The following is a 49699-nucleotide window of genomic DNA, read 5'->3' as shown; positions in this document are numbered from 1 at the left end:
AGGAGGAAATTGTAGTTGTCTCCTCGTGATTTTACTTCCTCGTCCGACGCGCGAATCTCCACGTACGTGTGGCCACCGCGAATGCGCGACGGATAGTGTCGATGCGTGAATACGTTCAGCCCTGACCGCATCAGGGCTTTTGCGAAGTTCTGGCTCGTCGAGTCGATTCCGTCCCCGGAACCCCCTGCGATTCGCCAGATGAGTTCGTCATCCGTCATAAGTGTAGCTCCTGGCCTCCCTGGCCTAGTGGATAACAGTTGCGTGGCAAGGTGGTAAAGCCTTTGCCATAGATTAGCAAGGAACTATTGTGATAGATGGCTTCTAACGCTGGATTTCGGGAGTTCCCGGGGTAGAAAGTCCCCATTTATTAATAATAAAATTATAGTTAGCCAACGATCTACGGGATCGAACATGGGTCACTCATTCAGTTAATATTGTTTCCTGCATTGTGTGGTTTATGAATTATAAATCAATTACTTTTTTAAAGTGAAAGGATACAAAACTCGCCGAACCAATGAACCGAGCCGTTACGGGTATACTCATACTCCTACTCACTACGTCGCTCGTTCCGCCGATATCGACGGCGAACGAACCACCACTTGCCGATGCTGGACTTGATCAAAACGTCGAGCGAGGTGCAACCGTGCTCCTGAATGGTGACGGGGCTTACGACCCTGACGGACAGATCAAGCGATACGAATGGTCGATAACGACACCGGATGGTCGAACGATTACACCCGGCTGCACAACCTGCTCACGAACGCAATTTCGACCAACCTCGGTCGGAACCTACACAGTTTCTTTGACTGTAATCGATGATAGTGGTGCAAGCAGGCACGACTCACTGTACGTGACTGTCTCACCGGGGGCGAAACCGGCGGTTAGTGTCTCGGGCCCCAAACAGCCTCGTGTCGGCCAAGAAGGTGTATACTCTGCAGCTATCGATGCTGGCGCAGCATCTCTCGGTCGTATCGTCTGGTCACTCGATGGAAAAACAATCGCCACACATTCGGTATCTGGTGCTCACTCTTCCGCATCCTTCGTCCGTATGATTTCGCGCATGTTGATGTAGATGTCCTTCGGAGAGGTATCCTCGTTCGAGTCGTAGAGGTCGCTGATTCGGTAGAGAATCGCGGCGATGAGTTTGCTTTCGCTACTGTCACCGCGAATGTCGTCCGCGATTTCGCGAAGGGTTTCAACTCGCTCGCTGTCCGGCTCGAACGATTCTGTCTCGTTTTCCATCCCTTACTCCTGCGATTGTCTGCGACGATTGATAATCCCGACGTTGTTGGCGACGTTCTCGGTAAGGACGCGGAAGGCGTCTCCGGTTTCGCTGTCCTCGTCGAGAACGATGGGTGTCCCCTCGTCGCCACCGGTTCGGACGGCTGGGTCGAGAGGCACGCCGCCGAGGAAAGGCATGTCCTGCTCTTCGGCGAACGCCGCACCGCCACCGTGTCCAAAGATGTCGTGTTCACCGCCACAGTCCGGGCATTTGAACGAACTCATGTTTTCAGCGATGCCGAGAACGGGGGTCTCGTGTTTGCCGAACATCTGAAGCCCTTTCTGTGCGTCATCGAGCGCGACTTGTTGTGGCGTCGTGACGATGACTGCACCAGTGACGGGAACGCTCTGGAGCAGTGTGAGTTGCGTGTCGCCGGTTCCCGGTGGCAGGTCTACGACCATGTAGTCGAGTTGGCCCCATTCCACGTCCTCCCAGAGTTGGGTGAGAACTTTGTGAACCATCGGGCCACGCCAGATAACGGGGTCGTCTTCGCCGACGAGGAAGGCCATGCTCATCAGTTTCACGCCGAATTTCTCGGGTGGGACGAGTTTCCCCTCTTCGGTTGCCTGTGGGCGCTGATCAGCGGCGACCATTCGCGGGACGTTGGGGCCGTACACGTCGGCGTCGAAGAGTCCGACTCTGGCACCGAGTTTGGAGAGCCCAGCGGCGAGGTTGACCGCGACGGTACTTTTCCCGACGCCACCTTTTCCCGACGCGACGGCGATGATGTTTTTGACGCCCGGTAGAACCTGCTCTTCCGGCGAATGCTGGCTATCAACTCGGGCCGACAGTTCGGTGTCGAGACCCTCGCTTCCTAACACTTCACGAACACAATTTGCGATTTCGGTTTCGTGGGGTGCGTACGGCGTTCCAAGGGCGAGCGAAACCCGTGCAGTTTCGTCCTCGACCGTGATTTTGTTCACGATTCCGAGCGAAACGATGTCCTCGCCGAGGTCGGGGTCGTCGACCCCACGCAGGAGGTCTCGAACGTCAGCTTCGTCCATAGTGTCGGCTAGGGCGTGACCCGTCGATAAGACTTGTGAACTGTGTGACCCTGTGGTCGCTCATCACGGTTTCAATGGACGTCTCGTTACAACGAGCGATTTCTCTGCGGAGAAAGTGTAACTAAATGTGGTTACGTTCGTGTTGGAGACTCCCACGTGTTTAATAATATTCGTCCGAAAGGTACGGACGATGCTCGAAGATTCGTTCGGGCGCGAGGTCACGGGGGTACGCGTCTCTCTTACTGACCGGTGCAATTTCGACTGCGTCTACTGTCACAACGAGGGTCTCGGAGACACACGAGGCCCAATGGATCCGCAGGACGACGAAATGAGTGCCGACGACGTGGTTCGGTTTCTGGAAGTGGCCCGCGAATTCGACGTAGAGAAGGTGAAGTTCACGGGTGGTGAACCGATGCTCCGACAGGATTTGGAGGAAATCATCCGTCGGACACCCGATGAGATGGAGGTATCGTTGACGACGAACGGGACGTTCCTCCCGGGACGTGCGGAGGAACTCCGTGAAGCGGGGCTCACACGGGTGAACGTTTCACAGGACGCCCTCGACCCGAAAGCCTTCGCGGAGGTGACGAAAAGCGGTGCGTACGATAAAGTGATGGAGGGTGTCGAGTCGGCACTAGATGCCGGACTCGAACCTGTGAAACTCAACATGGTCGTCTTCGAGGCGACGGCAGGGTATGTCCCAAAGATGGTCGACCACGTCGCAGAGAACGATGGCCTTCAGTTACAGCTCATCGAGTACATGCCCGAACTGACTGGAAAACCGGAGTGGGCAATCGATATCGAACGCGTCCACGGCTGGCTCGAAGAACAGGCCGACGACATCGAAATCCGCGAGATGCACGGACGGAAACGCTACTGGGTGAACGGTGGGATGGTCGAAATCGTCGATCCGGTGGAGAACCCGAGCTTCTGCTCTAATTGTCATCGCGTACGCGTGACGCACGAAGGATACCTAAAAGGATGTTTGAACCGAAACGACGACCTGCGACCGATGGGTGAGATGACGAGACCAGAAATACGAGAAGCGTTCCGCGAAACGGTCGCAAATCGAGTTCCCTACTACGGCGAGTACATGATTCGAAACGGCGAGGGTGAGTGGGAGATAAACGACCGCTACGTCGACGCCTGAAACGGCGACAAGGTTGATAGGTGCTGGCTACGCGCCCTCCCCTATGCGACGACGGGCATTCCTCGCGGCGGCAGGTGCGCTTTCCGTCGGTGGTTTGAGCGCTTCGATTGCTAACAGTAGACTGGCAGTGCAGACGCCGCCTGACCCGGCGTATACGATTCTCTCCGGAACGAAACACGAAACGGAAGTGTTCGTTCGAAACAGAGGCGACGGGCCGACAGCACTCGTCGTCGGTGGGATGCATGGCGACGAGAAGAGTGGCTACCGCGCCGCGACTGCTATCACGAGATGGCAGGTCTCGGGTGGGACGCTCGTCGTTCTGCCGAAAGCAAATCAGGCGGCGATTCGAGCGAATCGCCGCGAAGGCGAAAACGGCGACCTGAATCGGAAATTCCCGACCGGAGAAACCCCGGAGACAGAACTGGCACGTGCCATCTGGGGCGTGGTTTCCCGCCACGATCCTGATGTCCTACTCGACTTACACCGCTCTATCGGGATTTACGGCTATCACGAATCGTCCGTCGGGCAGGTGATTTGGCCAACGGACGCGGGGAGAGCGAGCGACCACGCAAAACGGACGGCGGAGCGTCTGAACGACGCCGTCGTTCCGTGGTCGATGCCGCTCCATGAGTTTCGCCTCGGTGGCGAGATAACTGGGTCGCGGCCGATGCTCGTACACAAATTCGCAGGCGACTTAGGCCGACCGGGATACATCTTCGAGACGACGGCGTTTTTGCTCGACCTCGGGACGAGAGTTCGCTGGACGAAGCGCGCCGCCGAGGAGTTGCTTTCCCATCACGGAATCGAACGGCGGAGGAACTCATGAACGTCCGAAACGTGCTCACGGGACGGATGGTGTGGGGATGGTATCTGTTGTTAGTCGGTTCACTCGTGGTCGGTGCGCTAGATGCTCGGCTCATGACCCCACTCGCACTGCCGGGATATCTCGTGCTCACGCTCGGGAGCGCCTACGGAAGTCATCTCTTTCCGACGTTCGAACTGTGGGTATTTTGGGCACCGTTTTTCGCCGGGATGTACGTCGTCTCCGTGGGGCTTGCAAGCCTCTCACGTGCAGTTCGAGAGGCATTCGTTGCGTTTAAATAGTAACCACCGGTAGGATGAATCGCAGACACCTGTAGGGACATGCGTCCCGAGTCCGGCAGGGCGAACATATGAACGCGTGTCGAGGTAGCCTAGTCTGGCCCACGGCGCAGGGTTGCTAACTCTGTGGCGTCAAGCCTCGAGGGTTCGAATCCCTCCCTCGACGCTCCAAACTATCAACCATGAGTACGGAACAACCACAGGACGAAGACGACGACCTTCGGTACTTCGTCCGCATCGGGCAAACAGACCTCGATGGGACGAAGACCGTAGAGCGGTCGCTTTCCGATATGAACGGAATCGGTCGTCGCACGGCACGACTGCTCGCCGAAAAGGCGGGTATCGACCGAACTGCAACGTTCGGTCGACTCGACGAAGACGACATTCAAAGCGTCGTCGAGGCCGTGGAGAACTACGCCGACGAAGTTCCCGAGTGGCTCACGAACCACCGAGACGGGTACTTCTCCGGCGAGACGACCCACGAAACCGGTAACGACCTGTCCATGACGCGACGGCAGGACATCAACCGGATGAAAATGATTAGCTCGTACAAAGGCCTCCGCCATAAGCGTGGACAGAAAGTTCGCGGACAGCGAACCAAGTCCACGGGTCGTACCGAGGGTACGATTGGCGTGAACGTCGAGGCTATCAAGGAAGAAGCCGCCGCGGAGGGTGACGAAGAATAATGTCGCTCCCCGGTGAGAACACCAAATTCTACGAGACGCCGAACCACCCGTTCCAGGGTGAGCGAATCGGCGAAGAACGCGGTCTGATGGACCGATACGGCCTGAAGAACAAAGAAGAACTCTGGCGCGCCCAGAGTGAGCTTCGTAACTTCCGCCGTGAGGCCCGACGACTGCTCGGCAACATCACGGGCGACGAATCCGCAGAAGGCGAGGAGTTCCTCTCCCGTCTGAAGCGAATTGGCGTCCTCGACGACGGCGACGAACTCGGCGACGTTCTGCTCCTCGAGATCACAGACGTGCTGGAGCGACGCCTCCAAACCGTTGCCTACCGAAAGGGGCTGGCAAACACGCCACAGCAGGCGCGCCAGTTCATCACCCACGGCCACGTTACGGTGGACGATCGACGCGTGTCGATTCCGTCGTACAAGGTCGAAATCGTCGAGGAAGGCAGCGTCGCCTTCGACGAGAACAGCCCGCTTGCAGACGAACTTCATCCAGAACGCGCGGAGGGTAACGAATGAGCGACAACGACGAAAAGTGGGGAATCGCCCATGTACACGCATCGTTCAACAACACGATCATCACCATCACGGACCTCACTGGTGCGGAGACGATTGCGAAGTCGTCCGGTGGGACGGTCGTGAAACAGAACCGTGACGAGTCCTCACCGTACGCGGCCATGCAGATGGCCGAAACGGTCGCGGACGAAGTCAAGGCCGCTGGAATCGACGGTCTGCACGTCCGCGTGCGAGGCCCCGGCGGCAACCTTCAGCAGAACCCGGGTCCGGGTGCGCAGGCAACGATTCGCGCACTCGCTCGTGCCGGAATCGAAATCGGTCGTATCGAAGACGTGACGCCGATTCCGCACGACGGTACCCGCGCACCGAAAGGTAGTGGATTCTAACACATGACCGAAGACTTCGACGTAGAGTTCATCGACGGCGACGAACGCAAGGCGCGGTTCCTCGTTCGCAACGTCACCCCGGCGTTCGCCAACGGTATTCGCCGGGCCATGATTGCGGACGTACCGACGCTGTCCATCGACACGCTCCGCGTCATCGAGAACTCCTCGGTGATGTTCGACGAGCAGATCGGACTGCGTCTGGGCTTGGTTCCGCTGACCACGCCACCCGGCGAGTTCGAGGACGGCGACACCGTGACGCTCAGTCTCGACGTGTCGGGTCCGGGAACAGCGTTCTCCGGCGACCTCATCAGCTCCGACGAGATGGTGCAACCCGCCGAGGACAACGTTCCGATCATCGACCTGAAGGACGGCCAGCGCCTCGAACTGGAGGCCGACGCGGTTCTCGGGTCGGGGAAGGAACACGCCAAACATCAAGGTGGCGTTGCGGTCGGCTACCGCCACCTGCAACGCGTCGAAGTCGTCGGCGACCGGGACGAGTTCGGAGAGGAAGAACCCCGGATTCTCCGTGGTATCATCGAAGACGATGGTGAGCTCGTTCCGACGGAATCGTTCGACCACGACCTCACGAACCGGTTCCCCGGAAAGGATGTCGAGGTTCACGACGTTCCGAACGCCTTCGTGTTCGACGTCGAAAGCGACGGGTCGTTTACCGTCGAGGAGTTGGTCACGCAGGCCGTCGATTCGTTGGCGGAACGCGCGGACGAACTCGAACAGGCAATTCAACTATAACAATGACAGGCCCTTGGAGCTCCCCTGACGTGTTCGCCGATTCGACGGAGAGTGTCAACTCTCGGAATCGGACAACCGAAAGTGGTTTTAAGGGCCGCAGACAACAGTGTGTTGCCCACGAGGGTGCGCACGTGTTCTCAGCGTGCAGGGATAGCCAAGTCTGGCCAACGGCGCAGCGTTCAGGGCGCTGTCTCGTAGGAGTCCGCAGGTTCAAATCCTGCTCCCTGCACTTCAGTTCTCAGTACTTGGAGGAAGTAGCATGAGTAAGACAAATCCGAGGCTCAGTAGTCTCATCGCCGAGCTCAAGTCGGTTTCCCGCAATGAGGAATCCGATGTGTGGAACGACGTTGCGGCACGCCTCGAGAAACCACGGAGCACGCACGCGGAAGTTAACCTGGGCCGTATCGAACGATACGCACAGGAAGACGAAACCGTCATCGTGCCCGGCAAGGTTCTCGGGAGCGGTGTCCTGCAAAAGAACGTCACCGTTGCTGCAGTCGATTTCTCTTCGACTGCAGAGACGAAGATTGAGCAAGCAAACGGCGAACCGATCAAACTCGAACAGGCAATCGAACAAAACCCCAACGGCGCTAACGTGCGAGTGATTCGATGAGTGTCGCAGAATACGACGCCGATATCATCGTCGATGCCCGAGACTGCATTCTCGGTCGCGTGGCGAGCAAAGTCGCACAGAAGGCACTGGACGGCGAGCGAGTCGCCGTCGTCAACGCCGAAGAAGCAATCATCACCGGGAGCAAGCAGGACGTGTTGGACAAGTACGAGACGAGGTTCAACCTCAGCTCCGACCAAGGTCCGTACTACCCGAAGCGACCGGACATGATCGCAAAGCGTTCCATCCGCGGCATGATTCCGTACAAGAAGCCGCGTGGCCGCGAGGCCTTCGAGAACGTGCGCGTCTACGTCGGCAATCCGTACGACGAGGACGGAGAAATCCTCGACGGAACGTCGCTGGACCGACTCTCGAACATCCGCTTCGTCCAACTGGGCGAAGTCAGCGAATACCTAGGTGCTAACGTCACATGGTAACGAACACGAGCGGAAAGAAGAAGACGGCAATCGCCCGTGCCACGGTTACGGAGGGCGAAGGTCGTGTGCGAATCAACTCGAAACCAGTCGAACTGGTCGAGCCGGAGATGGCCCGACTCAAGATGCTCGAACCGTTCCGCATTGTGGACGACGAGCGCGAAGGCGTCGATGTCGACGTTGACGTTTCGGGCGGCGGTATCACCGGACAGGCAGACGCAGTCCGCACGGCGATTGCCCGCGGACTCGTCCAGCATATGAACGATGCCGAACTCCGTGATGCGTTCATGGAGTTCGACCGTTCCCTGCTGGTCAACGACGTTCGCCAGTCAGAACCCAAGAAGTGGGGCGGCCCCGGTGCCCGTGCCCGCTACCAGAAGTCCTACCGTTGAGGTGGTTTAACCCATGATGATTCCAGTCCGGTGTTTCACGTGCGGTAAAGTCGTCGGTGAGCACTGGCAGGAGTACACATCGCGCGCCGAGACCCATATGGGGAACGAAGACCCCGGAAAGGTTCTCGACGACCTCGGCGTCGAGCGGCACTGCTGCCGTCGAATGATAGTCTCACACAAAGACCTCGTGGACATCGTTGCCCCGTACCAGTAATGGCTCAACAACACTACTCCCGATACGAAAAAGCCCGAATCCTCGGTGCGAGAGCACTGCAAGTGTCATACGGCGCTCCGGTTCTCATCGAGACCGAGGAATCACAGCCGATTCTCATCGCGGCCGAAGAGTACGACGCCGGTGTGCTTCCGTTCACCGTCCGTCGTGAGGAGGAGCAATGACGCGCATCGAGCACGTCAGACTCCGCCAGATCCTCGATTCGCGCGGGAACGCGACAGTCGAAGCCGACGTGTTAACCGAGAGCGGCGGGTTCGGCCGTGCCGCCGCACCGAGCGGTGCGAGCACGGGCGAGTACGAAGCGATCGAACTCGAACCGGGCGAGGCAATCGCCGCTGCCAGGGAACACGCCGTTCCGCGCCTCGAAGGCAACGTCTACGTTGGCGACCAGCGTGACGTTGACAACACCCTTCGTGCGGCGGACGGCACGGACAACTTCTCGGAGATCGGTGCGAACAGCGCCGTCGCCATCAGCATGGCGGCCGCAAAGGCTGCGGCTGACGTGCTTGGCGCACCGCTCTATCAGCATCTCGGTGGTGCGTTCCGTGGTGACACCTTTCCGGTGCCACTCGGAAACGTCATCGGGGGTGGCGAACACGCCGCGGACGCGACTGCGATTCAGGAGTTCCTCGCGGCACCCGTCGGCGCGCCGAGCGTGCAGGATGCCGTGTTCGCGAACGCCGCAGTCCATCGGAAAGCCGCGGAGATTCTCGATGAGCGCGGCGTCCCCTCGGCAAAAGGTGACGAGGGCGCGTGGGCTCCGTCCATCGACGACGACGAAGCGTTCGAAGTGATGGAAGAAGCCGTTTCGACCGTTGCTGACGATGTCGGTTTCGACGTTCGGTTCGGCCTCGATATGGCCGGTGCCGAGCTGTACGAGGACGGCGAATACCACTACCGTGACCAGACGCGCTCGACCGACGAGCAGATCGATTACGTAGCGAACCTCGTGGACGAGTACGACCTCGTCTACGTCGAGGACCCACTCGACGAGAACGATTACGAAGGCTTTGCCGAACTCACCGACCGCGTCGGTGACCGGACGCTCATCTGTGGTGACGACCTGTTCGTCACGAACGTCGAGCGACTGTCTGACGGCATCGAGCAGGGTGCCGGAAACAGCATCCTCATCAAGCCAAATCAGATCGGAACGCTTTCCGACGCCTTCGACGCTATCGAACTCGCCGTCGAGAACGGATACGACCCCGTCATCTCACACCGAAGCGGTGAAACCGAGGATACGACCATCGCACACCTCGCCGTCGCGACCGACGCCCCGTTCATCAAGACGGGGACGGTCGGCGGCGAGCGAACCGCCAAACTCAACGAACTCATCCGAATCGAGCAGAACGTATCACGATTATGAGCGATAACGATTCAGAACAGGTAGAAGAAGAAACGGACGGTCTCGAAGCCGCGGAAGAGGAAGTCGACGCGGAACCGACCGGCGAGTCCGGTGCGGAACCCGACGTTGACCCCGATGAAGATGTCGGTGTGCAGGCAGCAGAGACCGAAGAAGAAGAACCACAGTTCGACGAGGACGTGCTCGGCGACGAGGAGGCAGACCTCCTCATCCCCGTCGAGGACTACCTCGGCGCTGGTGTCCACATCGGTACGCAGCAGAAAACCGAGGACATGGAGCGGTTCATCCACCGCGTTCGAACGGACGGCCTGTACGTCCTCGACGTGAGCAAGACCGACCAGCGAATCCGCACGGCCGCGGATTTCCTCTCCAACTACAACCCGGAGCAGATGCTGGTCACGTCCTCACGCCAGTACGGTCGGTTCCCGGCAGAGAAGTTCGCCGAAGCCGTCGGCGCACGCGCTCGCACGGGTCGATTCATCCCAGGTACGCTGACGAACCCGAAATACGACGGCTACATCGAACCCGACGTGGTCGTCGTCACTGACCCAATCGGAGACGCACAGGCAGTCAAGGAGGCCATCACGGTCGGCATCCCTGTCATCGCCATGTGTGACTCCAACAACAACACGAGCAACGTCGACCTCGTCGTTCCGACGAACAACAAAGGTCGCAAAGCGCTGTCGGTCGTCTACTGGCTCCTCGCCAACGAGACGCTCGACCGCCGCGGTGCCGAACCCGCCTACTCGCTCGACGACTTCGAGAGCGAGATTTAATCGAAGAGTTTTCGACTCCGAACTGCGCTGTTTTCCCGATTGCGATGTGTGCTGATACCGCTCGGAATGGTACCTCTCGGCTGTGCCCTGTTCTGAATTGTCGGTGAAATAAGCCCCGTTTAAAACCGCTTGATGGTGCAACGAGTACAGTAACCCCGTGACCGATTGGATACACGATGATGGGTGGGAAACGAATTCTGAACTGCAGACGGTGTGAATGGGTCGTCGAAACCAGCGTCGACGAGCGTCGGGAATCGAATCGGCGAGCGATTCAGCATTTCCGTGACACTGGCCATCCGATCACGTGCCACAGACCGGGATGTCGCACATTCTACATTCGCCACTTCGTTCCGTGACCCATCGATTTTCACCCCATCAATGCGAACCAAGAGTGTGCTTCGGAAAGTAGCATCGATGGGTCGTCACAGACGAACTGTCCGGACGGCAACTATTTCTCATCCGTATTGGCGCCCTCACCGAGGATGATTGCATTTTCGACGAGACTTCCGTGAGCACGACGGAGGCGTTCGGAGACGGCCTGATGTGAAATTTCGAGTTCGTCTGCGAGGTCGTCGGCCGTTACGTCGCGCGGGACGTGATAATAGCCGCGCTCGTAGGCGAGTGTGAGCGTATCCTGTTGGTGTTCGGTAAGCCCGAAACGGCCCTTTCGTCCCTCTTCCAGCTTGTATATGTTGAGAATATCCAGCGTCAGTCCCTTGCTCTCGCAGTACTCGTAGGTGCGAGAGAGCGCTTCCCGTTCGGGGAAAACGATACGCAGATTCCAAGAATGGTCGTCTCCCATCGCCGCGAGAATGGTTCCGTCTTCCTTGACAAGTATTTGAATGAGCGTATCTATCTGGTCGACCCACTCCATTCGATAGAGCCACTCGTCTTCCAAATCGGTGAGTAACTCAATGTCTTTGACACTCGGATCCTCGTCGAGAGCGGATTCGAGTTCGTCACGGCTACTCTCCTCACTGCTTACCCACACGAACGGCATGACTTGGTCGTCGTCGTGGGCGACGACACGTTCGATTTCGAAGGTGAGGTCTGCACGTGTGGACAGCGACTGGCTGAGCGCGAATTCGTCGGAGGGGATTTCGACTTCAACGACAGTAGCAGTCATATTACGACAGTAGCATGGCCTGGATATATGCGTTAAGGCGTTGCCATCCGTGCTATATGAAATACCTCTCTTTCGTAACAGTCCACGGAACTCTATTCGAAAAAAGTGATACCCCCCGCTCACCGAGAGTACGACATGACAGTTTCGAGCGCCCCGGGGAAGGTGTACCTGTTCGGGGAGCACGCAGTCGTCTACGGCGAGCCCGCCGTCCCCTGTGCCATCGAGCGCCGAGCGACGGTGACAGTCGAATCACGCGATGACGACCGCCTCCGTGTCGACGCCGAGGATTTGAGCCTCGACGGATTTACCATCGAGTACGGTCGCGGCACCGACGAAACCCCCGACGTGGACGTTTCGGAATCGCTCATTCGCGCCGCCACGGGCTATATCGATGCCTCTGTCGAGCAAGTTCGTGAAGCAACGGATTCACCGAACGCCGGTTTCGACATCACCGTCGAAAGCGACATTCCATTGGGCGCGGGCCTTGGATCCTCGGCGGCGGTAACGGTCGCCGCAATCGATGCCGCGACGCGCGAACTCGGCGTTTCGCTCCCGAGCGACGAAATCGCAGACAGGGCGTATCGGGCGGAGCTCGAAGTGCAGGACGGCGAGGCCTCACGTGCGGACACGTTCTGCTCTGCAACAGGCGGCGCGGTTCGCGTCGAGGGTGACGACTGCCGGGCTATCGAAGCTCCGGATTTACCCATCGTCGTCGGATTCGACGGCGGCGCTGGCGACACCGGCAAACTCGTCGCCGGCGTCCGGACACTCCGTGAGGAGTACGAGTTCGCCGCCGACACCGTCGAAAGCATCGGCGATATCGTTCGGCAGGGCGAGCGTGCACTGGCCGAGGGCGACATCGACGAACTCGGCAAGCTCATGAATTTCAACCACGGCTTGCTGGAGGCGCTCGGCGTCTCCTCGCGCTCGCTCGATAACATGGTCTGGGCCGCCCGCGACGCGGGTGCATCCGGTGCGAAACTCACGGGTGCGGGCGGTGGCGGTTGCATCGTGGCACTCGACCCGTCAGACGAGACGGAGACGGCGCTGCGATTCACGCCGGGTTGTGAAGATACGTTCCGTGCCGAACTCGATACCGAGGGGGTGCGTGAGGAATGAGTGTAACGGTGCTCAAACTCGGCGGGAGCGTCATCACCAACAAAGACCGTGCCGATACGCTCGACGGTGAAACACTTGGACACGTCGCGGACGCAATCAGTGACGCGGCCGTACATGACCTCGTGCTGGTTCACGGTGGCGGTAGTTTCGGCCATCACCACGCGAACGAACACAACGTTTCGAAAACGACCGGCAGCCGCGATATCGAAGCCGTCATCGATATTCACGGTGCGATGAAAACGCTGAACGAATTTGTCCTCTCACGGCTCCACGACCGTGGAATTTCCGCCGTTCCCGTCCATCCCTTTTCTGTCGCTGTTCGGGACGCTGATGCGTCCCTCACGCTTCCGACCGGGCAAATCGAAACGATGCTCGATGAGGGGTTCGTTCCGGTCTTACACGGCGATGTGGTCGCCCACGAAGGCGAAGGCGTGACTGTCGTCAGCGGCGACGAACTCGTCGTCTCGGTCGCCAGCCATCTCGATGCCGATCGCGTCGGCTTCTGTTCGACTGTGCCGGGCGTTTTGGACGAAGCCGACGAAGTCATTCCCGAAATTACGACCTACGAAAGCGTCGCCGACGTGCTCGGCGAGAGCGAATCGACGGACGTGACCGGTGGCATGGCGGGAAAAGTTCGGTCGCTTCTCGAACTGGGTGCCCCGGCATCGATTTTCGGGCCGGACGACGTTTCAGCGTTTCTCGCGGACGAAAATCCGGGAACACGAATCCACGGCTAGGTAGCGTTGCGCATCGGGAGAAGAAATCGATTAATCTGCTGGTCGGTTCGATCCGGTTTTCCGTCGTTACGACCGTGCCCGCCGAACCTTGTTCATCGTCGGGACGATGATCCAGAAGAAAACCATCCCGAAGATGGCGAACCAGAAGAACGCCTCACGGAGCAGAATGGCGAGGCTGCCGTACATGTCGAGAGTTCCTGGAATCTCGCCGAGGAGCTGTGTGTCCTCGAAACCGGGCGTCGTATACCAACCCGAGAGCACCATCCAAGCGAGACCCGCCGTCGTGGCGATTCCGAGTCCCTTTGCGAATTCGTCAGCCATTGTTTGACGGTTCGTCGGAGTCATCTTTAGACTTTCCCATTCCTTCGGCTCGGAATCGCGTGGAGAAGGCGTACACCACGGCTCCGGATGCGATAAGCAACAGTCCGAAAATGGCGAGTGGGTAATCGACCTGTGGAAGCGGTGCGGTCGCCCGGTCGGTCGCGAAATCGAGCGCAATAAATCCGCCGACGACGGTGAATACGGCAAACATGGTCGAGAATACGGTCACGACTTTGTAGATGCGAAGCGGGACGACCACGTCGCGGGAGGCGATGCCACCCGATTTTTCCTCGGTCTCCGCTTCGTTCTCGTCACTCTCGTCTTCGAAAACCGAGTAACTAGTCTCGAATTCGTCGTCGCGTGAAGACATGAGGAAAAAGACGGGTTACTTCGGTGGTCGCAGGCGGTAGTACCGCCGGTTGAGGCTGAACATGTACCCTTCACGCATCGATTTCAGCACCGCGTAGGTGATGGTGCCCGCGACGATGGGCACGAGGAACGACAAGTCGAACGTGAGGTGGGCGTTAATGGGGAGGAGGTTCTTGATCGACAGCGCGCTGATGGTAATCGCGAACCAGACGCCGAACATGCCGACAGCACCCCAGAACGGCTCTTCGACCGGTCGGCGGGCACTTCCCTTGTTCAGGAACGGAACGATGGCGATGATACTGACAACGACGACGTTCGCGACGACACCGTACGTTCGGTCTGCCATCAGTTTGTCGCCGCCGAGGATGGCGAGTTCGGGGTTGAGCGGTCCCAGCTTCAACAGGCCGAACGACCAGTACAGATACCAGTCGGGCAGGATAATCGCCGGGGTCGAACTCGGGTCCGCCGGTGGGCCGAGGTGCGGCGGGAGCGTCGCGGCGAGGAACAGAATCATCCCGACGAAGAAACTCGTAATCGAGAGGTTCCGAATCATCTCGTGGGGCCACGTCGGGAACGCCAGCACGTCACGCTCGACGTAGCTGGATTCCTGTCGCAAATCCTGGTCTTCGCGGCGCGAGCGCTCGAAGTATTCGTACGTCAGCCGGGAGAGCCCTTGCGTGCGCTGTTTCCGCTCGAGCCATGAGGGCGTCTCGTCGTCCGGCGGGACGATGCCGGTTCCACTTCCGTCGGTTCGGGGTTCGTTTTCGTCGGTCATTGTATCAGTGTGGTTCAGCGATGCCCTGCATCCAGACGATGCCGATGTGCACCGCGATGAGCGTGGTCACAACGAATGGAAGCAAGAACACGTGCAGGATATACATCCGTTGCAGTGTTGCCTGGCTCAGGCTGAAGCCTCCAAACAGGAGCTGTGCGACCCATTCGCCGATGAGCGGGACAGAAAGGCTCATTTCGACACCGATCTGTCCGGCCCAGAACGCCAGCTGGTCCCACGGGAGCAGGTAGCCCGTGTATCCGAACACCATCGTCAAGCTGATGAGGATGATGCCGAGGATCCAGTTGACCTCGCGGGGTTCCTTGTATGCGCCCGTGAAGTAGACACGGAGCATGTGGAGGAACACCGCCGCGACCATCACCTGTGCCGACCAGCGATGGATACTTCGGAGCATGAACCCGAAGTTGAGGTCGACCATGATGTACGTCAACTGGGTGTACGCGGCCGTCGTTTCTCCTGCCGTCGATGGTGCGTAGTAGAATCCGAGCAACGCGCCACTGACAGCGGCTACCACGTACGCGATGGTCGAGAAACTCCCGAGTGCGTACAGCGGGTACCAGTACCAGAATTTGTTGTCGAGGCCGTACTGTTCGGTGTGACTTTTCGGCATCTGGAGGTTGACGCGGTAGTACAACGTCTCCAGTAGTTCGAGATAGTCCACGATGCGGAACCGTTTGTCCATCCAGATGAGCGTCGTGAGGAACGTGGTCTCGATGGGCGTCAGCTCTTTCTCGCGGAGCCACTCGCCGTGGTCGTGGTCGTCTTTGCGTTCGATACTCATTTAGTCGTCCTCCGGTCGTGGCAGTGCCACGAACGATTTCTTCACGATGCTGAAGGGGTCATATACCGACTGGTGGCACGGACAGTAGATGAGATCCTGCGCGCCGAACTTCGCGGAGCCGGCGATGCCCTTGAACGCGGGCACGCAACAGAAATGCGTACATTTGTTCAGGTTGGCGATAAAGCCCTTGTCGGTGCTCTCCTTGAGCCACTTGCTCTCGCCCGACATCTCCTCGACGTTCGTGCTCCGAATGAGCTGGACGGTCATCGTCTGGCTCGGCGGAACGTCCTGCGACCGCCAGGTCACCGTTGCGGGCTTTCCGAGCCCCGACTTACCGATGCCGTTACCCCATGTCTTGTAGTCGGTGAAGTCGTCGATGTGGACTTTGTCACCGGCTTTGACTTCCTCAGCTTGCCAGTCGTACTTCGCGCCTTCTTTGTAGCGGAAGTAGTTGTCCATGTCGGCGTCGGGTTTGACGCCTTTATACGTCTGGACACCACAGTACTGGAACCAGTTGGCCGAGTATTTGATGCCACCAATTTCCGTCTCGGCGACCGTCACTTCACGCCCCTCAACTGTCTTCGTCGACGGTTTCGGGAAGAAGCCTTTGATGTACCCCTCGTCGTCGATTTCGATGGGTATCTGGGGCATCCCCCGGGGTGCGGGACCTGCGGTGTTCTCTACGCCCATGAACTGTGTAATACCACCGCCCGCACCGGCCGAGGCCGTCGCTGATTTGAGCGAGGCGGCTCCGGCAGTGCCGACTCCGGCGAGTGTCGCGCTTCCCACGACGCCTTTGACGAAACGGCGGCGACCTGTGCTCTGCGGATATTTGTCGTCTCCTGCCATTGTTTATCGTTTGTAGTAGGGATACACTGCTCGTTTGAACTGCTCCCATGCGTCTCCGAACGACTCGGTTCCGTACTGTTCCTCCTCACGCACGTAGAGGTCTTCCCACTTGCGACGACGCTTTTTGACGATCATAACGTCGGGGAGGAACTCCTTGCGGTACAGCATGAGGACGAACGCGAGGTCGATGAAGATGACCGCGAGGATACCGCCGAGGTACATGTTGCCGACTTCCGTCAGCCCCCATCCGTTGAGGAGACCGTAGGTGAACAAGCCGACGAACACGACCTCGATAATCGTCAACAGGACGATTGCGATGGCGGCAGTCGTGCTTTCACGGGCCGGTTCGTAGCGGTGAATATCGCCGTACGTGCTTCCTGACGAGGACATCTATCTGTTCCCTCCGCTGGTGTGTGCAGATTCGCCGTACTTCAGGAAGAAGAACGTGTAGATGAGTGAGACGACCATCATCAGAATTGTCGCGATTCCGACGTAGTGCGCCTGAAACGGCACGCCCATGTGTTCGGGGTCGGCTTCCGCCGGGGCACCGCCACCGCCACCGCCACTGCTGCCGCCGACTGTGATAGCGCCGGTCATGCCGGCACTTTTGTGCGGCGCACAGAAGTACTCGTACGACCCTTCCGTATCGAAGGTGTGCTCGTACGTGTGGCCAGAATCGAACGTTTCACTCTCACTTCCAGACCCTTCCCAGCCAGCCCCATCGGGTTGGCTCTCGGGAACCACGTTATGGGTGTTCGACTCCCAGACCCACTTCACCGTGGTGCCGGGAGAGATTTGGAGGTCGGCTGGCTCGAAGACGAGTTCGCCGCCAGGGCCGACTTTGACGGTCTTCGTCGCTCCGCCACCGCCGCCCCCGCCGTTGCTCTGATTACCGCTAGACTGGTTTCCACTCGACTGGTTGCCACCGGCCGACGTAGTCGTCTGGTTGCCGCCAGTCCCGTTACCGCCGGACTGGTTGCCACCTCCCGATGTGGTCGTCTGCTGCGCACCAGCGGGTGCCGCCGCCGCGGCAGTTCCGCCAGCAACGCCGCTGGCCGCCAGTAGAAAGTCCCGCCTCTTCATACATGTGTTGGTCAGGATGGGACTTGCTTAAACCCACCGATGCCGCGGGAGTGCCGACATCGGGGGTTTCGACACTCCTCTCGGTGCTTCAGTCGTCTCGCTCCTCTTCATCCAACGGGAGAAAGTCGGGGCGTTCGCCGGATTCAACGCCAGCGGAACGAAGGCGATTCCGGTACTCTTCCGACCGAAACCTGTCGGAAAGCCGGGCGTTCGCAACGATTAGCAGGACGAAAAATCCGAAGACGAGGAATCCACCGCCGATGAGTGCTAGCAGGGGTGCTCCTTCGCGAATATTCTGCGGAACGCCGATAATTCGGAAGTAGACTAGAAACCACGCAATCAGCATCCCGACGCCAGCCACGACATGGATGCCCGCAATCGTCTGCATCAGCTTGTTGCCGAGTTCGCCGCTTCCCTCCGGAACTTCATCAGGTTGCGGGAGTTGGTCGCCCTCCGGCGTCTCCGGTACGTCGTACTCCTCCATCGACGCCAGCGCTACGGTCGGTTTCACGTCACGGAGGACGGTTCCACGCCCTTCGACGCTTCCATCGGCGTAGACGACGGTGTACCCTTCGTCCGAGTACGCGACCAGCAGCGGTTCGCCCTCGTGAGTGGTTCGTTCGACGACGGCGAACACCTCCCGAGTTGCGATTCGGTGTTTCAGGTCGGCCTCCACCCGGTCGAGCAACTCACGGCCCGTAATCCATGTCTCCGGGTCGAATGCAGCCTCCCACTCTTCGAGGGACATCTCCGCCATGTCTTCGGGGCCGAAGTTCTCGAAGTCGTACTTCTCATCGACCTCGCGGCGGAGTTCCTCGCGGGATTTCTCCGGCGCGTCCTCACCTGCGCCCTGCGTCCCACTGTCGGAGTCAGCCATTATTCGGAAGTTACGCTTCGACGGCTAAACATCTTCTGACATGCCCGACGTTTCGGACGGTTTAACGCGCCCCAGTCTAACCACCGACTATGGTAAGCGACGCGGCGATTGCAGCGGTGGTCGCACTAGTCGTGACTGCGAGCTTTCCGTTCTATCTCTACGGTGCGTGGATTATCATCGAGGCTGAGACAGTAACGTGGGACGTCCTCACCCATCATTTGAAGTTCATCATTTCGGGTCTCCTGCTGACGACGATACCGGCGGTTACGTGGATGATTCCGCGATTCTTCCGACAGTTCGGCGGTCTCGCCGCCGTTCACGCATTTCTCGGGCTCCAAGCCTACGCGCTGTTGATTCTCGCACTCACGGGCATCGTCAGAATATTTCAGGTCAAACGCGCCCACGATTTGTACGGCAGTCCAAACCCCGACATGGATATCAGCGAACTGCACGAAAACATGGATTCGTGGCGGTGGCGTCTGCGCGTCGGTGTCTTCGGGTATATTGTCTTCTGGCTGCTGACGTGGATGCTCGGCATCGCACGGCTGCTAATTCTGCACACCGATTATCTCTAATTTCTCCTTAGAGCCCTAACTCCACGACTCGCCACTGGCGAGGTCGACGTCGTTGTCCAGTTGCGACGACGGGCAGATATCTTCCAACACGCACTCACCGCAGTCGGGGCTTCTGGCCGTACACGTCGCCCGGCCGTGGCTGATGAACAGGTGGGTCAGCCATTGCCAATCCTCTTCCGGAACGAACGTCATCAGGTCGCTTTCGATGTTCTGCGGGCCCTTTTCCTCCGTCAGACCCAACCGGCGCGAGAGTCGCTGAACGTGCGTATCGACCACGATTCCCTCGACCACATCGTGGCCGTGCTGGAGCACCACGTTCGCTGTCTTGCGCCCGACACCCGTCAGGTCGGTGAGTTCGCTCATCGTATCCGGCACTTCCCCGTCGTGTTCCTCGATGATGGTTTGGCATGCGCTGTTGATCCACTTCGCCTTGTTGTTGTAGTACGTAATGGAGTTCAAATCCTCCGCGAGTTCGTCCACGTCGGCGTTCGCGTAGTCTTCCACCGACTGGTATTTTTCGAACAGGTGTTCCGTCTCCTTGTTCACGCGCTCATCGGTACACTGCGCCGAGAGCATGACTGCAATGAGAAGTTCGTGCCGGGTCGAGAAGTTGAGCGAGATAGTCGCGTCCGGATATTCGCCGTAGAGCCTGTCGAGAATTTCTCCTAACTGTTCTTCTCGCGTGTCGAGTTGGACGCCCATGTCCGAGTTCTCGGAGGGCGTCGGTTTGAGTGATTCGATGTCCGAGAATCCGAACTCGTCAATCGGGAGAAAGTAACATCACTCCGAATTTCGTAGGTGCAACTATGGCCACCGAACCCTCCCCCTGTTTCGTGGATCGACCCGGACTACGTCGCCACCGTCGTCGGGGTGCTCGCTGTGGGCGCACTGTACGTCTACAGCGCATCGACTGGAACCGGCCCGACTACTGACGAAATCACTCTCGTCCTCCTTGCCGTGTCCCTCCCCATGACGGTAGCGTACCAAATCGCTCGGCGGTTCTGGGTTGGACGACGATCGGGAAATCTCTGATTGTCCGACTCGAATTCCAGAGAGTTTAAACGCCCGTCACACACCCATCGACGTATGAAAGCGACCGCGAAGGCCCACCCGATTCAGGGGCTTGTCAAGTACCACGGAATGCGAGACGAGGAACAGCGATACCCGTACCACGACAGCATCAGCGTCTGTACCGCGCCAAGCCACACGAAAACGACCGCCGAGTTCGACGAATCCCTCGACTCCGACGTCTTCGTTGTTGACGGCGAGGAACTGACGGGACACGCGGCAGACCGCGTCAGAACAGTTGTCTCGCGTGTGCGAGAACTCGCGGAAATCGACACCCGCGTCCGCCTCGAAAGCGAGAACAGTTTCCCATCGAACGTTGGACTCGGTTCCTCCTCGTCCGGGTTCGCCGCCGCCGCGATGGCATGTGTGGAGGCCGCGGGACTCGACCTAACCCGACCCGACATCTCGACCATCGCGCGCCTCGGGTCGTCCTCGGCGGCTCGCGCCGTGACTGGTGGTTTCTCCGACCTTCACATGGGGCTGAACGACCACGACTGTCGCTCCGAGCGACTCGAATCGCCGCTTGAAGACGACGTGCGAATCGTCGCCGGATTGGTTCCCGCGTACAAGGAGACCGAGGAAGCACACCGCGAGGCCGCCGACAGCCACATGTTCGAGGCTCGACTCGCCCACATCCACGACCAACTCGTGGAGATGCGGGACGCCCTGCGCGAAGGCGACTTCGACCGCGTCTTCGAGACGGCGGAACACGACTCGCTCTCGCTCGCCGCGACGACGATGACCGGTCCTGCGGGATGGGTGTACTGGAAGCCGGAAACGCTCGAAATCTTCAACGAGGTTCGCCGACTCCGCGAGAAAGAGGACATTCCAGTCTACTTCTCCACCGACACGGGTGCGAGCGTCTACGTCAACACGACGGCGGAACACGAGGAGTACGTCGAGGGAGTCATCGCCGACTGCGGCGTCGAAACCATGCGATGGAAGGTCGGCGGCCCCGCCGAAATCCTCCCCGAAAGCGAATCCCTCTTCTAGCCGGGGGTACGCCTTTAGCACTCTGTTTCTTATCTACGCCTATGCAGGTCGCTGTCCTCGGCGCTGGCTACGCCGGTCTCACCCTCGCCAGAAAACTCGAACGTTCCCTCTCCGACGATGCGAGGCTCGTCGTCGTCGAACGAACGGGAAATCATCTGGTTCAGCACGAACTCCACCGAGTCATTCGTCGCCCGTCGTTGGCGAACGATATCTCGATACCCCTCGAAACCATCCTCGATTGCGAGATTCGGGAAGCGCGTGTCGAATCGCTCGACCCCGAAACGAACCGCGTCGTGTTCGATAGCGACGAAGTGGACGACGAAAACGATGAACTCGAATACGACTATGCCGGGGTCTGCCTCGGTGCAGAAACTGCCTTCTATGGCCTTCCGGGTGTCGAGGAGCACGCGACACCCCTCAAACGACTCAGCCACGCCCGACAAATCCGGGAGGATTTTTTGGCTCACGACGGGGGTCGCGTCGTCGTCGGCGGTGCTGGGCTGTCGGGCGTCCAGGTTGCGGGCGAACTCTCGGCACTCGCCCGCGAAGAGGAAATAGAGGCGGAAATCGTTCTGTTGGAGCAGTTCGACCACGTTGTACCCTCCTTTCCGAGGAACTTCCAGCAGGCGGTGAAAGGGGAACTCGAAAAGCGCGATGTCGAAGTTCGAACGGGAACCGCAGTCGAACGTGCTGACGATGCGGAGATCGCGCTCGCCGACGGAAAATCCCTCCCCTACGACCAGTTCATCTGGACGGGTGGCATTCGCGGCCCAGACGCGTTGGGCGGTGACCGTCCCCGCGTCGATAGCACCCTGCGAATCGGTGACGGAACCTTCGTCGTTGGCGACGCCGCACAGGTCGTGGACGGTGATGGGGAGTCAGTACCGGCGAGTGCACAATCCGCGGTCAGGGAAGCCAGGGTCGTGGCGAAAAACATCGCGAGATTGGCCACAGGCGAAGACGACGTGTTCGAACCGCGACTCGACCAGTTCACGTTCGACTCACCGGGTTGGCTCGTCTCGGTCGGAGACGGCGCGGTTGCCCAAATCGGCCCGACGGTGGTCACCGGCAAGCCAGCAAAAGCACTGAAAACGACGGTCGGGGCAGGGTATCTGTCCTCAGTCGGTGCTGTTCGGAGCGCAGTCGATTTGCTCGGAGAAGAGTTGGGCGATTAGATGCCCGGAATGCCAAACTGCTCGAACGTCAGAATGTTCAGGATGGCCAGTGCGTACGTGATGGCGACGACCGAAAGCCACCCGATGAGTGCGATTCCAGCCGCGTTACCCCAGCCGCCGGGATAGCGGAAGTTGATGACCCAGACCCACGCGATGAGGACGACTATCCAACCGAACAGCCAGCCGAGCAGGAACGCGACGATGACGCCGACGACTGACCCGACGATGGCCGTGATGAACGCATATCCGTAGTCGTCGGTTCCAGTTACGACTCGTGCACCGATGTAGATGCCGAGCGCGCCGATGAGCAGGCTCACGACGAACCCGACGACTGACCCAGTGAGGGATATCATACAAATCGTTCTACGGCTAACCTATTTTTATATGAACCGCTTGCGTCTCGGAAAGCGACGATGTAGCCGCAAAATATATTATATATAAGTCCGGCAGTAGCTTTAAGGTACTGGCCCATCCTTGCCTCACCATGGCACGCGAAAACACACTTGACACAGTCTTGATGGGTGCAGTTGGAGCTGGTGCTGCAGCTCTAATCGGAGCACAGGCAGTCGAATATTATCGCGAACGACGGCGACGTTCGGAAACACATATCATCTGTACAGACTGTGGAGAGGCGATGCCAGTCGATGACTTGCTCGACCCGGTCGTCACCTGCGGTTGTGCGACCGTTCGAATGGATTGAGAAGACAGCGTGCCAGACGTTCACTTCTGAACAAAATCGAGCCGGGGAACGTTAGACGCGGCGAAGAGTGCCACGAAGTCCCCGCTCAGCTACTCCGATGAGGAGCAGGGCGAAGAGCGCGACGACGAGCCAGCGTCCCGTCTGGGAACTGACCGCTTCCGCGAACAGCCCCAGCAGGTCGAAACCGACGGCCTGGCCGAGTGCGAACAGCAGCAACACGAAGCCAACGACTGCGAGTCCGGACATCATGCCGGTTTTCGCGAGCCAGTTCGACGAACTCTCGTCTTTGCGATGCGTGTTCTGCGCTTGTGGTTGCTGTTTCGCACTGCCCTGTCCAGCAGTTTCTTTCTGATCGGATCGTTGACCACTGTCGTTACGATCTCGTTCGCCGTTTTGTGGTTGGGGCATAGTAAATCATCCCCGATAGGGGAGAGTACCCCGACGCGTAAAGTTATAGACCAGTTAAACGACTCGTTACGTGGTGGTTATTGTGGGATTACTGGCAGCGGTAAAGCTGAACGATCTCAGTGCAACTATTCTTCGCCGTCCACCGAATCGGCGTACCGTTCCAACTCTCCCGCTAACTCACGTGCTTGCTCAGCCGACAGAGTAACCGTCTCGGCGTGTGCGGGCAGATGCTCCAACTCGGTGTTGTCCAGTTCGAGTTGCAGCAACACCTCGTCAGGTGCATCCTCGCCGCGCGGCGTTTTGACGTTCAGGACGCCGACTGCCTCCTCCGTCCACCCATGGCCTTCCGCGATGGCATCCACGAGGTCAAACGTGGTGTAGGCAGTGACCGAGAGGATGCGGTCTGCCATCTCAGTCGTCACCCGAAATCGCGTCGTCCGGGCTGTTCGGGGCCGGACTGGCGTCCATTGCGTCGTCATCGGCGTAGGGGTACCACGTCTTCTTCGTGTTGTGCATGTAGGGGTCGTCGTAGGAGGTTTCCTCGGGTTCCGCGAACTCGGCCAGCGTCTCCTCGTCGTGGGATTGCACGAACTGTCGGAACGTCTGCCCGTCCTCACGCCGGTCTTCGTATTCCGTGATGAGATTTCGAATCGCACCGGGCACCTCGTCGGCGGCGATACGCTCCTGAATCCACGATGCGAAGCTTGGATTCTCTCCGAGACCGCCGCCGAGGCCGATGTCGAGTGCTTCGACCGCTTCGCCATCCTTGCGGGTTTTCATCCCGCGCAGGCTGATATCCGCGATTTGGGGTTGGGCGCAGGAGGCGGTACAACCGGACAAGTGGATGTGGAAGTTCTCCACGTCGTCCGGCAGTTCGACGTTGTCACGAAGCCAGCGCGAGAGGCGAACTTGCCGGTTCTTCGTCTCCACGATGGAGAGCGAACAGAACTCGGTTCCGGTACACGCAATCGACCCGCGTTGGAAGGGATGCGGGTCGGGGCTGTAGCGGTCGAGCAACGGTTCGTCCAGCATCGCATCGAGGTTCTCCTCGGGAACGTCGGTGAGGATTATGTTCTGGCGTTGAGTGAGTCGGGCTTCGCCGGAGCCGTACTTCTCGGCGATGTCAGCCATCTCGATCATTTCTTCCGCGCCGACGCGACCGACGAGGACGTTCAGGCCGAGGTAGTAGTTGCCATCCGGTTGCTCGTGTACGCCGACGTGGTCGGCGTGGCCGTGGTCGTCCGGGACACCGGCGTTGTACGAGTATTCCTCTCGGAGGTCGTCACCGGCCGTCTTCAGTTCGAAATCGACGTACTCCTCCTGCAAGATGCGGCGAACCTTCTCCGGCCCCCACTCGTCCACGAGGAATTTGATACGGGCGCGGCGACGGTTGTCTCGGTTGCCGTAGTCACGGAACAGTCCCGAGAGACCGCCCAGAATCGGCACCACTTCATCGGGTTCCGCGAACACGTCGATGTCGCGTGCGAGTCGCGGTTCTCGTCCGGCGAGACCACCGCCGACACGGATGTTGAACCCACAAACCGCTTCGCCGTCGATTTCCTTCTCGGCGGGTTCGATACCGATGTCGTTGATATCACCCTGTCCACAGCCTTCCCGGCAGCCGGCCACAGACACTTTCCACTTTCGTGGGAGGTTCGCGTACTCGGGATTCCCCTTGAAGTTCTCCTGTAAGTCCTCGACCACGGGGAGGGCATCGACAAACTCCGCGTTGTCTTTCCCTGCAACCGGACAGCCGACGATGTTACGCCACGAGTCGCCACATGCCTGCATGGTCGAAAGTCCGGCGTCCTCCAGTCGTTCCCAGATTTCGGGGACGTCCTCGATGTTGATCCAGTGGAGTTGCACCGCTTGTCGCGTCGTCACGTCGGCGTAGCCGTTTCCGAACTCCGGATTCGCGGCGGGACCGACCGCGAAATCGCGCGCGATTTCGCCGATGACTCGCAGTTGTCCGGGTTCGAGCACGCCGCTCGGCGGCCCGATTCGCATCATGAAGTAGCTTTCTTGCCCATCGCGCTGGTGGTACAGCCCCCACCATTTGAACCGCTCGAACCACGCGTCGTGTTCGTCGTCGGGAATGGCGTCCCACCCCTCCTCGGCGAATCGGAGCATGTGCTCACGAATCTCCTTCCCGTACACCTCATCCTTCCATTTCTCTACGTCGGTCGGCATGGGACATCGTACAGAATCCACCCGTAAACCGTCGCGCTCCGCGTCAATGTCCGCCGGGGGTCGGAAATACCGGCAAGTATCGCGGAGAGTCGTGACGAATCGAACTTCGCCACTTCGGAATCAGCTATTTCGGAACGTGAATACCTTCAACTTCGACGGGCCGGAAGCAGTCTGCGCCCATCTTTCCGACTTGTAGCCATTCCGTCGTCCCGTGTTCGCCACAGCCGATACACTGGCCACCGGCCCGAGCCTCGACCCAGCGTCCGTCAACCCCCACGTCGGTGAACACTTCGACGACGAAAAAGGCGACCTCACAGTCGCAGATGGCGTGGTCTGAAAGCTTCCAGACGTTGCTCACGCCGACGATTCGGGTGTTGTTCACGTTCACCCACGCACCCTCGTCCAGCGTCCGAACCGCGATAGCCATGCCAGCACATCGGATGTCCCGCGACCTGAACGCGTCGGCAGTCGCAATCCACGCCGCGTCGGATGACGCGTTACGAACGAGAAAATCGGTCGCACTGTTCGTGTGATCGAGGATATGCCGGAATTATCCCGTTCACAGTCGTCAGAGATACCCTCGAATATTACCGAAACATGGGAGCATCGGCTGGAATTACGCCAAGACGCACCGTTTAGGAGTCGTACCGTAAACCGAGGAGTGATGAGAAGAAACGACAGCGACGAACGCCGGTATCTCCACGACGAGTTAGCCGTCGAACCGGCGAATCAGGAGGTGACGAGACGTGACTGATGGACAGAGAGACAGCCACCTAGAAGACGTGCCAGACGGGAGCGGCTGTACCGAAATCTGGGAACACCTCTCCGAACGTCGGGACGGAGACGAAGACGAGGAAACGGTCGAAGAATGAGTAGCTCTGCACTCGTACTGGTCGGGCACGGGTCGCATCTCGACCCGCAATCCGCCCGACCGCTCTACGACCACGCGGACGAGATTCGGTCGCGTGACGTCTTCGACGCGGTTCACGAGTCGTTCTGGAAGGAAGAACCCTCGCCCCGAGAGGTGCTTCGAACCGTCGAAGAAGACGAAATATACGTCGTCCCGCTGTTTACGAGCGAGGGGTATTTTACCGAAGAGGTGATTCCACGCGAACTCCGCATTGCGGACGGCTGGACGCTTGATGTGGACAAGTCGGTGGGGTACACCGACCCCGTCGGCACGCACGAGGCGATGACGGAGGTCATCGCCCGACGTGCCGAGCGCGTGACCGGAAATCCGGAAGTCGGTTCAGGCGTCGGACTCGCCGTGGTCGGTCACGGCACGGAACGCAACGAAAACAGCGCGAAGGCGACACAGGCACACGCAGGTCGTCTCCGCGAGCGAGGGCAGTTCGACGAGGTCAAAGCGTTGTTCATGGACGAAGACCCGCGAATCGAAACTCTCACCGAGCGTTTCGAGAGCGACGAACTCGTCGTCGTCCCGCTGTTCATCGCGGACGGGTATCACACACAAGAGGACATCCCCGAGGATATCGGGCTCACCGATGACGCAACGGCGGGCTACGACGTTCCCGCCGAAGTGGATGGAAAAACCGTCTGGTACGCCGGAGCTGTCGGAACAGAACCGCTGGTTGCCGACGTGGTTCTCGAACGGGTGACGGATGCCGGAGCAAAAATCACGGATAGCGGAACCAAGACCGAAGCTGTGAACAGGCAAAAATCGGAGGGAACGGATTCGGAATTCGGTTCTCGCCGTACATTTTTGCGATGGCTGGAAGGGACAAACCACCCGGTTTCGAAGCGCGGTGACACACCGGAGTTGGAAACCGAAAGCAGCAGAACGTGGGGAGATCTCGCCATTTCCGTCCATCCGAGCGACGATCGAGAACGTGAATACGAGGTTCGCCACGTCGAAGACCGTGAAAAAGATTCCTCGTCCCTCGATACCTACCACGACCCGACCGCAATACGCGACCGAACCCGGTTCACGGACGATGGCGAGTATCGCCCGCTACGGACTGCCCCAACCCTACCAACTGGCTGGTCGTTCGAAACGGAGAATCCGAACGAACTGTATCGAGTCGTGGACTGGGTGTACCCCGCGACAGTGGCGAACTGGTGCCGGGAGCGCGAAGACAGACTCGACGTGACGCATTTCGATGAGACGGCCAACCGCCAGACGGGAATCTACACGAAAATCGGCCACCTAGGGAGGGATGCGCTTGAAAATGCCGTCATCGCCTGTTGTGCCGACTCACAATGTCGCAAGCGTCGCGAGTGGGATGCGAGTGAGGGCGACGAAATCGACGTTCCGCGCGGCGATGGCGAGTTCCCGTGCCGAGAACCGTGCTCGTTCTTCGTCGCCGCTGCGCGGGAGTTTCTGGCGGTTGAACAGGGTGACACGGAAACTACGGAAGTCGAACCGGGATTCGAGCGACCTACCGAGCACGATACGGTCGAACGATTGGCTTTCGTGGACAATGCCCCGGAGTCGCCCGTCCGTGACGGCGAGGTCAGCGATCCCGCGAATCGTTACCGAGCGCGGTACCGCCGCGCGCGACAGTTCGCGGCGGAGGAGTGATTCGATGCACACAGGAACTGTTTATCTGGTCGGTGCAGGGCCGGGCGACCCGGAACTGCTGACGGTAAAGGCGCGTAAAGTACTGAATTCGGCGGACGCAGTCCTCCACGACAGGTTGGCTGACGACCGAATCGTGGACTCCTGTTCGGAGACGGCCGAAATCATCTCCGTCGGCAAGCGACCCGGCCCGAACGGTGAGCGAACCACACAGGAGGAGATACATCACCTGCTCGTGCGGAAAGCGCGCGAAGGAAAGGACGTGGTTCGTCTGAAAGGCGGCGACCCGACGGTGTTCGGCCGCGGCGGCGAGGAAGCGGAGCACCTCGCCGCTGCCGGAATCGACTTCGAAATCGTCCCCGGTATCACGAGCGCAGTCGCCGGGCCGGGCGTTGCTGGGATTCCAGTAACCCACCGCGACCACGCATCCTGCGTCACCGTCGTTACGGGCCACGAAGACCCGACGAAACCGGAAAGTGCGCTCGACTGGGACGCACTGTCCGCGACCGTTCAGGCTGGCGGCACCCTCGTCATTCTGATGGGCGTGGGCAGACTTCCAGACAACGTTGCCGCGCTTCGAGCAGGCGGCGTGTCCTCGGACACGCCGGTTGCGATGGTCGAGCGAGCGACTCGCGACGACGAGTTCACCGTCACCGGAACGCTCGAAACTATCGTCGAACGGCGTGACGAGGTCGGCATCGAACCCCCCGCCGTCACCGTCGTTGGCGACGTGGTGTCCGTCCGGGACAACGTTGTCGAATATCTCCAGGGTGCGCCGTCGGTAGGGTTCGCCCCCGCACCCGAAACTGCCGTCTCCGATAGAGGTGTCGAATGATGGAGCTACGAGATCTGATGTCGCAGGTCGGTTCCGGCCCGAAATCCGCCGAGGACATGAGCTACGAGCAGGCCTACGAAGCCTTCGAACGAATTCTCTCCGGCGATGCCGACCAGACCGCACTCGGAGGGTTTTGGGTGGCGAACCGCTGGAAGCGCAACACACCAGAAGAGTTGGCTGGATTTCTCGATGCCATGCGGGATAACTCCGTGAAAGTCGCTTCTCCCGATGTAGATCCAGTAGACTGCGGCGCCAACTACGACGGAAAGAGTGAAACCGCACTGCTCGGCGTGGCGTCGGGACTGGTTTCCGCGGCCTCGGGAACGCCCGTGGTTGTTCACAGCGGTGACCGAGTGCCGATGACCGAAGGTACTGCGTATCGCCACGTGCTGGCGGAACTCGGCGTTGAAACCGACCTCGCGCCCGAAGAAAGCGCGGAGATGGTCGATTCGGTTGGCTTCGGGTTCTACGACCAATCACGGTTCAATCCGGGTGTGGGTGCGCTCTTGAACCGCCGCTCTGCGGTCGGCGTTCGGACGTTCGTCAACACGGTCGAAACCTTAGCGAACCCCGCCGACGCCGAGGTTCATCTCGGCAGTTTCTACCATCTTTCGTTTGCGAAGCGAATCATCGACACGTTTCGGGAAAGTCGAACGTCCACGGTCGAACGCGCAATCCTCTTTCAGGGGCTGGAGGGCTACGACGACATTCGACCCGGCTACACGAAAGTCGCCGAATGGAACGACGGTTCGGGCGAGTTGACGGATTACGAAATCGAAACCGCGAACTACGGGATGTCCTTCGACCGGGACGACCTCGAAGTCGATGCTGTCCCCGCAGATTCAGCTCGAATCACCGAATCGGTGCTTTCGGGCGACCGCGAGGACGAGTTCGCCGACGCAGTCGCGCTCAATGGGGCGTTCCGCATTTACGCTGGCGGCGGCGCGGCGTCGCTCGACGCCGGGTTGGAGAAAGCCAACGCGACGATTGCCGATGGGAATGCCCTCGAAACGCTCACAAAACTGCGGAGGTTCACCCCGTGACGAACACGCCGCCGGTCGAGGAAAAGCCGTACAAAATAATTTTTGAGGGCGGTCGCTGTTTCGGCGCGGGGAAGTGCGCCGAGGTCGCGGCCAACTGGGAGATGGATTTTTCGACCGGGCTTGGAGCGCCGAAAGCGTACTTCTTTGGGGAAGGTGAACTCGAAGAAAACGTCCGTGCCGCGGAGGTCTGCCCCGCGAAGAAGGATGCTGGCGTCATCCACGTCATCGACCGAAAATCCGGGAAGGAAATCGCACCGAACCCACACGGCGACGGAACGCTCAGTCTCGATTGAGGCTGTCGCTGACGACTCTCTCTGCTTCTGCACGTGCGTCTGTTCCGCCGGAATCACCGTTCCCATCTCGCTCGTCCTCGATAGCGCCCCACACCGATTCCGATTTGACGACCGCATGAATCGCCTGTCGACGTTTCTCCGTGGAAATCCCCCGCTCCTTCAACTCTTCGCGGAGAACAGCGGTCAAATCGGCCATCGAGTCCGCACCGCGAAGCAGCGGCTCGATTTGCCGGCGCAGCTGTTTGCTTAGCGCGGGACTTCGCCCGCCGGTTCCGATCGCCGTAACGACATCTCCATCTCGAACCGTCGCAGGAACCACGATGCTACCGATGTCGCGGGCACCGTGCTGGTCAGCACGATTGATGAGGATGCCTCGCTCCCGTGCACTCCGCTCGATTGCCTCGTTGAGCGCGCCGTCGTCGGTTGCGGCGACGACGAGTGCGGGGTCGGTTCGGTCGAACCAGTCCGAAAGGGAGTCCGGCGCGACGTGTGCCCTGATTTGTGATGCCACGCGGAGTTCGTCCGCGAACTCCGTGCTGACGACGATGACGTTCGCTTCTTGGGCGAAAAATCGCGCTTTCCGCAGACCGACGCGTCCCCCGCCGAAGACGAGCACGGTTTCGTCACTGAAATCGTGAAACAACGGCAGCATTCGACGTAGAAATCGGGAGCAAGTGGTTTGAATCTCGTGATTCCGGAACTCGGCCGAAAATCACAGTCCGAGGATTTCTCGCGCCTGCGCAGGCGATGCGACTTCGCGTTCGAGTTCGTCCGCAAGCCGCACGACTCGGCGGACGAGTTGTGCGTTGCTCTCCGCGAGTTCACCTCGTCGGTAGTAGACGTTGTCCTCCAACCCGACCCGTACGTGGCCACCGAAGACGATTCCCATCGAGGAAAACGGGAGTTGGTGCTTGCCGAATCCGAGTGTGTTGAACAGTGTGCCGTCGGGCAAATCCTCGATTGCGGTGAGGAAATTCCTCGGCGTCGGGCGCGTGAGCGTTCCCGGCCCGAAAATGAGCGTGGCGTACACCGGGTCGGCGAGGTCACGACGCTCCAGTAGCCCGAAAACCTCGTTTCGGTGGCCGTCGTTGAACACCTCCAGTTCCGGTTTGATGCCGCGTTCTTCCATCTCGTCGTAGAGGCTGTCCACCAGTCCCCGCGTATTCTCGCTCGTGAGATGGTCGTACCGATTCAGCGGCCCCATATCGAGCGAGGTCATCTCCGGCGGCGGATCGGTTCGCAGGGGGAGATGCCGGTCTTCGTCCGGTGCTCCCGTCCCGCCAGTCGAGTGCTGAATGATGATGTCGTCCGTGTGTTCCCTGACGGCGTCGTCTATCGCCTGAAACCGCTCGGTGGAAAAGGTGCGCTCGCCGTTCGGTTTCCGGGCGTGCAGATGAACGACTGCGGCACCCGCTTCCTCGACGGCGGCAGCGGCACACCCGATTTCTTGGGGTGTCTCCGGAATGTTCGGGTTGGCTTCTTTGCCGTGGACGCCGCCAGTTACCGCCGCCGTGACGATTACCGGGTCGCCACCGAGGTAGGCTTCGTAGCTCATTCGTCGTCTCCATCGACGTGTTCGCGATAGAGTTCGCAGTCGCGCTCGTGGTTCAGTCCGTACCGGCCGTTACAGATGTCCGCGCGCATCGGTTGGACGAACTCGTCGATTACGGTACAGAAGGCTCGTGGTTCATCGAACGCCGTCTCATCGGTTCCGTTCGAATATTCGAGATACGGACACACCATGGTTTGTCGAATGGTAACTGGAGCCATAATCGTTCGCTAACATGGTTGTCAGGTGGTAACCCGCGAGTCATCGGATGGCTGGACGATGACGTATTGGAGGTGTACTGTATCGAGGTAAATGCGCGATAAATTCTCTGAATTTGAAAATAATGCGGATTTTCTGTAGATGCCACAAAATATTGGCCGATTGATTAGAAGGCACCGCATAACAAAGATACCCGTGTGCATGTTCCGAGGTAGCATGTTGAATTCGAATCCGCCTTCCCGACCGACACGCAGAACAGTGCTTCGTTCCGCCGCCATCGGTGTCACCGGACTCGGTGCGCTTGGGGAGCAAGCCGTCGGAGCGATTACCGATACCGACCAAACACCACGAGTCATTACGAAGGACGCCGAGGCAGGGAATCGGCGAGTCACCCTATTCGGCAACATGACTGGATTTGGTGGTCATGAGAACGTCTGGGTCGGGTTTACGTACAAAAAGAAAGGGACGATGTCGGGAAGTTATGGTGAGGAAATCAAACTGTGGAATCCGGATGCGCCGCCGAATCAGTTGCAGTCCGACGACCAACGCGGTCCGGCGTTCTCATTGACGTTCGACTACGGAAATGAGGGCGTGAGCGACCAAAACGAGGAATGGCGTCTCAGGCCGGGAACCACCTATATCTATCAGGCACAGGCACGACTTCCCCGTGACATTGGGTCGGTACCGCTCTTCGGAAAACATCGAGAATTCACGATTCCATGCAACGACTAGCGCCGCTCGTGACGGTACGACGACGGTAGCTTCGGCGGCAGTACGTACGCGTTCGTCAACCAATACTCCCGACCGGATCTGGGTCACGGCCGAAAAGCCGTCATCGATTCACGCCTTCCATGTACGCTTCGAGCGTCCGGAGTTCTGATTCTTTCACCCCGAATGCGGTCACGTCGTTCGTTTCCGTCGTATTGTCGTGTTGCAACACGCGATACTGATCCCGACCGAACGGGACGGCAGGGAGGCGAGAAGCGACCGAAAACGCGACCGACGAGACCGACATCGGCACTGGTCTCACGGTGACACCGCCACAGATACACTCGACGATTTCGGCGAACGTGAGTCACTCCAGCCCACCGATTTCGTACATCTTATTTCCATGACTATTGTTCTCGATGCCGTCAGCGAGCATCGGAGCGAGGTCTTCGACCCAAATCGGTTGCATCCGCATCGTTCCGCCGCCCGGTAGCGGGGCCACGAGAGGTGGGGTCATCTCCTCGATGAACGGGACGAACGCACACCCGTCTCCGAAAACGAAGGCGACAACGGTGGGAACAATGGCGCCCCCGGAGACAATCCGAGCAATGGTGGCCCCGGAAATCCCGCAGGCTAATCATGGCGACTTTCATTTTTCGATGGCAAGATTCTTTAGGTCCGTTTGTCACGCAAACGGCGTTCGGGCAGTCCGTTTCGGTTCGGTATCGGCGTACTCTTCGTGACAGCACAGAGCCAGCGCGTCAACCACGTCGTCATGCTGGCCCGAAGGGGCACTGTAGCGAACGTTTCCGGCTTGCGTCACCTCATATTCGAACGCTTGGAGTTCGTGTCGGAGAACGAGAATGTCGGGGAGCGTCAGTTCACGCTGTTCGAGACGGGTAACGAGATTTTCGATGAGTGCCTGCTTGCGCTGTGACGAGAAGGTTACCGGGTCAACCGAAACACCTGCTCGTTCGAGGTCCGCGACGATTTTGTTGTCACGGGTCGAGTCCACGCGACACCGCCCCGGATATTGGTCGTAGGCTCGTTCGATGGCTGCCTGAATTTGGGGCCACGACTGGCCTTTCCGCCGGTCGAAATGGACGAGTGTGCCTGTCGCATCCACCGCGATAATCACCGTATAGTCGTGGTGGCGGGCGAAGTCCACGCCAATGCGGAAGGGGCGTTCGCCGTCGTACGCTTCCCAATCGTAGTCGCTGATGCACTCGCGGACGTTCCGGAAAACACCGCCCGTGTTGTCGGTGAACTCTGCGCGATACTCGGCAGCGAACACCCGTTGGGTAACACTGGCTTCGGCTTCTTCGATTTCACTGTCTGAGACGTACGGATTCGTCGCGGTCGGATATTGGAATGACGCATAGGCCGTCCAGTCGTCATCGTTCTGCCCGCGTAAGAACAGGTCGTGAAACCAGTTGCGTCCGTTCGGCGTCGAAATCGCCAGCAGGTGCCCTTCAGTGTCCGTGAGCGTCGGGCGGAGCACGCGGTGCCACGTCTCTTCGGGGACGTACGCCGCTTCGTCCAGCACCAACAGGTCGAGCCCAACCCCACGAATCGAATCCGGACGGTCGGCACTCCGAAAATCGATGCGACTGCCGTTCACCAGTTCCAGCGACCGTGGTTTTGAGCGTGTCGCCGATGCGACCAGCGTTTCCGGCAGTGCCGCGCGAATCTGTTCCCACCCGATGTCGCTCTGTTTGTAGGTCGGTGAGACCCACGCACACCGCGACTCGGGATGGCGGCAAGCGAAGACGACGAGTGCCATCGCCGCCATCTCTGACTTTCCCGGGCGACGGCCAGCAGCGACGATACGAAAGCGGGCCGACTCGTTCAGAACCGTGCGTTGCCCGTCGTGTGGTTCCCACTGGAGTTCGAGCGAGACGGGACGCGACCCCATCGGCTACCACCCGCCTGTATCCGTAATTTCGCCGTGGGACTGGTCGCCATCGCTGTCGATGTCGGTATCGCTGGTCGAAAGAACGCGAATCGCGTCGGTTTCGTCGGTTCCCGTCACCGCCAGTTCGGTCTTGTCAGCTGCGCAGGAGGTTTTCCCGCGATCCATCAGCCAGTCGTTCCACATCGAGAGCACCTTCGCGGCCTTGTAGTGGTCGCCATCTGCCTGCAGTTCTCGAATCGCCCGATGGTAAACTATCTCATTAATCATGTCCCGGCGTTTCGTGCTCGTCTCGGTGATGTACTCGGCGAGTACGTCGAAATCGTTGTGTGTCGTCGAGCGGTTCACTCCGAACCGCCGCCCGAGTTCAGCTCCGTTCAACGCACGCGGGTGACCCATGCGTTGCTTACTGCGGGTCAAGTGAAGGGCGGCGGGCGTCGGCGAGACCCACCGACACCCGTCGAATCGGTCGGTTTCGAACAGTTCAGGGCATTCATCAGTAACGAATCGTCGAGCAAGTTGATACTCGGCGGTGCCTCCGTCCGGTTGCACCCCAAACACCTCGTTGACGAGAACCGGAACGGCGTCCCAACACTCGCTTCGCGTCAAGTACTCGAATATCGCGGTTTTGGCGGCGGCCCGCGTGTCGTCCCCCCATGGCCAATTCTGCGCGCTACATGCGGTGGTCTCAGCAGTGGGACTTTTACATTCGGGCGTGGTCGCCGTTTGCGGCGTGACGGTGATAGAGACCGGTTCGGCACCGGCGACTGCCGTGGTCATGCCTCTCCCTCCTGTTCCAGCGGAACGAGGACGCACATCGGTGCGAGACAGAAGCAACCAAAGCAACGCGCAAGCATGTCGGTCATCGCTCTCCCCGCCCGTCAGTTTCGACTGCGGCCGCATCGTTGTCTGAGGCCGAACCAAGCGACATAAGTACGCTCGATGGTGCAATCCGGAAGCATTCCCAGCAGCGCGCAAGCGGGTCGTGATGCCGCCTGTCTGGCCCGATACAGATGGACAACGGCGCGCCTTCAATGCACGGCCGCGGCGGTGAAACCGGCTCACCTCGACGGTGGGGTTGCTCTAAGCCAGGGTCGTCGTCACCGCTGTGCGAGTCCGTGTCGGGAGCTTCGGCTGGACTCATCAATTGACCTCCCAGGAAGGATGCAATGCACACCGCTGTCCGGACGATTGATGGGATTCTGCCTCTTCGACGGCGACGGCCGCTCGGATTGGACACCGACCGGCGATAGCGAACACTCGTTGCCAGCCTACCGACGAGAGTATCCACGCTGTCGTCGAACCCGCGTAGACGATAACGAACGCATCGTACTCTTTGTGACAGTCCGGGAGTATTGGCTCCCATGCCGGACCAGCGAGCACATCTACAACGCGGCTAAATTTGTACAGTGTACAGAGTTCGTCTGCAGTCAGCGACCGGTTGGGGAGGTTTCGGAGCGGTATCGAGAACGATAGTTGATTCGAGCCGCTTGCCGTCATTATTTGCCCCTCGTTTGCTGCTCTGGCCGACATCGTGGACAGACCCACGCTGGAATATCGTGAGTCATGACGCGGATTTTGGCAGTCCCATGCACTGGACAGCGCGGTTCACACTCGCCAGATGTCCTCTTCGTACCCGAAGGGACTGCATCCCTGATGTCTCTCATTTAGACGCCTCCACGAGGATAAACAAGCGACGATACCAGCTGGCAATTACAACGCACCGGCTACGTAGTGCATAACTGGAAGGGAGACAGTAGTGCGTTATGCAATTGGCCGCGGTTGCGTTTCCTTCGCAGGTCAACGGCATTCTTATGCATAGCTTCGGGAGATGCCCTACAAATGTCAAACGACGAGTTAGTAGGATTGCATATTTTGTTAAAGAATCTTGCTCAAATAGGAGCCATCGAACGCTTCAAACGAAATCTTCCACATCGTCAGCCGATGGTTGCTGCCGACCACTACAGAGTTTGGCGTTCCGATGCACAGTAGGTTTATGCTACTACTCAGCGTTTGGCTCTCTGCAAATCGAGGGACGGTACCGATGGCGTCATGTGGCGTGTTCAAATCGTCTGAAAACCGGTGCGCGAGTATATAAGGACTGTACGCCCGGCTGTTGGATTCGAATGATGGAGCAAAATCATGGGCGCTACAGGATTTGAACCCGTGGCAGCTTGGTCCGAAGCCAAGCACTCTGTCCAGACTGAGCTAAGCGCCCTGTACCACAACCTATTGCGTGGCACCTTTTAAACGTCGTGGTTTCGTCTCGCGGAAATTCACATCCAGTCCATTTATACCGGGTGGGCCGAGTACGTCGCCGTATGGCTACTGACGGACGCGCGAAAGGACTGTTCGAACTCACGCGTCCGGGCAACGCGTTCGCGGCAGGGGTGCTCACGTTCATCGGAGCGTTCGTCGCCGGTGGCGTTTTCACCGACTCGAAGCCAATTCAGGTCATCGCCGCGGTGGCTGCGACGTGGCTCGCGACCGGTGCCGGGAACGCGATTAACGACTACTTCGACCGAGAAATCGACCGTATCAACGCACCGGAGCGTCCGATTCCCCGCGGTGCGGTTTCCCCGAACGGTGCACTGTTGTTCAGCGGCGCACTGTTCGCCGGGGCTATGGTTGCAGCGCTGTTTCTCCCCCTGCTCGCAATCGCCATCGCGGCGGTCAATCTCATCGCGCTCGTGGCCTACACGAAACTGTTCAAAGGACTGCCGGGCGTCGGAAACGCCGTCGTTGCGTACCTCGGTGGCAGTACGTTCCTGTTCGGGAGCGTGGCGGTGGCGGCCGATGCTGGAACCGTCGCCGTCCCGGTGGTGACTGGCGGTGGGATTCGTGCCGCTTTCGTTCTCTTCTTGCTGGCCGGCCTCTCCACGCTCACGCGTGAGATCGTCAAAGACGTAGAGGATATGGCTGGCGACCGCGAGGAGGGACTGAACACGCTCCCGTTGGCCGTCGGTGCACGACCCGCGGTTGCCATCGGTGCACTCTTTCTCGCTATCGCCGTGGCAGCGAGTCCATTGCCGTATCTCTGGGAGACGTTCGGCCTCCCGTATCTCGCCATAGTTCTTCCGGCGGACGGTATTATGCTCTATGCCGTCTACGAGAGCTTCGACGACCCGACCGCGGGACAAAACCATTTGAAATACGGTATGTTCCTCGCCGCAATCGCCTTCGTGGTGGGTCGAATCGCGGTGCTACTGTGACCTTCCGAACGGATCAACCAGCAATCAAAAAGAAGATATGTAAAATCCAATATATTAATCCCAGATGAGACCGGGGGAGAAAAATCGACACCGATACAGTGTCGTTTTTCGACCTCTACTCCGCTGTGAGGTGCCAGCATGTACAATTTAGGTAACACGTTCTCGGATATGGAAGTCGGTTCTGGGACGAACCTGCTCATTTCGGATCCGTCGATGACCGGTAAGCGGGATATCGCGCTCGACATCCTCGCACACGGGGGGAACGGCGGCGATGGTGATGGCGCAATCATCGTCACGACGAAAGACGGTGGTGAGCATATTCTCTCGGAGTACAATTCACGGCTCGATACGACGACGCCCGTCGGCGTCGTCGACTGCGTGTCGAAACAGCAGGGGATGAATCCGCGCCAAATCGACGGCATCGAGTTTGCGTCCTCGCCGGTCGATATGACGGGCATCGGTATCAAACTCTCCGAGTTTCTCCAGCAGTTTTACGACTCGGGCGTGCGGGCGAATCGAATCGCGTTCGACTCGCTTTCGACGCTTCTCATGTACTCGAATCTGCAGACCGTCTTTCGCTTTTTACACGTCTTTACCGGTCGTGTTCAGAGTGCGGAAGCGTTGGGGTTGTTCGTCATCGATTCTATGGCCCACGACAACCAGACGATGAGCACGCTTCGACAGCTGTTCGACGGGGAAATCGAAGTCCGGGAGGCCGAGGGTAACGACTCCGAAATCCGGGTAAAAGGCATCGGTTCGACGACTACTTGGCAACCATTGTGAACGGCGACTGTCGCCGGTTGTCTTCGCCGACGACATTTATTCTTGGTCGTCGTCGGCCGAATCCTTTTGCGCGCTCATCGCGTCAGTCCTCCTATGCCAGTGGAACGTGACGACGAACTTCGTGACATCTTGGAACTCGACACCGTAGCGGTCGTCGGTTGTTCCTCGACGCCCGGAAAAGACGCCTACGAAATTCCGAAATATCTCCGTGAACACGGCTACGACGTCATCCCAGTCAACCCATTCGCGGACGAGATTTTCGGTCGAAACACGTACGATTCGCTCACTGACGTGGCCGAAGACGTCGACATTGTGGTCGTGTTTCGCCCAAGCGAGGAAGTCGCCGACATCGTGGACAACGCCATCGAACGCGACGACGTGGATGTCGTGTGGACACAGTTGGGGATTCGGGATGACGACGCCGCGAAACGTGCCGAAGACGCCGGAAAACGGGTGGTTCATGACCACTGTATGAAAGTCGAACACCAGCGGCTGAAGAGGTAATCTGCGACCGGCGACGGGAGATGGGGTACCAGCGCTCGGCGCGTCGTGTATCGGCTACGACAGCCACTGGACGACGTTGATGTCTGTGAACGAGACGATACTGATCACCAGCGTCATTCCAACCGCAACGAGCACGACGATTCGAACGTGCCACAACCAGCACCGAGGTAGCAATCGCTCGTGGAGCCCTTCACCGAGTTCGGCCATCGCTTCCCGACCGTACACCCACCCGACGAACACGGTGACGAGGAAGATTCCGATGGGTAGCAAAACCTCGCTCGCAACCGAATCGAACAGTTCCAACGTGGCCATATCCAGTGCAGATGGAACGCCGAGAAGGAATGCACCGAGACCTATCACTCCGGCGATTATCGGCCTTGGAATCGGGAAGTTATCGACGAAGTATGCGGTGGGGATTTCGAGCAGACTGATCGCCGACGAAACCGCTGCGATGAGAACCACGAGGTAGAACACGACACCGAGCACCTCTCCGGCCGGAAGCGTCCGAAACGCGTTCGCGATGCTCACAAAGATGGCTCCGGCACCGGCTTCACCGGGCTTCACACCCTGTGCGAAGAGCAGGGGGAAGACGATGAGACCGGCGAGATAGCCGACGAGTGTGTTCACGATGACGACAGCCAACCCGTCGGCGACGAGGCTTTCGGATTTCTCGACGTACGACGCATAGGTGATCATGATGCCGGAACCGAGCGATAACGTGAACAACACCTCGCCGACAGCGGCGGGAATGAGGGTATCGGCGTTCAAGAGGATGTAACCGAAGTCGGGTTCGAGAAAGTATTCGTATCCAGCACCCGCACCACTGAGGGTTGCGGCATACACCGCGAGGGCGACCATGAGGACGACGATGGCGGGCACCATCAGCTTGGTCGCGAGTTCGATACCGCGTTCGATTCCGAACGCGACGATACCGATAGTGATGAACATGAACACGCTCGTAAAGAAGACCGCATCCATACCCGAGGCGGCACCGGTGAAGTGGACGGCGGGGTTACTGAAGTACGCCCCACTCGGACTTTCGAGCAGGTATCGAATGACCCACCCTCCAACGACGCTGTAGTACGATACGACCCAAAACGCGGAGACGGCCGCAAGAACGCCCGCCAGTTTCCACATCCGTCCTCCGGCTCCGAACGCGTCGATGACGTTCCGATGCGCTCGCCGTCCGATGGCGAATTCGGCGAGCATAGCAGGAAGTCCGATGAGGAGGATGGCGATGAAATCGACGATGAGAAACGCGGAGCCACCGTGACCAGCCGCCTCGTACGGGAATCGCCAGATGTTCCCGAGACCGACCGCACTTCCGATTGCCGCAGCGATGAATCCGGCTCGTGACGCCCAGTGTTCCCGGACGGGGGTTCGGTCACGCACCGACGATGTTTGTGTACTGCGGGTTGACATAGGGGGTAGGAAACAGCTATGAAATATTTGTTGTTCTGACCGATCTCTCGAAACACCCGCCGCTTCGAGCGCTGAAACGGACGTTTCGCCATCTTCTATTTTCGAACCAACTCCCCGTCCGTGCATCGATGATGCGACTGTTTCTCGTTCCGTTTCTCCCTTCGCGGGCGTGGTGTGGAACGCAGTTAGGATTCGGAATAGCCGAACACTGACAGTCGATATTGTAGAGCAACGTTTCCGATACTGAGCATCGATGAGCTATGTTCGGTTTCCCAATACCGCTGAGCGAAGGGATATTTTCTTGTTACTGTAAGAACATTTTTGGATATGAATCGGTTCTCGAACGTTTGGCTACACGCTCGTATGTGTGCCTCGCTGGTCTTGCTGTTGCTGACGATGGTTGCCACGGCACTCGTAAGCGGTAGCGTGCTTACTATTTTGTTCACGATTCTCTACCTGTTCACCGTTTTGGCGGTTCCATCGATGCAGCTTCTCCTCGTGGTTCTCGGCTGTTCTGCGGTGGTCGTACTCGCGCTTGTCGCGTGGGGCGAGCGTCACGCTCCGGACTACACGGTCTCATCACTCGGTGCAATGAAAACCGAGCCGGAGGAGTATCCGGAACTGTTGGCTCTCGTTCGGTCGGTTTCGCAGCAGGCGGACACACCAGTTCCGACGGTATTCATCGCACCAACGGACACGCCACTTTCGTTGACGACCGGATTTACGCCGCAAAGCGCGCGACTGATTGTTAGCGAGGGAATAGTCGAAATGCTTGCAGACGACGAGCTGAAGGCAGTTATTGCACACGAACTCGCACATATCAAGAATCGTGATGCGTCGGTGATGGCCCTCTCTACGCTTCCAATCGGTGCCACCGACCGCGTTATTTCGCTTTTCAGGGGCCATACACGAGGCGTCAAATACGGCCAGCCAAGTCGTGCGAGTCGGGGGGACGTACTCCTCACGTTCGGGCTTTCGGTCGTGCCGCCGATTTGGTTCTGTGGATACGTCCTTTGGGCCTCCCTGGCTCGAACGAGGGAGTTCGTTGCCGATAAAGGAGCAGTTACCCTCACAGGCAATCCATCGGCCCTTGCGAGCGCCCTTCGAAAAATCGACGAAGGGGTTGCGAACCGGCCGACGGACGATTTGCGAACGGTCGAGATAGCGGCGTTTGCCATCGTCGAATCGAACCGAACTGAACCCGCCAGCCCGTTTCCACTGCTTGGCCCCTCCCTCACCAGCACCTTCCCGACACATCCCTCGACAGCATCCCGAATCGAGCGTCTCTAGCGGATAGAACGGGAGCAGGAAAAGGGTGACTTGCGGGGGTAACTGCCTCGAAAAGAGCGTTTCGAGCCTATCCGTCCCACTCCGCGAACGAGCGATAGATTCCCTTCGAGAGGTAACGCTCGCTGGAGTCGGGGAAGACGGTGACGACAGAGTCGTAGGGGGCGTCGATTTCGCCCGCCTGAATCTTCTCTGCAATCTGTCGGGCGGCGACGCTCGCTGCGCCCGCACTGGAGGCGACCAGATGACCTTCCTCGCGCGCGAGTCGTTTCAGCTCATCGTGAGCGGTGTGGTCGGGCACCTGCACGACTTCGTCCACGAGGTCGGGGTCGAACAGTTCGTTCGTCGTCGGGTCGTGGGTGCCGATACCCTCGATTTTGTACTCTTCTTCCTCCACGTCGGCTCCAAGAGTCGTCGAGTAAAGCGAGCCGGTCGGCTCGACCGCGGCGACGTAGGTGTCGGGATGCTGCTCCCGAGCGTATTTCGCCATTCCCATCAGGGTTCCCGCGGTGCCACATCCGGCGACGACTGCGCCGACCTTCCCGTCTAGTGCCGCATCGATTTCCGGCCCGGTCGTCTCGTAGTGGGCTTTGACGTTCAGCGGATTCTCGAACTGCTGTGGAACCACCGCGTTTTCCGTCTCCTCGGCGAGTTGATGGGCGCGGTCGATTGCGCCACCCATCCCGTCTTCAGTCGGTGTGTTGATAACTTCGGCACCGAGTGCACGCATGAGTTGCTGTTTCTCGACGCTGAACCGTTCGGGGACGACGAAAACGGCGTTCACATCGAGCTGCCCCGCGGCGAGCGCGAACCCGATCCCGGTGTTTCCGGCGGTCGGTTCGATGACCGTTCCGCCGGGAACGAGTTCGCCGGATTCGAGCATCTGTTCGACCATGTATTTCCCGATGCGGTCTTTGACGCTCGCACCGGGATTGAACGACTCCAACTTCGCGTACACTGGCACCTCGTCGGGTGCATCCTGAAGGCGGACGAGCGGCGTTTGCCCGACAGTATCCAGCACCGAATCGAGCGGTTCCCGATGTGTCGTCATGCGCGAGAAAAGGAAGGCCGGACTGTTAGTCGTTGTTATGTGCTCGCTTGTGGGGATTCGTCTTTCGTGTCGTCACTTCCAGGTTCGTTTTCGGCGACTTCTTCCTCGACGGATTCCGGCGGTTCCACGTCGTCCAACACAGATTCGACGTCGATGCCCTGTTCGCGGGCCAACGCCTCGATGAGTGCCTTCTGTTCGGCGTTTTTGATTTCGAGTTGCTGGACACGTTCGTCCGTCGCCTCTAGCGAATCGCGGATGGCGAGCACTTGCTCTCGCAACTCGTTCAGTTTGGCGTACAGTTTCTCCGCAGTGTCAGCGACTTTTTGGATTTTCTTGGCCGTGCTTCCGAGACCCATGTTCGGCCGTTCGTTCCGGAGTAATGTGATTTTTCCGACTCAAACGCGGCGTTTAACTCATTCGCGTGAGTGGTTTCGGACATGAGCAAGCGACTCGCGCCGAAAGTCGGAATCGTGTCGTGCCTGGCAGTGCTTTTGCTCCTCTCGCTGCCGTACTTCCTCGCCCCAGCAACCGCAGTAAGCGTCTACTACGGGACGATTCCCGTTCCGGTCGACCTGCTCGATACGTTCTTTGCGCTCGTTTCCCTCATCGCATTTGGCTCGGGATTGCAAGACAGAAGCGACCCGGCGACCATTGCTGGCGTTACCCTCGTACTCGGCGTGTTCATGGCAGCCATTACCCTCTGGTGGGCAGTCGTGACACCAGCAGATACGCTCGTGGAAGCGGCACGAATGGACTCACTTTCCACCCATCGCTGGATTTTCGCACTCGTCACGTTCGCTGTCCCGGCAAGCGCCGGTTGGTACGCACGAAACGTGTTGTAGTCTTCCCTTTTCGTGGTACAGCGAGTTGTTACTCCCTGACAGTCTGCCTATAACAAAGTGACGTGGCGATGGAGATGGATTGTGCCACCCGACTACTCTCACCTGTGGTCGCACGTCTCCCTGCCGCTGTTGGTCGCCATTCTCGGTGTGATGCTCGGCGACGTAGTGACGACCGGGGTTGGACTCGAACTCGGCTTGGAAGAGGGAAATCCCTTCGTCGCACATCTTCTCAAGGAGATGGGGTTGTTCGGTCTGGTTCTCATCAAGGCGATTACTGTCCTTCTCCTCGTCGTTCTTTCGGGTTGGACGCATCGTTCACGGCGGACGTTCAGACTCGGAAGTCTCGTCTATCTCGTCGTCGGGATGCTCGTCGTCCTCTCGAACGTCGTCGCTATCGCGACAGTTGGGTGAGTTGGGGCTGGTGATGTCTCGCGGAACTCCGAGACGGAACCCCGAAATCGGGGACGGAACCCGAAAGGCCCTTAAGGTGGTGTCGGTTAGATGGGAGTGGACTAGGTTGAGCAGTTAGGCCCTGCTCCTTGCCCGCGCTATGGTCTTGAGCGGGAACTGAACTCCGGGCACGTCCGGTCAGACCGGGCCGGGCCCCGAAAGCCAACGCAGAAGCCTCGTCCTGCGGGGCCAGCGGTCTGCGTCGAACACTCGCAGGGGTGTTTCGTCGCAGTTAATCGGTGGCAATCCGTCAGGCACGGAAGTGAGCAGCGGACCATCGGACATCTGTCGCTCGTAGGATCGCGGGGTGGAGGAGGCAACCGGGATTCCCCGGTCCGGAACGCCGGGCAACCCCAGCCGTCCACATTCATATCGTATTCTACCGCCGAGTTGTAACCATCTCCCGAATTAGGGTAATCTGCCGAGTAACAACGGACTACTGATTCGTGGTGGCGGTCGTCTCAGTCGTCGTCTTTTGTTCGTCCGACTGCAACGGTCGGATTCCCCACGTATCGAGCATACTGGCGACGAACACTTTCGTCCACTGTGTTCGTTTCTTCGGTTTCACGTCGTCCTGCGTCACCTCAAACAGACACGACGGCATCTCTTGGTCGTGTCGCGTCTTGTTGACGAGCATCGGTGCAGTCGCGTACTTCGTCTCGCTAGCGGGTGTCTGGACGAAGTCGTAAATCGGGTCGTATCCCGTAACGTACTCGTCGTTCAGCAGTTCGATTGCGGTCTGAATGCTTCGAGTCACCTCGTCGTGTCTCGACCGGAAGACGTTCTGGCCGACACCCTCGTCTCCCTCCCGTCGAAGGATTCCTTTCGAACTGTGGAGGTCGATAAGCACATCCGGGCTGTGGCCCACTATCGTGTCCCATATCTCCTCTGCAAGCGCGTTTTCCGGCGGTTTTCCGACAGGGAACTTCCGATTCAAATCCATTCCCTTGGGCCACTTGCGACGGTGGTGTTCGACCGCTTGGGTGTTCGTTTCCGGAAGAACGACCAGCGTTCCGGCATCGATTTTCCACTTTAGGATGTCCTGGGCCGCCCAATACCCACTCTCCTCGTTGCCGTGCATCCCTCCGACCACGAACGCGGTCGATCCGGGTCTGTCATGCTGAATCTCGTAAAGGGTCGTTTCCTGTTCCGTTCCGGCGCGTATTTTCGAGGTCGTGACGGTCTGCGTTGGTTTTCCACCGTTTCCGTCCGGCGTCTGCGTGGTCGTGCGAGTCGTCGCTCCCCCTGCTTTGCCGTCATTCGAACCGTTCCCGGCACAACCGGCGAGCGCGATGGTTCCACCGACCGAGGCGATGCCAACTGTCGAAAGGAACGCACGCCTCTTCTCGTCCATACGGATAAATGACGACTCGAACTACTTTAACACTCTTTCAGACCAATTGAAAAAACAGTTGGCGGTAATACTTAATCCCCGCTCACAGCTTCCAGTTCGGCGGGGTTGGCGACTTCGACACCGCCGGTGAGTTGGCGGTGGGGGTACGGCATGTCGATGCCTGCCGCGTCGAATCGCTCCTTGACGGCGGTGACGTACTCGCCGCGCGTTTTCACGAAGTCACCGCGTTTCGGGTCTGCAATCCAGAACCGCGATTTGAGTCCGACCGCGGAGTCGCCGAGTTCGGTAAGCCGAACGGACGGTTCGGGTGTGTCCAGAATCTCCGGATGGTTTTCGGCTTCCTCGACGATGATGTCCGTCGCTTGGTGGATGTCGTCGTCGTAGCCGATGCCGAAGAGGAACTGAATGCGAAGTCTGTCCTTGGCGACGGGGTTTTTGATGACGCCGTCGGTTAAGACGGAGTTTGGCACGGTTAGGAGTTCGTTGTCGAAGGTTCGAACCCGCGTTACACGCAGGTCGATGTCTTCGACGATGCCGGAGTAACTGCCACCGTCCCACTCGATCCAGTCGCCGATTTTGAACGGCTTATCGGTGAAAATGAACACGCCAGCCACGAAGTTGGCGATGATGTCCTGCAACGCGAAACCGATGGCGAGCGTTGCGGCGGCGGCGACGGTTGCGAGTGCGGTGAGGAAGTTTCCTAAACCGGCGAAGCCGAACGCCAATGCGACTGCCGCGAACAAGACGACGAACTGCGTGACCTTGGTGAGCGGATTTTTTATGCTTTCCTCATACCCTCGACTGTCCATCAACCGTCTGACAATCGGGATAACGACGGCACGCCCGATGAAATAGATAGCAATGAACGAAACGACGAAATAAATTGATTGGGTGACAATTTCTGCCAACTCGTCACTCATCACTTGTGTGAGTCCGGGGAGTGGGTCTACCATCAGTGATACACCGCCGTATTCCCGCGTGTTTCGATGAGTTCGGCGTTCACCTCGTCAGCCAGTTCGTCGGCGAGTTTGTCGGTCGAAGACCCACCGCGGGCTGCCCGAAGGAACTTCACCTTGACGAGGTCTTCGTTTTTCAGCTGATTTACCAGTTCGTCGGTGACAGCACCGAGGCCGCTTTTGCCGACCCAAACGGTTACGTCGAGGTCGTGTGCCTGCTTCCGTAAGTCCTGCTTATCCATAGTGCGGTTTATTTGCTCCGACTACCTTTAAACCTTGCAGCCGACGAATCAGGGAACACCGAGAGTGGGATTGTCATGCATCCTGCTGCGGGTTTCAACACCTTTGTATCGCATGACTCCAGAGATTCTGGTATGACTGCGAAGGTTGTCGTTCTCGGTGCTGGCTACGCTGGTGCCGGAGCGATACAGCAACTCGAAGCAGAACTCGATGACGCCGACATTACGTGGGTGTCGGACACAGATTACCACCTCGTGCTGCACGAATCCCACAGGGTCATTCGCGACCCACGGGTGAAAGACAAGATAACGCTCCCGATTCACGAAATCAAATCGTCGAGCACTCGGTTCGTGCAAGATACGGTCGCCGCCGTCGATACCGAAGACCGAACTGTCGAACTCGAAGACGGCAACGACATCGACTACGACTACTTGCTCGTCGCCCTCGGAAGCGAGACCGCCTTCTACGGCATCCCCGGAATGGCCGAGAACGCGCTCACGCTGAAGGGATTGGACGACGCGCTCGAAATTCACGACCAGGTCAAGGAGGCCGCGAAAACTGCCTCGCGAAACGACCCCGCGAAAATCGTCATCGGTGGGGCTGGACTGTCGGGTATCCAGAGCGCCGGTGAAATTGCGGAGTACCGCGACAAACACCGCGCGCCGATCGACATCTACCTCGTCGAAGCGATGGACGAGATCATGCCCGGGCAGGATCCGGAACTGCAGGGCACGGTGAAAAAGCACCTCCTCGAAAAGGACATCAACATCCTCACCGACGACCCGATTACCGAAGCCACCGAGTCGGAAATCCAGTTCGACAAGGGCGACCCACTCGACTACGACGTGTTCGTCTGGACGGGCGGTGTCACCGGCCGAAAAGCGATGGACGACTGCAACCTCGACAACCAGCACAACCGCGTCACAACGGAGGCAAACTTCCAGACAAGTGACGAGCGCGTGTTCGCCATCGGCGACTGTGCCATCATCGACCAGGGAGAGAACCCTGCACCGCCGACCGCACAGGCCGCGTGGCAGGCCGCCGAAGTCGTCGGCGAGAACATCGCCCGCGAAATCCGCGGCCAACCGCTCACCACGTGGACGTTCAACGACAAGGGAACCGTCATTTCCATCGGAGACGAGGCGGTTGCACACGATGTCAAGGCAGGCGGCGTCGACTTGCCTATCAGTACCTTCAGCTCCGTCCCGGCGGAAATGCTGAAGAAAGTAATCGCGGCACGGTGGATTGCGGACGTGACCTCATGGAACCGCGCACTCAACGCGTGGGACTCGCTGTAATCGGCGGATAGCTGGATTTTTTACGTTCGTTGCTGTGTATTTCAGCGAACGGCATATTTATTTCATTTCCAACACAAATTTCGAGCAATGAGTGCCCTCACTGCAGTGATACTGTTCTTCGTCGCTGGCTTTCTCGGCATCCTCGCGGGGCGTATCTACCGAGGGCAAAAGTCACTCATCGCAGGGTACGGCGGCAACGCGGAGAACGCTGATGATGCACGAGTCAGGAGATGGTTCGGAACGCGGCTTTTCGTGCTGGTGATACTCACTCTCGGACTCGCTATCGTGGAACTCCGTGGCGAAGTGAGCGACACCATCTGGCTCGGCTACACAGCAGTTACGGTCGCCCTTCCGGTCTGGTTGCATTTTGGGATGAAACGGTTCGCCATCGAGTCCGGTACCGAGTAGAAAGTTTCGAGAGTGAGAAATCTCGATATCTATCCCCGTCTCACGGAATCCGAACGTCGTGCGAAAGCGTTCCGATACCTTCGATTTCGACCTCGACGCTGTCGCTGTCTTCGAGCGGTGCGACTCCCGCTGGCGTGCCGGTAATCACCACATCGCCGGGTTCGAGCGTGAGGTAGGTCGTAATTTCCGCGATGAGTTCCGGCACGGAGAAGATGAACTGGTCGCGGGACGATTCTTGTCGCAGTTCGCCGTTCACGCGCAGTCTAACTGCGGCGTCGTCGGGAACTTCGTCGGGCGTGGCCACGACCGGGCCGAGTGGACAGGAGTTGTCGAATGCTTTGCCGCGCACCCAGTTTTGCTCGCGGTCTTGGTCGTCGCGGTTCGAGATATCGTCCGCGCACGTGAACCCGGCCACGACATCCATTGCGTTTTCTTCGGCGACGTTGCGACATTGCTCGCCGATGACGATGCCGAGTTCGGCTTCGTGGTCGATGCGCTCCTTGCCACCGGGAAGCGTGACCGTATCGCCGTGCGAGGCGACTGCGTTCGGTGGTTTGAGGAACAACAGTGGACGGTCGGGTACGTCCTTGTTCCGCTCTGCCGCGTGGTCTGCGTAGTTCAACCCGACGCAAACGATTTTCGTCGGGTCTGTTGGTGCGAGGATTTCGACCTCGGTTGGGTCGTAGCTGTCAGTGCCGAACTGAAGTTTGCCGTCCGTCCATTCGCCGGTTCTAATCGAGCCTGCTGGGTCGCGGAATCGGACTCGTTTCATGCTTGCGATGTCGTATTCGGGGGTCTAAATCGTTCGGACTCCGGTAACGCCCCACATATCGCCAACATCTTTTAAGACGAATTACGCCCTACCCAAATCCGTACCATGAAATTCACTTGGCACGGACACTCGACGTGGCACGTAACCGTCGGCGACACCGACTTCCTCATCGAT

73 protein-coding genes, 3 tRNA genes, 1 other RNA gene and 1 pseudogene (2 of these 78 only partly in view) are annotated in these 49699 nt (G+C 58.9%); 42 read left to right on the top strand and 36 right to left on the bottom strand.

Annotation, left to right across the window (positions count from 1 at the left end):
- Window positions 1-218, bottom strand: the beginning of a protein-coding gene (locus tag ACN2TU_RS05060; protein ID WP_435153482.1) for a 2-oxoacid:acceptor oxidoreductase subunit alpha. It extends 1672 nt beyond the left edge of the window; 218 of the gene's 1890 nt are visible here — the first part of the coding sequence; its start codon is at window positions 216-218; the stop codon falls past the left edge of the window.
- Between the two features lie 296 nt (window positions 219-514).
- On the opposite strand from ACN2TU_RS05060, the gene ACN2TU_RS05055 reads away from it, so the two are divergent.
- Window positions 515-1072, top strand: a complete 558-nt coding sequence (locus tag ACN2TU_RS05055) for a PKD domain-containing protein (protein ID WP_435153480.1) — start codon at window positions 515-517, stop codon at window positions 1070-1072.
- Here the strand turns inward: ACN2TU_RS05055 and ACN2TU_RS05050 are convergent.
- The gene (locus tag ACN2TU_RS05050) at window positions 1024-1242 is read right to left on the bottom strand and encodes a DUF7976 family protein (RefSeq protein ID WP_435153479.1); all 219 of its coding nucleotides are present in this window, start codon (window positions 1240-1242) and stop codon (window positions 1024-1026) included. The two genes, ACN2TU_RS05055 and ACN2TU_RS05050, sit on opposite strands and share 49 nt — an antisense overlap.
- A gap of 3 nt (window positions 1243-1245) precedes the next feature.
- Window positions 1246-2286, bottom strand: a complete 1041-nt coding sequence (locus ACN2TU_RS05045; RefSeq protein WP_435153477.1) for an Mrp/NBP35 family ATP-binding protein — start codon at window positions 2284-2286, stop codon at window positions 1246-1248.
- Between the two features lie 190 nt (window positions 2287-2476).
- Between ACN2TU_RS05045 and moaA the strand changes: the two genes are divergently transcribed.
- From moaA to rpsB, 16 genes are all read left to right on the top strand, one after another.
- The gene (moaA, locus tag ACN2TU_RS05040) at window positions 2477-3436 is read left to right on the top strand and encodes a GTP 3',8-cyclase MoaA (protein WP_435153476.1); all 960 of its coding nucleotides are present in this window, start codon (window positions 2477-2479) and stop codon (window positions 3434-3436) included.
- Between the two features lie 43 nt (window positions 3437-3479).
- Window positions 3480-4262 carry a M99 family carboxypeptidase catalytic domain-containing protein gene (locus ACN2TU_RS05035; RefSeq protein WP_435153474.1) on the top strand — a complete coding sequence of 261 codons (783 nt, stop codon included), beginning with the start codon at window positions 3480-3482 and terminating at the stop codon, window positions 4260-4262.
- Entirely contained in the window at window positions 4259-4540 is a 282-nt protein-coding gene (locus tag ACN2TU_RS05030) for a hypothetical protein (RefSeq protein ID WP_435153473.1), read from the top strand. The genes ACN2TU_RS05035 and ACN2TU_RS05030 overlap by 4 nt, the downstream gene beginning before the upstream one ends.
- Window positions 4541-4618: 78 nt before the next feature.
- Window positions 4619-4703 (top strand) — tRNA-Ser (locus ACN2TU_RS05025).
- A 16-nt stretch (window positions 4704-4719) separates the two neighbouring features.
- Window positions 4720-5223, top strand: a complete 504-nt coding sequence (locus tag ACN2TU_RS05020; RefSeq protein ID WP_266076795.1) for a 30S ribosomal protein S13 — start codon at window positions 4720-4722, stop codon at window positions 5221-5223.
- The gene (locus tag ACN2TU_RS05015) at window positions 5223-5744 is read left to right on the top strand and encodes a 30S ribosomal protein S4 (RefSeq protein ID WP_435153471.1); all 522 of its coding nucleotides are present in this window, start codon (window positions 5223-5225) and stop codon (window positions 5742-5744) included. The genes ACN2TU_RS05020 and ACN2TU_RS05015 overlap by 1 nt, the downstream gene beginning before the upstream one ends.
- Window positions 5741-6127: a 30S ribosomal protein S11 gene (locus ACN2TU_RS05010; protein WP_076428590.1), complete on the top strand. Its 387-nt coding sequence runs from the start codon at window positions 5741-5743 to the stop codon at window positions 6125-6127. The genes ACN2TU_RS05015 and ACN2TU_RS05010 overlap by 4 nt, the downstream gene beginning before the upstream one ends.
- A 3-nt stretch (window positions 6128-6130) precedes the next feature.
- Window positions 6131-6877, top strand: a complete 747-nt coding sequence (locus tag ACN2TU_RS05005; protein WP_435153469.1) for a DNA-directed RNA polymerase subunit D — start codon at window positions 6131-6133, stop codon at window positions 6875-6877.
- Window positions 6878-7021: 144 nt separating this feature from the next.
- A tRNA-Leu gene (locus ACN2TU_RS05000) sits at window positions 7022-7106 on the top strand.
- A gap of 30 nt (window positions 7107-7136) precedes the next feature.
- Window positions 7137-7490, top strand: a complete 354-nt coding sequence (locus ACN2TU_RS04995) for a 50S ribosomal protein L18e (RefSeq protein WP_435153468.1) — start codon at window positions 7137-7139, stop codon at window positions 7488-7490.
- Entirely contained in the window at window positions 7487-7924 is a 438-nt protein-coding gene (locus ACN2TU_RS04990; RefSeq protein WP_435153466.1) for a 50S ribosomal protein L13, read from the top strand. Before ACN2TU_RS04995 ends, ACN2TU_RS04990 begins: the two co-directional genes overlap by 4 nt.
- The gene (locus ACN2TU_RS04985) at window positions 7918-8313 is read left to right on the top strand and encodes a 30S ribosomal protein S9 (RefSeq protein ID WP_435153464.1); all 396 of its coding nucleotides are present in this window, start codon (window positions 7918-7920) and stop codon (window positions 8311-8313) included. The genes ACN2TU_RS04990 and ACN2TU_RS04985 overlap by 7 nt, the downstream gene beginning before the upstream one ends.
- Window positions 8314-8326: 13 nt before the next feature.
- Window positions 8327-8527, top strand: coding sequence for a DNA-directed RNA polymerase subunit N (locus tag ACN2TU_RS04980; RefSeq protein WP_435153463.1), 201 nt, complete (start codon window positions 8327-8329; stop codon window positions 8525-8527).
- Window positions 8527-8709, top strand: a complete 183-nt coding sequence (locus ACN2TU_RS04975) for a DNA-directed RNA polymerase subunit K (RefSeq protein WP_435153462.1) — start codon at window positions 8527-8529, stop codon at window positions 8707-8709. The genes ACN2TU_RS04980 and ACN2TU_RS04975 overlap by 1 nt, the downstream gene beginning before the upstream one ends.
- Window positions 8706-9911 carry a phosphopyruvate hydratase gene (eno, locus tag ACN2TU_RS04970; protein WP_435153461.1) on the top strand — a complete coding sequence of 402 codons (1206 nt, stop codon included), beginning with the start codon at window positions 8706-8708 and terminating at the stop codon, window positions 9909-9911. Before ACN2TU_RS04975 ends, eno begins: the two co-directional genes overlap by 4 nt.
- On the top strand, window positions 9908-10684 hold the full coding sequence (rpsB, locus tag ACN2TU_RS04965) for a 30S ribosomal protein S2 (protein WP_435153459.1): 777 nt from the start codon (window positions 9908-9910) through the stop codon (window positions 10682-10684). The genes eno and rpsB overlap by 4 nt, the downstream gene beginning before the upstream one ends.
- 448 nt (window positions 10685-11132) lie before the next feature.
- On the opposite strand, the gene ACN2TU_RS04960 is transcribed toward rpsB, so the two are convergent.
- The gene (locus tag ACN2TU_RS04960; RefSeq protein ID WP_435153458.1) at window positions 11133-11810 is read right to left on the bottom strand and encodes a bacterio-opsin activator domain-containing protein; all 678 of its coding nucleotides are present in this window, start codon (window positions 11808-11810) and stop codon (window positions 11133-11135) included.
- A 135-nt stretch (window positions 11811-11945) separates the two neighbouring features.
- On the opposite strand from ACN2TU_RS04960, the gene mvk reads away from it, so the two are divergent.
- Both mvk and ACN2TU_RS04950 read left to right on the top strand, forming a co-directional pair.
- The gene (gene mvk / locus ACN2TU_RS04955; protein WP_435153456.1) at window positions 11946-12929 is read left to right on the top strand and encodes a mevalonate kinase; all 984 of its coding nucleotides are present in this window, start codon (window positions 11946-11948) and stop codon (window positions 12927-12929) included.
- A complete protein-coding gene (locus tag ACN2TU_RS04950; RefSeq protein WP_435153455.1) occupies window positions 12926-13666 on the top strand; it encodes an isopentenyl phosphate kinase in 741 nt (246 codons plus the stop codon). The genes mvk and ACN2TU_RS04950 overlap by 4 nt, the downstream gene beginning before the upstream one ends.
- 66 nt (window positions 13667-13732) lie before the next feature.
- Here the strand turns inward: ACN2TU_RS04950 and ACN2TU_RS04945 are convergent, their stop codons facing one another.
- The 8 genes from ACN2TU_RS04945 to ACN2TU_RS04910 all read right to left on the bottom strand — a co-directional run bounded on the left by ACN2TU_RS04945 (window position 13733) and on the right by ACN2TU_RS04910 (window position 18739).
- Complete coding sequence (locus ACN2TU_RS04945; RefSeq protein WP_435153453.1) at window positions 13733-13987, bottom strand: DUF7314 family protein; 255 nt, start codon at window positions 13985-13987, stop codon at window positions 13733-13735.
- Window positions 13980-14357 (bottom strand): DUF7315 family membrane protein, encoded by a 378-nt coding sequence (locus tag ACN2TU_RS04940; RefSeq protein ID WP_435153451.1) that lies wholly within the window; start codon window positions 14355-14357, stop codon window positions 13980-13982. Before ACN2TU_RS04940 ends, ACN2TU_RS04945 begins: the two co-directional genes overlap by 8 nt.
- 15 nt (window positions 14358-14372) lie before the next feature.
- On the bottom strand, window positions 14373-15131 hold the full coding sequence (locus ACN2TU_RS04935) for a cytochrome b family protein (protein WP_435153449.1): 759 nt from the start codon (window positions 15129-15131) through the stop codon (window positions 14373-14375).
- 4 nt (window positions 15132-15135) lie between these two features.
- A complete protein-coding gene (locus tag ACN2TU_RS04930) occupies window positions 15136-15930 on the bottom strand; it encodes a cytochrome b (protein WP_435153447.1) in 795 nt (264 codons plus the stop codon).
- Window positions 15931-16779, bottom strand: a complete 849-nt coding sequence (locus tag ACN2TU_RS04925; RefSeq protein WP_435153445.1) for a ubiquinol-cytochrome c reductase iron-sulfur subunit — start codon at window positions 16777-16779, stop codon at window positions 15931-15933. It lies immediately after the preceding gene.
- Window positions 16780-16782: 3 nt separating this feature from the next.
- On the bottom strand, window positions 16783-17169 hold the full coding sequence (locus ACN2TU_RS04920; protein ID WP_435153444.1) for a DUF7318 family protein: 387 nt from the start codon (window positions 17167-17169) through the stop codon (window positions 16783-16785).
- Window positions 17170-17862: a plastocyanin/azurin family copper-binding protein gene (locus ACN2TU_RS04915; protein WP_435153442.1), complete on the bottom strand. Its 693-nt coding sequence runs from the start codon at window positions 17860-17862 to the stop codon at window positions 17170-17172.
- An 88-nt stretch (window positions 17863-17950) separates the two neighbouring features.
- Window positions 17951-18739 carry a DUF7319 domain-containing protein gene (locus ACN2TU_RS04910; protein WP_435153440.1) on the bottom strand — a complete coding sequence of 263 codons (789 nt, stop codon included), beginning with the start codon at window positions 18737-18739 and terminating at the stop codon, window positions 17951-17953.
- Window positions 18740-18828: 89 nt separating this feature from the next.
- On the opposite strand from ACN2TU_RS04910, the gene ACN2TU_RS04905 reads away from it, so the two are divergent.
- The gene (locus tag ACN2TU_RS04905) at window positions 18829-19314 is read left to right on the top strand and encodes a DUF7321 family protein (protein WP_435153439.1); all 486 of its coding nucleotides are present in this window, start codon (window positions 18829-18831) and stop codon (window positions 19312-19314) included.
- 15 nt (window positions 19315-19329) lie between these two features.
- On the opposite strand, the gene nth is transcribed toward ACN2TU_RS04905, so the two are convergent.
- Window positions 19330-20016 carry an endonuclease III gene (gene nth, locus ACN2TU_RS04900; RefSeq protein WP_435153438.1) on the bottom strand — a complete coding sequence of 229 codons (687 nt, stop codon included), beginning with the start codon at window positions 20014-20016 and terminating at the stop codon, window positions 19330-19332.
- Between the two features lie 96 nt (window positions 20017-20112).
- On the opposite strand from nth, the gene ACN2TU_RS04895 reads away from it, so the two are divergent.
- From ACN2TU_RS04895 to ACN2TU_RS04885, 3 genes are read left to right on the top strand one after another with little or no spacing between them, the layout of a single operon-like run.
- Window positions 20113-20346, top strand: coding sequence for a hypothetical protein (locus ACN2TU_RS04895; protein ID WP_435153437.1), 234 nt, complete (start codon window positions 20113-20115; stop codon window positions 20344-20346).
- Between the two features lie 54 nt (window positions 20347-20400).
- Window positions 20401-21375, top strand: coding sequence for a phosphomevalonate decarboxylase MvaD (gene mvaD, locus ACN2TU_RS04890; protein WP_435153436.1), 975 nt, complete (start codon window positions 20401-20403; stop codon window positions 21373-21375).
- A 41-nt stretch (window positions 21376-21416) separates the two neighbouring features.
- Window positions 21417-22550, top strand: coding sequence for an NAD(P)/FAD-dependent oxidoreductase (locus ACN2TU_RS04885; RefSeq protein WP_435153434.1), 1134 nt, complete (start codon window positions 21417-21419; stop codon window positions 22548-22550).
- On the opposite strand, the gene ACN2TU_RS04880 is transcribed toward ACN2TU_RS04885, so the two are convergent.
- Window positions 22547-22903, bottom strand: coding sequence for a hypothetical protein (locus ACN2TU_RS04880; RefSeq protein ID WP_435153433.1), 357 nt, complete (start codon window positions 22901-22903; stop codon window positions 22547-22549). The two genes, ACN2TU_RS04885 and ACN2TU_RS04880, sit on opposite strands and share 4 nt — an antisense overlap.
- Before the next feature lie 131 nt (window positions 22904-23034).
- Here ACN2TU_RS04880 and ACN2TU_RS04875 point away from each other — a divergent pair, with 131 nt between their 5' ends.
- Window positions 23035-23250, top strand: a complete 216-nt coding sequence (locus tag ACN2TU_RS04875; RefSeq protein WP_435153432.1) for a hypothetical protein — start codon at window positions 23035-23037, stop codon at window positions 23248-23250.
- A 51-nt stretch (window positions 23251-23301) separates the two neighbouring features.
- On the opposite strand, the gene ACN2TU_RS04870 is transcribed toward ACN2TU_RS04875, so the two are convergent.
- The 5 genes from ACN2TU_RS04870 to ACN2TU_RS04850 form a co-directional block, all read right to left on the bottom strand.
- A complete protein-coding gene (locus ACN2TU_RS04870) occupies window positions 23302-23658 on the bottom strand; it encodes a hypothetical protein (RefSeq protein WP_435153431.1) in 357 nt (118 codons plus the stop codon).
- Window positions 23659-23783: 125 nt separating this feature from the next.
- The gene (locus tag ACN2TU_RS04865; RefSeq protein ID WP_435153429.1) at window positions 23784-24068 is read right to left on the bottom strand and encodes a DUF6360 family protein; all 285 of its coding nucleotides are present in this window, start codon (window positions 24066-24068) and stop codon (window positions 23784-23786) included.
- 1 nt (window position 24069) lies between these two features.
- Complete coding sequence (locus tag ACN2TU_RS04860; RefSeq protein ID WP_435153427.1) at window positions 24070-25848, bottom strand: nitrite/sulfite reductase; 1779 nt, start codon at window positions 25846-25848, stop codon at window positions 24070-24072.
- Window positions 25833-25961 carry a hypothetical protein gene (locus ACN2TU_RS04855; protein WP_435153426.1) on the bottom strand — a complete coding sequence of 43 codons (129 nt, stop codon included), beginning with the start codon at window positions 25959-25961 and terminating at the stop codon, window positions 25833-25835. The genes ACN2TU_RS04860 and ACN2TU_RS04855 overlap by 16 nt, the downstream gene beginning before the upstream one ends.
- Window positions 25962-25972: 11 nt before the next feature.
- Window positions 25973-26275 carry a DUF8134 family protein gene (locus ACN2TU_RS04850; protein ID WP_435153425.1) on the bottom strand — a complete coding sequence of 101 codons (303 nt, stop codon included), beginning with the start codon at window positions 26273-26275 and terminating at the stop codon, window positions 25973-25975.
- Between the two features lie 319 nt (window positions 26276-26594).
- Between ACN2TU_RS04850 and ACN2TU_RS04845 the strand changes: the two genes are divergently transcribed.
- The 6 genes and pseudogenes from ACN2TU_RS04845 to ACN2TU_RS04820 all read left to right on the top strand — a co-directional run bounded on the left by ACN2TU_RS04845 (window position 26595) and on the right by ACN2TU_RS04820 (window position 30558).
- Window positions 26595-26720: a hypothetical protein gene (locus ACN2TU_RS04845; RefSeq protein WP_435153423.1), complete on the top strand. Its 126-nt coding sequence runs from the start codon at window positions 26595-26597 to the stop codon at window positions 26718-26720.
- Window positions 26717-27517 (top strand): annotated as a pseudogene (locus tag ACN2TU_RS04840) (CbiX/SirB N-terminal domain-containing protein); the annotation flags it as partial. The gene ACN2TU_RS04845 and the pseudogene ACN2TU_RS04840, both read left to right, overlap by 4 nt.
- Complete coding sequence (locus ACN2TU_RS04835; RefSeq protein WP_435153660.1) at window positions 27515-28390, top strand: DR2241 family protein; 876 nt, start codon at window positions 27515-27517, stop codon at window positions 28388-28390. The pseudogene ACN2TU_RS04840 and the gene ACN2TU_RS04835, both read left to right, overlap by 3 nt.
- Before the next feature lie 4 nt (window positions 28391-28394).
- Window positions 28395-29222 (top strand): uroporphyrinogen-III C-methyltransferase, encoded by an 828-nt coding sequence (cobA, locus tag ACN2TU_RS04830; RefSeq protein ID WP_435153421.1) that lies wholly within the window; start codon window positions 28395-28397, stop codon window positions 29220-29222.
- A complete protein-coding gene (locus ACN2TU_RS04825; protein WP_435153419.1) occupies window positions 29219-30265 on the top strand; it encodes an anthranilate phosphoribosyltransferase in 1047 nt (348 codons plus the stop codon). The genes cobA and ACN2TU_RS04825 overlap by 4 nt, the downstream gene beginning before the upstream one ends.
- Window positions 30262-30558: a ferredoxin gene (locus tag ACN2TU_RS04820; RefSeq protein WP_435153418.1), complete on the top strand. Its 297-nt coding sequence runs from the start codon at window positions 30262-30264 to the stop codon at window positions 30556-30558. The genes ACN2TU_RS04825 and ACN2TU_RS04820 overlap by 4 nt, the downstream gene beginning before the upstream one ends.
- Here ACN2TU_RS04820 and ACN2TU_RS04815 read toward each other — a convergent pair.
- From ACN2TU_RS04815 to ACN2TU_RS04805, 3 genes are read right to left on the bottom strand one after another with little or no spacing between them, the layout of a single operon-like run.
- Window positions 30545-31210, bottom strand: coding sequence for a precorrin-2 dehydrogenase/sirohydrochlorin ferrochelatase family protein (locus ACN2TU_RS04815; RefSeq protein WP_435153416.1), 666 nt, complete (start codon window positions 31208-31210; stop codon window positions 30545-30547). The genes ACN2TU_RS04820 and ACN2TU_RS04815 overlap by 14 nt on opposite strands.
- A gap of 60 nt (window positions 31211-31270) precedes the next feature.
- Window positions 31271-32113: a beta-keto acid cleavage family enzyme gene (locus ACN2TU_RS04810; protein ID WP_435153414.1), complete on the bottom strand. Its 843-nt coding sequence runs from the start codon at window positions 32111-32113 to the stop codon at window positions 31271-31273.
- Window positions 32110-32301 (bottom strand): hypothetical protein, encoded by a 192-nt coding sequence (locus ACN2TU_RS04805; protein ID WP_435153412.1) that lies wholly within the window; start codon window positions 32299-32301, stop codon window positions 32110-32112. The genes ACN2TU_RS04810 and ACN2TU_RS04805 overlap by 4 nt, the downstream gene beginning before the upstream one ends.
- 241 nt (window positions 32302-32542) lie before the next feature.
- Between ACN2TU_RS04805 and ACN2TU_RS04800 the strand changes: the two genes are divergently transcribed.
- Entirely contained in the window at window positions 32543-33058 is a 516-nt protein-coding gene (locus ACN2TU_RS04800; protein WP_435153410.1) for a hypothetical protein, read from the top strand.
- A gap of 100 nt (window positions 33059-33158) precedes the next feature.
- Here the strand turns inward: ACN2TU_RS04800 and ACN2TU_RS04795 are convergent, their stop codons facing one another.
- From ACN2TU_RS04795 to ACN2TU_RS04770, 6 genes are all read right to left on the bottom strand, one after another.
- Complete coding sequence (locus ACN2TU_RS04795) at window positions 33159-33341, bottom strand: hypothetical protein (RefSeq protein WP_435153409.1); 183 nt, start codon at window positions 33339-33341, stop codon at window positions 33159-33161.
- 60 nt (window positions 33342-33401) lie between these two features.
- Window positions 33402-33551, bottom strand: coding sequence for a hypothetical protein (locus ACN2TU_RS04790; protein ID WP_435153407.1), 150 nt, complete (start codon window positions 33549-33551; stop codon window positions 33402-33404).
- 168 nt (window positions 33552-33719) lie between these two features.
- Window positions 33720-34949, bottom strand: coding sequence for a phage terminase large subunit (locus ACN2TU_RS04785; RefSeq protein ID WP_435153405.1), 1230 nt, complete (start codon window positions 34947-34949; stop codon window positions 33720-33722).
- A 3-nt stretch (window positions 34950-34952) separates the two neighbouring features.
- Window positions 34953-35726: a hypothetical protein gene (locus ACN2TU_RS04780; protein ID WP_435153403.1), complete on the bottom strand. Its 774-nt coding sequence runs from the start codon at window positions 35724-35726 to the stop codon at window positions 34953-34955.
- Between the two features lie 82 nt (window positions 35727-35808).
- Window positions 35809-36090, bottom strand: a complete 282-nt coding sequence (locus tag ACN2TU_RS04775) for a hypothetical protein (protein ID WP_435153401.1) — start codon at window positions 36088-36090, stop codon at window positions 35809-35811.
- Window positions 36090-36446, bottom strand: a complete 357-nt coding sequence (locus tag ACN2TU_RS04770) for a hypothetical protein (protein ID WP_435153399.1) — start codon at window positions 36444-36446, stop codon at window positions 36090-36092. Before ACN2TU_RS04770 ends, ACN2TU_RS04775 begins: the two co-directional genes overlap by 1 nt.
- 342 nt (window positions 36447-36788) lie before the next feature.
- Between ACN2TU_RS04770 and ACN2TU_RS04765 the strand changes: the two genes are divergently transcribed.
- Window positions 36789-36938: a hypothetical protein gene (locus tag ACN2TU_RS04765; RefSeq protein WP_435153398.1), complete on the top strand. Its 150-nt coding sequence runs from the start codon at window positions 36789-36791 to the stop codon at window positions 36936-36938.
- Between the two features lie 151 nt (window positions 36939-37089).
- Here ACN2TU_RS04765 and ACN2TU_RS04760 read toward each other — a convergent pair.
- Window positions 37090-37164, bottom strand: a tRNA-Arg gene (locus tag ACN2TU_RS04760).
- A 103-nt stretch (window positions 37165-37267) separates the two neighbouring features.
- Between ACN2TU_RS04760 and ACN2TU_RS04755 the strand changes: the two genes are divergently transcribed.
- The 3 genes from ACN2TU_RS04755 to ACN2TU_RS04745 all read left to right on the top strand — a co-directional run bounded on the left by ACN2TU_RS04755 (window position 37268) and on the right by ACN2TU_RS04745 (window position 39445).
- On the top strand, window positions 37268-38158 hold the full coding sequence (locus ACN2TU_RS04755) for a geranylgeranylglycerol-phosphate geranylgeranyltransferase (protein WP_435153396.1): 891 nt from the start codon (window positions 37268-37270) through the stop codon (window positions 38156-38158).
- A 138-nt stretch (window positions 38159-38296) separates the two neighbouring features.
- Complete coding sequence (locus ACN2TU_RS04750) at window positions 38297-38941, top strand: DUF7504 family protein (RefSeq protein ID WP_435153394.1); 645 nt, start codon at window positions 38297-38299, stop codon at window positions 38939-38941.
- A 93-nt stretch (window positions 38942-39034) separates the two neighbouring features.
- Window positions 39035-39445, top strand: a complete 411-nt coding sequence (locus tag ACN2TU_RS04745; RefSeq protein ID WP_435153393.1) for a CoA-binding protein — start codon at window positions 39035-39037, stop codon at window positions 39443-39445.
- A gap of 54 nt (window positions 39446-39499) precedes the next feature.
- Here ACN2TU_RS04745 and ACN2TU_RS04740 read toward each other — a convergent pair whose 3' ends face one another.
- On the bottom strand, window positions 39500-40867 hold the full coding sequence (locus ACN2TU_RS04740; protein ID WP_435153392.1) for a sodium-dependent transporter: 1368 nt from the start codon (window positions 40865-40867) through the stop codon (window positions 39500-39502).
- 363 nt (window positions 40868-41230) lie between these two features.
- Here ACN2TU_RS04740 and ACN2TU_RS04735 point away from each other — a divergent pair, with 363 nt between their 5' ends.
- Window positions 41231-42157 carry a M48 family metalloprotease gene (locus ACN2TU_RS04735; protein WP_435153390.1) on the top strand — a complete coding sequence of 309 codons (927 nt, stop codon included), beginning with the start codon at window positions 41231-41233 and terminating at the stop codon, window positions 42155-42157.
- Window positions 42158-42224: 67 nt separating this feature from the next.
- Here the strand turns inward: ACN2TU_RS04735 and ACN2TU_RS04730 are convergent, their stop codons facing one another.
- Complete coding sequence (locus ACN2TU_RS04730; RefSeq protein WP_435153388.1) at window positions 42225-43205, bottom strand: PLP-dependent cysteine synthase family protein; 981 nt, start codon at window positions 43203-43205, stop codon at window positions 42225-42227.
- Window positions 43206-43240: 35 nt separating this feature from the next.
- Window positions 43241-43561 carry a DUF5798 family protein gene (locus ACN2TU_RS04725; protein WP_435153387.1) on the bottom strand — a complete coding sequence of 107 codons (321 nt, stop codon included), beginning with the start codon at window positions 43559-43561 and terminating at the stop codon, window positions 43241-43243.
- Window positions 43562-43642: 81 nt separating this feature from the next.
- Here ACN2TU_RS04725 and ACN2TU_RS04720 point away from each other — a divergent pair, with 81 nt between their 5' ends.
- From ACN2TU_RS04720 to ffs, 3 genes are all read left to right on the top strand, one after another.
- Window positions 43643-44047 (top strand): DUF7548 family protein, encoded by a 405-nt coding sequence (locus ACN2TU_RS04720; protein ID WP_435153385.1) that lies wholly within the window; start codon window positions 43643-43645, stop codon window positions 44045-44047.
- A gap of 81 nt (window positions 44048-44128) precedes the next feature.
- Entirely contained in the window at window positions 44129-44458 is a 330-nt protein-coding gene (locus ACN2TU_RS04715) for a DUF5658 family protein (RefSeq protein WP_435153383.1), read from the top strand.
- A gap of 94 nt (window positions 44459-44552) precedes the next feature.
- Window positions 44553-44864, top strand: an RNA gene (gene ffs, locus ACN2TU_RS04710) — signal recognition particle sRNA.
- A gap of 69 nt (window positions 44865-44933) precedes the next feature.
- Here ffs and ACN2TU_RS04705 read toward each other — a convergent pair.
- The 3 genes from ACN2TU_RS04705 to ACN2TU_RS04695 form a co-directional block, all read right to left on the bottom strand.
- Window positions 44934-45851 (bottom strand): succinylglutamate desuccinylase/aspartoacylase family protein, encoded by a 918-nt coding sequence (locus ACN2TU_RS04705; RefSeq protein WP_435153381.1) that lies wholly within the window; start codon window positions 45849-45851, stop codon window positions 44934-44936.
- Window positions 45852-45922: 71 nt separating this feature from the next.
- Window positions 45923-46804 (bottom strand): mechanosensitive ion channel family protein, encoded by an 882-nt coding sequence (locus ACN2TU_RS04700; RefSeq protein ID WP_435153379.1) that lies wholly within the window; start codon window positions 46802-46804, stop codon window positions 45923-45925.
- On the bottom strand, window positions 46804-47049 hold the full coding sequence (locus ACN2TU_RS04695) for a YhbY family RNA-binding protein (RefSeq protein WP_435153377.1): 246 nt from the start codon (window positions 47047-47049) through the stop codon (window positions 46804-46806). Before ACN2TU_RS04695 ends, ACN2TU_RS04700 begins: the two co-directional genes overlap by 1 nt.
- A gap of 132 nt (window positions 47050-47181) precedes the next feature.
- Here ACN2TU_RS04695 and ACN2TU_RS04690 point away from each other — a divergent pair, with 132 nt between their 5' ends.
- Window positions 47182-48345 carry an NAD(P)/FAD-dependent oxidoreductase gene (locus ACN2TU_RS04690; protein WP_435153375.1) on the top strand — a complete coding sequence of 388 codons (1164 nt, stop codon included), beginning with the start codon at window positions 47182-47184 and terminating at the stop codon, window positions 48343-48345.
- 87 nt (window positions 48346-48432) lie between these two features.
- On the top strand, window positions 48433-48753 hold the full coding sequence (locus ACN2TU_RS04685; RefSeq protein ID WP_435153373.1) for a hypothetical protein: 321 nt from the start codon (window positions 48433-48435) through the stop codon (window positions 48751-48753).
- Between the two features lie 40 nt (window positions 48754-48793).
- On the opposite strand, the gene ACN2TU_RS04680 is transcribed toward ACN2TU_RS04685, so the two are convergent.
- Window positions 48794-49525 carry a fumarylacetoacetate hydrolase family protein gene (locus tag ACN2TU_RS04680; RefSeq protein ID WP_435153371.1) on the bottom strand — a complete coding sequence of 244 codons (732 nt, stop codon included), beginning with the start codon at window positions 49523-49525 and terminating at the stop codon, window positions 48794-48796.
- A 105-nt stretch (window positions 49526-49630) separates the two neighbouring features.
- Here ACN2TU_RS04680 and ACN2TU_RS04675 point away from each other — a divergent pair, with 105 nt between their 5' ends.
- Window positions 49631-49699 carry the start of a metal-dependent hydrolase gene (locus ACN2TU_RS04675; RefSeq protein ID WP_435153369.1) on the top strand. Its footprint extends 669 nt past the window's final position, so 69 of the gene's 738 nt are visible here — the first part of the coding sequence; the start codon lies at window positions 49631-49633; the stop codon falls past the right edge of the window.

The organism is Haladaptatus marinus, from assembly GCF_051194195.1.
This window is presented reverse-complemented; position numbering and strand designations above follow the sequence as displayed.

Excerpts from the sequence above, each read along its gene's own strand:
- ACN2TU_RS05055 (WP_435153480.1), top strand. The coding sequence starts at position 515 with ATGAACCGAGCCGTTACGGGTATACTCATACTCCTACTCACTACGTCG.
- ACN2TU_RS05050 (WP_435153479.1), bottom strand. The coding sequence starts at position 1,242 with ATGGAAAACGAGACAGAATCGTTCGAGCCGGACAGCGAGCGAGTTGAA.
- ACN2TU_RS05045 (WP_435153477.1), bottom strand. The coding sequence starts at position 2,286 with ATGGACGAAGCTGACGTTCGAGACCTCCTGCGTGGGGTCGACGACCCC.
- moaA (WP_435153476.1), top strand. The coding sequence starts at position 2,477 with ATGCTCGAAGATTCGTTCGGGCGCGAGGTCACGGGGGTACGCGTCTCT.
- ACN2TU_RS05035 (WP_435153474.1), top strand. The coding sequence starts at position 3,480 with ATGCGACGACGGGCATTCCTCGCGGCGGCAGGTGCGCTTTCCGTCGGT.
- ACN2TU_RS05030 (WP_435153473.1), top strand. The coding sequence starts at position 4,259 with ATGAACGTCCGAAACGTGCTCACGGGACGGATGGTGTGGGGATGGTAT.
- ACN2TU_RS05020 (WP_266076795.1), top strand. The coding sequence starts at position 4,720 with ATGAGTACGGAACAACCACAGGACGAAGACGACGACCTTCGGTACTTC.
- ACN2TU_RS05015 (WP_435153471.1), top strand. The coding sequence starts at position 5,223 with ATGTCGCTCCCCGGTGAGAACACCAAATTCTACGAGACGCCGAACCAC.
- ACN2TU_RS05010 (WP_076428590.1), top strand. The coding sequence starts at position 5,741 with ATGAGCGACAACGACGAAAAGTGGGGAATCGCCCATGTACACGCATCG.
- ACN2TU_RS05005 (WP_435153469.1), top strand. The coding sequence starts at position 6,131 with ATGACCGAAGACTTCGACGTAGAGTTCATCGACGGCGACGAACGCAAG.
- ACN2TU_RS04995 (WP_435153468.1), top strand. The coding sequence starts at position 7,137 with ATGAGTAAGACAAATCCGAGGCTCAGTAGTCTCATCGCCGAGCTCAAG.
- ACN2TU_RS04990 (WP_435153466.1), top strand. The coding sequence starts at position 7,487 with ATGAGTGTCGCAGAATACGACGCCGATATCATCGTCGATGCCCGAGAC.
- ACN2TU_RS04985 (WP_435153464.1), top strand. The coding sequence starts at position 7,918 with ATGGTAACGAACACGAGCGGAAAGAAGAAGACGGCAATCGCCCGTGCC.
- ACN2TU_RS04980 (WP_435153463.1), top strand. The coding sequence starts at position 8,327 with ATGATGATTCCAGTCCGGTGTTTCACGTGCGGTAAAGTCGTCGGTGAG.
- ACN2TU_RS04975 (WP_435153462.1), top strand. The coding sequence starts at position 8,527 with ATGGCTCAACAACACTACTCCCGATACGAAAAAGCCCGAATCCTCGGT.
- eno (WP_435153461.1), top strand. The coding sequence starts at position 8,706 with ATGACGCGCATCGAGCACGTCAGACTCCGCCAGATCCTCGATTCGCGC.
- rpsB (WP_435153459.1), top strand. The coding sequence starts at position 9,908 with ATGAGCGATAACGATTCAGAACAGGTAGAAGAAGAAACGGACGGTCTC.
- ACN2TU_RS04960 (WP_435153458.1), bottom strand. The coding sequence starts at position 11,810 with ATGACTGCTACTGTCGTTGAAGTCGAAATCCCCTCCGACGAATTCGCG.
- mvk (WP_435153456.1), top strand. The coding sequence starts at position 11,946 with ATGACAGTTTCGAGCGCCCCGGGGAAGGTGTACCTGTTCGGGGAGCAC.
- ACN2TU_RS04950 (WP_435153455.1), top strand. The coding sequence starts at position 12,926 with ATGAGTGTAACGGTGCTCAAACTCGGCGGGAGCGTCATCACCAACAAA.
- ACN2TU_RS04945 (WP_435153453.1), bottom strand. The coding sequence starts at position 13,987 with ATGGCTGACGAATTCGCAAAGGGACTCGGAATCGCCACGACGGCGGGT.
- ACN2TU_RS04940 (WP_435153451.1), bottom strand. The coding sequence starts at position 14,357 with ATGTCTTCACGCGACGACGAATTCGAGACTAGTTACTCGGTTTTCGAA.
- ACN2TU_RS04935 (WP_435153449.1), bottom strand. The coding sequence starts at position 15,131 with ATGACCGACGAAAACGAACCCCGAACCGACGGAAGTGGAACCGGCATC.
- ACN2TU_RS04930 (WP_435153447.1), bottom strand. The coding sequence starts at position 15,930 with ATGAGTATCGAACGCAAAGACGACCACGACCACGGCGAGTGGCTCCGC.
- ACN2TU_RS04925 (WP_435153445.1), bottom strand. The coding sequence starts at position 16,779 with ATGGCAGGAGACGACAAATATCCGCAGAGCACAGGTCGCCGCCGTTTC.
- ACN2TU_RS04920 (WP_435153444.1), bottom strand. The coding sequence starts at position 17,169 with ATGTCCTCGTCAGGAAGCACGTACGGCGATATTCACCGCTACGAACCG.
- ACN2TU_RS04915 (WP_435153442.1), bottom strand. The coding sequence starts at position 17,862 with ATGAAGAGGCGGGACTTTCTACTGGCGGCCAGCGGCGTTGCTGGCGGA.
- ACN2TU_RS04910 (WP_435153440.1), bottom strand. The coding sequence starts at position 18,739 with ATGGCTGACTCCGACAGTGGGACGCAGGGCGCAGGTGAGGACGCGCCG.
- ACN2TU_RS04905 (WP_435153439.1), top strand. The coding sequence starts at position 18,829 with ATGGTAAGCGACGCGGCGATTGCAGCGGTGGTCGCACTAGTCGTGACT.
- nth (WP_435153438.1), bottom strand. The coding sequence starts at position 20,016 with ATGGGCGTCCAACTCGACACGCGAGAAGAACAGTTAGGAGAAATTCTC.
- mvaD (WP_435153436.1), top strand. The coding sequence starts at position 20,401 with ATGAAAGCGACCGCGAAGGCCCACCCGATTCAGGGGCTTGTCAAGTAC.
- ACN2TU_RS04885 (WP_435153434.1), top strand. The coding sequence starts at position 21,417 with ATGCAGGTCGCTGTCCTCGGCGCTGGCTACGCCGGTCTCACCCTCGCC.
- ACN2TU_RS04880 (WP_435153433.1), bottom strand. The coding sequence starts at position 22,903 with ATGATATCCCTCACTGGGTCAGTCGTCGGGTTCGTCGTGAGCCTGCTC.
- ACN2TU_RS04875 (WP_435153432.1), top strand. The coding sequence starts at position 23,035 with ATGGCACGCGAAAACACACTTGACACAGTCTTGATGGGTGCAGTTGGA.
- ACN2TU_RS04870 (WP_435153431.1), bottom strand. The coding sequence starts at position 23,658 with ATGCCCCAACCACAAAACGGCGAACGAGATCGTAACGACAGTGGTCAA.
- ACN2TU_RS04865 (WP_435153429.1), bottom strand. The coding sequence starts at position 24,068 with ATGGCAGACCGCATCCTCTCGGTCACTGCCTACACCACGTTTGACCTC.
- ACN2TU_RS04860 (WP_435153427.1), bottom strand. The coding sequence starts at position 25,848 with ATGCCGACCGACGTAGAGAAATGGAAGGATGAGGTGTACGGGAAGGAG.
- ACN2TU_RS04850 (WP_435153425.1), bottom strand. The coding sequence starts at position 26,275 with ATGGCTATCGCGGTTCGGACGCTGGACGAGGGTGCGTGGGTGAACGTG.
- cobA (WP_435153421.1), top strand. The coding sequence starts at position 28,395 with ATGCACACAGGAACTGTTTATCTGGTCGGTGCAGGGCCGGGCGACCCG.
- ACN2TU_RS04825 (WP_435153419.1), top strand. The coding sequence starts at position 29,219 with ATGATGGAGCTACGAGATCTGATGTCGCAGGTCGGTTCCGGCCCGAAA.
- ACN2TU_RS04815 (WP_435153416.1), bottom strand. The coding sequence starts at position 31,210 with ATGCTGCCGTTGTTTCACGATTTCAGTGACGAAACCGTGCTCGTCTTC.
- ACN2TU_RS04810 (WP_435153414.1), bottom strand. The coding sequence starts at position 32,113 with ATGAGCTACGAAGCCTACCTCGGTGGCGACCCGGTAATCGTCACGGCG.
- ACN2TU_RS04805 (WP_435153412.1), bottom strand. The coding sequence starts at position 32,301 with ATGGTGTGTCCGTATCTCGAATATTCGAACGGAACCGATGAGACGGCG.
- ACN2TU_RS04800 (WP_435153410.1), top strand. The coding sequence starts at position 32,543 with ATGTTGAATTCGAATCCGCCTTCCCGACCGACACGCAGAACAGTGCTT.
- ACN2TU_RS04795 (WP_435153409.1), bottom strand. The coding sequence starts at position 33,341 with ATGTCGGTCTCGTCGGTCGCGTTTTCGGTCGCTTCTCGCCTCCCTGCC.
- ACN2TU_RS04790 (WP_435153407.1), bottom strand. The coding sequence starts at position 33,551 with ATGACCCCACCTCTCGTGGCCCCGCTACCGGGCGGCGGAACGATGCGG.
- ACN2TU_RS04785 (WP_435153405.1), bottom strand. The coding sequence starts at position 34,949 with ATGGGGTCGCGTCCCGTCTCGCTCGAACTCCAGTGGGAACCACACGAC.
- ACN2TU_RS04780 (WP_435153403.1), bottom strand. The coding sequence starts at position 35,726 with ATGACCACGGCAGTCGCCGGTGCCGAACCGGTCTCTATCACCGTCACG.
- ACN2TU_RS04775 (WP_435153401.1), bottom strand. The coding sequence starts at position 36,090 with ATGAGTCCAGCCGAAGCTCCCGACACGGACTCGCACAGCGGTGACGAC.
- ACN2TU_RS04770 (WP_435153399.1), bottom strand. The coding sequence starts at position 36,446 with ATGACGGCAAGCGGCTCGAATCAACTATCGTTCTCGATACCGCTCCGA.
- ACN2TU_RS04765 (WP_435153398.1), top strand. The coding sequence starts at position 36,789 with ATGTCAAACGACGAGTTAGTAGGATTGCATATTTTGTTAAAGAATCTT.
- ACN2TU_RS04755 (WP_435153396.1), top strand. The coding sequence starts at position 37,268 with ATGGCTACTGACGGACGCGCGAAAGGACTGTTCGAACTCACGCGTCCG.
- ACN2TU_RS04750 (WP_435153394.1), top strand. The coding sequence starts at position 38,297 with ATGTACAATTTAGGTAACACGTTCTCGGATATGGAAGTCGGTTCTGGG.
- ACN2TU_RS04745 (WP_435153393.1), top strand. The coding sequence starts at position 39,035 with ATGCCAGTGGAACGTGACGACGAACTTCGTGACATCTTGGAACTCGAC.
- ACN2TU_RS04740 (WP_435153392.1), bottom strand. The coding sequence starts at position 40,867 with ATGTCAACCCGCAGTACACAAACATCGTCGGTGCGTGACCGAACCCCC.
- ACN2TU_RS04735 (WP_435153390.1), top strand. The coding sequence starts at position 41,231 with ATGTGTGCCTCGCTGGTCTTGCTGTTGCTGACGATGGTTGCCACGGCA.
- ACN2TU_RS04730 (WP_435153388.1), bottom strand. The coding sequence starts at position 43,205 with ATGACGACACATCGGGAACCGCTCGATTCGGTGCTGGATACTGTCGGG.
- ACN2TU_RS04725 (WP_435153387.1), bottom strand. The coding sequence starts at position 43,561 with ATGGGTCTCGGAAGCACGGCCAAGAAAATCCAAAAAGTCGCTGACACT.
- ACN2TU_RS04720 (WP_435153385.1), top strand. The coding sequence starts at position 43,643 with ATGAGCAAGCGACTCGCGCCGAAAGTCGGAATCGTGTCGTGCCTGGCA.
- ACN2TU_RS04705 (WP_435153381.1), bottom strand. The coding sequence starts at position 45,851 with ATGGACGAGAAGAGGCGTGCGTTCCTTTCGACAGTTGGCATCGCCTCG.
- ACN2TU_RS04700 (WP_435153379.1), bottom strand. The coding sequence starts at position 46,804 with ATGGTAGACCCACTCCCCGGACTCACACAAGTGATGAGTGACGAGTTG.
- ACN2TU_RS04695 (WP_435153377.1), bottom strand. The coding sequence starts at position 47,049 with ATGGATAAGCAGGACTTACGGAAGCAGGCACACGACCTCGACGTAACC.
- ACN2TU_RS04690 (WP_435153375.1), top strand. The coding sequence starts at position 47,182 with ATGACTGCGAAGGTTGTCGTTCTCGGTGCTGGCTACGCTGGTGCCGGA.
- ACN2TU_RS04685 (WP_435153373.1), top strand. The coding sequence starts at position 48,433 with ATGAGTGCCCTCACTGCAGTGATACTGTTCTTCGTCGCTGGCTTTCTC.
- ACN2TU_RS04680 (WP_435153371.1), bottom strand. The coding sequence starts at position 49,525 with ATGAAACGAGTCCGATTCCGCGACCCAGCAGGCTCGATTAGAACCGGC.